Origin of the sequence: Peribacillus sp. YIM B13482, from assembly GCF_042787975.1 — a bacterium.
In the GTDB taxonomy this organism is placed as follows: domain Bacteria; phylum Bacillota; class Bacilli; order Bacillales; family DSM-1321; genus Peribacillus; species Peribacillus simplex_A.
Map to the genome: position 1 here is coordinate 1 of NZ_JBHZPF010000045.1, position 45,448 is coordinate 45,448.

General features: G+C 38.5%; 41 protein-coding genes and 4 pseudogenes. 15 read left to right on the forward strand and 30 right to left on the reverse strand.

Annotated features, from left to right (window positions below; translation table 11 throughout):
* Window positions 1-476 precede the first annotated feature (476 nt).
* From ACFX4L_RS18695 to ACFX4L_RS18705, 3 genes and pseudogenes are all read right to left on the reverse strand, one after another.
* Window positions 477-696 (reverse strand): annotated as a pseudogene (locus ACFX4L_RS18695) (2-oxo acid dehydrogenase subunit E2); the annotation flags it as partial.
* A gap of 34 nt (window positions 697-730) precedes the next feature.
* Window positions 731-1,714, reverse strand: a complete 984-nt coding sequence (locus ACFX4L_RS18700; RefSeq protein WP_125163310.1) for an alpha-ketoacid dehydrogenase subunit beta — start codon at window positions 1,712-1,714, stop codon at window positions 731-733.
* A 12-nt stretch (window positions 1,715-1,726) separates the two neighbouring features.
* Complete coding sequence (locus ACFX4L_RS18705) at window positions 1,727-2,722, reverse strand: thiamine pyrophosphate-dependent dehydrogenase E1 component subunit alpha (protein ID WP_061462835.1); 996 nt, start codon at window positions 2,720-2,722, stop codon at window positions 1,727-1,729.
* Window positions 2,723-3,284: 562 nt separating this feature from the next.
* On the opposite strand from ACFX4L_RS18705, the gene ACFX4L_RS18710 reads away from it, so the two are divergent.
* The 3 genes from ACFX4L_RS18710 to ACFX4L_RS18720 are packed head-to-tail and all read left to right on the forward strand — an operon-like array spanning window position 3,285 to window position 7,341.
* A complete protein-coding gene (locus ACFX4L_RS18710) occupies window positions 3,285-3,764 on the forward strand; it encodes a MarR family winged helix-turn-helix transcriptional regulator (RefSeq protein ID WP_377383133.1) in 480 nt (159 codons plus the stop codon).
* The gene (locus ACFX4L_RS18715; RefSeq protein WP_377383135.1) at window positions 3,761-5,485 is read left to right on the forward strand and encodes an ABC transporter ATP-binding protein; all 1,725 of its coding nucleotides are present in this window, start codon (window positions 3,761-3,763) and stop codon (window positions 5,483-5,485) included. The genes ACFX4L_RS18710 and ACFX4L_RS18715 overlap by 4 nt, the downstream gene beginning before the upstream one ends.
* Window positions 5,482-7,341, forward strand: a complete 1,860-nt coding sequence (locus ACFX4L_RS18720) for an ABC transporter ATP-binding protein (protein WP_377383138.1) — start codon at window positions 5,482-5,484, stop codon at window positions 7,339-7,341. Before ACFX4L_RS18715 ends, ACFX4L_RS18720 begins: the two co-directional genes overlap by 4 nt.
* Window positions 7,342-7,453: 112 nt before the next feature.
* On the opposite strand, the gene ACFX4L_RS18725 is transcribed toward ACFX4L_RS18720, so the two are convergent.
* The gene (locus ACFX4L_RS18725) at window positions 7,454-7,906 is read right to left on the reverse strand and encodes a MarR family winged helix-turn-helix transcriptional regulator (RefSeq protein WP_377383139.1); all 453 of its coding nucleotides are present in this window, start codon (window positions 7,904-7,906) and stop codon (window positions 7,454-7,456) included.
* A gap of 122 nt (window positions 7,907-8,028) precedes the next feature.
* On the opposite strand from ACFX4L_RS18725, the gene ACFX4L_RS18730 reads away from it, so the two are divergent.
* Both ACFX4L_RS18730 and ACFX4L_RS18735 read left to right on the forward strand, forming a co-directional pair.
* Complete coding sequence (locus tag ACFX4L_RS18730) at window positions 8,029-8,469, forward strand: GNAT family N-acetyltransferase (protein WP_377383141.1); 441 nt, start codon at window positions 8,029-8,031, stop codon at window positions 8,467-8,469.
* A gap of 2 nt (window positions 8,470-8,471) precedes the next feature.
* Window positions 8,472-9,132 (forward strand): annotated as a pseudogene (locus tag ACFX4L_RS18735) (YczE/YyaS/YitT family protein).
* Between the two features lie 126 nt (window positions 9,133-9,258).
* On the opposite strand, the gene ACFX4L_RS18740 reads toward ACFX4L_RS18735, so the two are convergent.
* Window positions 9,259-10,530 carry an erythromycin esterase family protein gene (locus ACFX4L_RS18740; RefSeq protein WP_377383143.1) on the reverse strand — a complete coding sequence of 424 codons (1,272 nt, stop codon included), beginning with the start codon at window positions 10,528-10,530 and terminating at the stop codon, window positions 9,259-9,261.
* A 29-nt stretch (window positions 10,531-10,559) separates the two neighbouring features.
* Window positions 10,560-10,931, reverse strand: a complete 372-nt coding sequence (locus ACFX4L_RS18745; protein WP_377405878.1) for a hypothetical protein — start codon at window positions 10,929-10,931, stop codon at window positions 10,560-10,562.
* Window positions 10,932-11,219: 288 nt separating this feature from the next.
* On the opposite strand from ACFX4L_RS18745, the gene ACFX4L_RS18750 reads away from it, so the two are divergent.
* Window positions 11,220-11,357, forward strand: a complete 138-nt coding sequence (locus ACFX4L_RS18750; RefSeq protein WP_167555979.1) for a hypothetical protein — start codon at window positions 11,220-11,222, stop codon at window positions 11,355-11,357.
* A gap of 55 nt (window positions 11,358-11,412) precedes the next feature.
* Here the strand turns inward: ACFX4L_RS18750 and ACFX4L_RS18755 are convergent.
* Window positions 11,413-11,526: pseudogene (locus ACFX4L_RS18755) on the reverse strand (IS3 family transposase); the annotation flags it as partial.
* Between the two features lie 26 nt (window positions 11,527-11,552).
* Between ACFX4L_RS18755 and ACFX4L_RS18760 the strand changes: the two are divergent.
* A pseudogene (locus ACFX4L_RS18760) lies at window positions 11,553-11,989 on the forward strand (divergent PAP2 family protein).
* A gap of 192 nt (window positions 11,990-12,181) precedes the next feature.
* Here the strand turns inward: ACFX4L_RS18760 and ACFX4L_RS18765 are convergent.
* From ACFX4L_RS18765 to ACFX4L_RS18820, 12 genes are all read right to left on the reverse strand, one after another.
* Window positions 12,182-12,889 (reverse strand): GntR family transcriptional regulator, encoded by a 708-nt coding sequence (locus ACFX4L_RS18765; protein WP_089363302.1) that lies wholly within the window; start codon window positions 12,887-12,889, stop codon window positions 12,182-12,184.
* A 249-nt stretch (window positions 12,890-13,138) separates the two neighbouring features.
* Window positions 13,139-14,176, reverse strand: coding sequence for a YeiH family protein (locus ACFX4L_RS18770; RefSeq protein ID WP_284472084.1), 1,038 nt, complete (start codon window positions 14,174-14,176; stop codon window positions 13,139-13,141).
* Between the two features lie 64 nt (window positions 14,177-14,240).
* Window positions 14,241-14,990 carry a PIG-L deacetylase family protein gene (locus ACFX4L_RS18775; protein ID WP_377405880.1) on the reverse strand — a complete coding sequence of 250 codons (750 nt, stop codon included), beginning with the start codon at window positions 14,988-14,990 and terminating at the stop codon, window positions 14,241-14,243.
* Between the two features lie 151 nt (window positions 14,991-15,141).
* Window positions 15,142-16,494 (reverse strand): aminotransferase, encoded by a 1,353-nt coding sequence (locus ACFX4L_RS18780; RefSeq protein WP_377383178.1) that lies wholly within the window; start codon window positions 16,492-16,494, stop codon window positions 15,142-15,144.
* A gap of 145 nt (window positions 16,495-16,639) precedes the next feature.
* The gene (gene xsc / locus ACFX4L_RS18785; protein ID WP_377383147.1) at window positions 16,640-18,403 is read right to left on the reverse strand and encodes a sulfoacetaldehyde acetyltransferase; all 1,764 of its coding nucleotides are present in this window, start codon (window positions 18,401-18,403) and stop codon (window positions 16,640-16,642) included.
* A 175-nt stretch (window positions 18,404-18,578) separates the two neighbouring features.
* On the reverse strand, window positions 18,579-19,409 hold the full coding sequence (phnX, locus tag ACFX4L_RS18790; protein WP_377383149.1) for a phosphonoacetaldehyde hydrolase: 831 nt from the start codon (window positions 19,407-19,409) through the stop codon (window positions 18,579-18,581).
* Between the two features lie 105 nt (window positions 19,410-19,514).
* Window positions 19,515-19,973 (reverse strand): hypothetical protein, encoded by a 459-nt coding sequence (locus tag ACFX4L_RS18795; RefSeq protein WP_377405882.1) that lies wholly within the window; start codon window positions 19,971-19,973, stop codon window positions 19,515-19,517.
* A 174-nt stretch (window positions 19,974-20,147) separates the two neighbouring features.
* The gene (locus ACFX4L_RS18800) at window positions 20,148-21,560 is read right to left on the reverse strand and encodes an amino acid permease (RefSeq protein WP_284471040.1); all 1,413 of its coding nucleotides are present in this window, start codon (window positions 21,558-21,560) and stop codon (window positions 20,148-20,150) included.
* 378 nt (window positions 21,561-21,938) lie between these two features.
* Window positions 21,939-22,559 (reverse strand): YitT family protein, encoded by a 621-nt coding sequence (locus ACFX4L_RS18805; RefSeq protein WP_377383152.1) that lies wholly within the window; start codon window positions 22,557-22,559, stop codon window positions 21,939-21,941.
* Window positions 22,560-23,338: 779 nt separating this feature from the next.
* Window positions 23,339-24,040 (reverse strand): twin-arginine translocase subunit TatC, encoded by a 702-nt coding sequence (gene tatC, locus ACFX4L_RS18810; protein ID WP_375166304.1) that lies wholly within the window; start codon window positions 24,038-24,040, stop codon window positions 23,339-23,341.
* Between the two features lie 161 nt (window positions 24,041-24,201).
* The gene (locus ACFX4L_RS18815) at window positions 24,202-24,414 is read right to left on the reverse strand and encodes a twin-arginine translocase TatA/TatE family subunit (RefSeq protein ID WP_061462820.1); all 213 of its coding nucleotides are present in this window, start codon (window positions 24,412-24,414) and stop codon (window positions 24,202-24,204) included.
* A 58-nt stretch (window positions 24,415-24,472) separates the two neighbouring features.
* The gene (locus tag ACFX4L_RS18820; protein WP_284471043.1) at window positions 24,473-26,215 is read right to left on the reverse strand and encodes an alkaline phosphatase D family protein; all 1,743 of its coding nucleotides are present in this window, start codon (window positions 26,213-26,215) and stop codon (window positions 24,473-24,475) included.
* Window positions 26,216-26,755: 540 nt separating this feature from the next.
* Between ACFX4L_RS18820 and ACFX4L_RS18825 the strand changes: the two genes are divergently transcribed.
* The 3 genes from ACFX4L_RS18825 to ACFX4L_RS18835 all read left to right on the forward strand — a co-directional run bounded on the left by ACFX4L_RS18825 (window position 26,756) and on the right by ACFX4L_RS18835 (window position 27,488).
* Window positions 26,756-26,923 (forward strand): aspartyl-phosphate phosphatase Spo0E family protein, encoded by a 168-nt coding sequence (locus ACFX4L_RS18825; RefSeq protein WP_284472086.1) that lies wholly within the window; start codon window positions 26,756-26,758, stop codon window positions 26,921-26,923.
* Between the two features lie 156 nt (window positions 26,924-27,079).
* The gene (locus tag ACFX4L_RS18830; RefSeq protein WP_377383155.1) at window positions 27,080-27,238 is read left to right on the forward strand and encodes a hypothetical protein; all 159 of its coding nucleotides are present in this window, start codon (window positions 27,080-27,082) and stop codon (window positions 27,236-27,238) included.
* Window positions 27,225-27,488, forward strand: coding sequence for a DnaA N-terminal domain-containing protein (locus ACFX4L_RS18835; protein WP_377405884.1), 264 nt, complete (start codon window positions 27,225-27,227; stop codon window positions 27,486-27,488). Before ACFX4L_RS18830 ends, ACFX4L_RS18835 begins: the two co-directional genes overlap by 14 nt.
* A 178-nt stretch (window positions 27,489-27,666) precedes the next feature.
* Here the strand turns inward: ACFX4L_RS18835 and ACFX4L_RS18840 are convergent, their stop codons facing one another.
* The 3 genes from ACFX4L_RS18840 to ACFX4L_RS18850 all read right to left on the reverse strand — a co-directional run bounded on the left by ACFX4L_RS18840 (window position 27,667) and on the right by ACFX4L_RS18850 (window position 30,222).
* Window positions 27,667-28,023, reverse strand: coding sequence for a hypothetical protein (locus tag ACFX4L_RS18840; RefSeq protein ID WP_284471046.1), 357 nt, complete (start codon window positions 28,021-28,023; stop codon window positions 27,667-27,669).
* 23 nt (window positions 28,024-28,046) lie between these two features.
* Window positions 28,047-28,430, reverse strand: a complete 384-nt coding sequence (locus ACFX4L_RS18845; protein WP_377405886.1) for a hypothetical protein — start codon at window positions 28,428-28,430, stop codon at window positions 28,047-28,049.
* Between the two features lie 871 nt (window positions 28,431-29,301).
* Window positions 29,302-30,222, reverse strand: a complete 921-nt coding sequence (locus tag ACFX4L_RS18850; protein ID WP_284471048.1) for a patatin-like phospholipase family protein — start codon at window positions 30,220-30,222, stop codon at window positions 29,302-29,304.
* 1,284 nt (window positions 30,223-31,506) lie between these two features.
* Here ACFX4L_RS18850 and ACFX4L_RS18855 point away from each other — a divergent pair.
* The gene (locus tag ACFX4L_RS18855) at window positions 31,507-31,791 is read left to right on the forward strand and encodes a DUF3784 domain-containing protein (protein WP_284471049.1); all 285 of its coding nucleotides are present in this window, start codon (window positions 31,507-31,509) and stop codon (window positions 31,789-31,791) included.
* A 197-nt stretch (window positions 31,792-31,988) separates the two neighbouring features.
* Window positions 31,989-32,492, forward strand: coding sequence for a DinB family protein (locus tag ACFX4L_RS18860; RefSeq protein WP_284471050.1), 504 nt, complete (start codon window positions 31,989-31,991; stop codon window positions 32,490-32,492).
* Window positions 32,493-32,678: 186 nt separating this feature from the next.
* Here ACFX4L_RS18860 and ACFX4L_RS18865 read toward each other — a convergent pair whose 3' ends face one another.
* The 6 genes from ACFX4L_RS18865 to ACFX4L_RS18890 form a co-directional block, all read right to left on the reverse strand.
* On the reverse strand, window positions 32,679-35,105 hold the full coding sequence (locus ACFX4L_RS18865) for a heavy metal translocating P-type ATPase (protein WP_377383159.1): 2,427 nt from the start codon (window positions 35,103-35,105) through the stop codon (window positions 32,679-32,681).
* Between the two features lie 77 nt (window positions 35,106-35,182).
* Complete coding sequence (gene copZ, locus ACFX4L_RS18870; protein ID WP_061462811.1) at window positions 35,183-35,389, reverse strand: copper chaperone CopZ; 207 nt, start codon at window positions 35,387-35,389, stop codon at window positions 35,183-35,185.
* A gap of 17 nt (window positions 35,390-35,406) precedes the next feature.
* Complete coding sequence (locus ACFX4L_RS18875) at window positions 35,407-35,742, reverse strand: metal-sensitive transcriptional regulator (protein WP_377405888.1); 336 nt, start codon at window positions 35,740-35,742, stop codon at window positions 35,407-35,409.
* A gap of 302 nt (window positions 35,743-36,044) precedes the next feature.
* Entirely contained in the window at window positions 36,045-36,353 is a 309-nt protein-coding gene (locus ACFX4L_RS18880) for a hypothetical protein (protein ID WP_377383163.1), read from the reverse strand.
* Between the two features lie 214 nt (window positions 36,354-36,567).
* Window positions 36,568-37,818, reverse strand: a complete 1,251-nt coding sequence (locus ACFX4L_RS18885) for an ABC transporter permease (protein WP_377383165.1) — start codon at window positions 37,816-37,818, stop codon at window positions 36,568-36,570.
* Window positions 37,811-38,710, reverse strand: coding sequence for an ABC transporter ATP-binding protein (locus ACFX4L_RS18890; RefSeq protein ID WP_061462806.1), 900 nt, complete (start codon window positions 38,708-38,710; stop codon window positions 37,811-37,813). The genes ACFX4L_RS18885 and ACFX4L_RS18890 overlap by 8 nt, the downstream gene beginning before the upstream one ends.
* 770 nt (window positions 38,711-39,480) lie before the next feature.
* On the opposite strand from ACFX4L_RS18890, the gene ACFX4L_RS18895 reads away from it, so the two are divergent.
* The 3 genes from ACFX4L_RS18895 to ACFX4L_RS18905 all read left to right on the forward strand — a co-directional run bounded on the left by ACFX4L_RS18895 (window position 39,481) and on the right by ACFX4L_RS18905 (window position 43,746).
* Window positions 39,481-40,242, forward strand: a complete 762-nt coding sequence (locus ACFX4L_RS18895; protein ID WP_377383168.1) for a GTP cyclohydrolase II — start codon at window positions 39,481-39,483, stop codon at window positions 40,240-40,242.
* 1,007 nt (window positions 40,243-41,249) lie between these two features.
* A complete protein-coding gene (locus ACFX4L_RS18900; protein WP_377383170.1) occupies window positions 41,250-42,587 on the forward strand; it encodes a purple acid phosphatase family protein in 1,338 nt (445 codons plus the stop codon).
* Window positions 42,588-43,488: 901 nt separating this feature from the next.
* Complete coding sequence (locus ACFX4L_RS18905) at window positions 43,489-43,746, forward strand: DUF2533 family protein (protein WP_061462797.1); 258 nt, start codon at window positions 43,489-43,491, stop codon at window positions 43,744-43,746.
* 372 nt (window positions 43,747-44,118) lie between these two features.
* On the opposite strand, the gene ACFX4L_RS18910 is transcribed toward ACFX4L_RS18905, so the two are convergent.
* Both ACFX4L_RS18910 and ACFX4L_RS18915 read right to left on the reverse strand, forming a co-directional pair.
* Entirely contained in the window at window positions 44,119-44,382 is a 264-nt protein-coding gene (locus ACFX4L_RS18910; RefSeq protein WP_089363280.1) for a MerR family transcriptional regulator, read from the reverse strand.
* Window positions 44,383-44,394: 12 nt separating this feature from the next.
* Entirely contained in the window at window positions 44,395-45,051 is a 657-nt protein-coding gene (locus ACFX4L_RS18915) for a GPP34 family phosphoprotein (protein ID WP_377383172.1), read from the reverse strand.
* Window positions 45,052-45,448: the final 397 nt, after the last annotated feature.

Consider the following 45,448-nt stretch of genomic DNA (forward strand, 5'->3'; position numbering starts at 1 on the left):
GTGGGGTCTCACCTGTCCCGCTGCTCCCGCAGGAGTCTCGCACTTCCGCTCCAATCAACCTTAAATAGTTTCGTTTTGTAAACAACAATCTTACGAAAAGAGCCTTTTAAAAAAATCGGTCGAGATATATAAGCCCTCTCTAGCGTAATCAAATAGATTATTTTTTCACGCTTCTATGGTTTATATTTAGCGCAAAAAAAGTCTGGCAAACTTTTTTATAGTTGCTAGACTTACGTTCATTTTTAAGATTCAACCCCGATATAAAAGGCAGATTTTGATGATTACTGATCTGTATTATATGAACTATATATGGATGGTATTGAAAGTAATAATAATTTATGAAATAGTCAACTTGTTCGAACATTACCCTTCAGGTGCTTGGTCTATACTCGCTGCAGTCTCGTCTCCAATAAATACAAGGTAAAGTTTATTATTTGCCCGACTTGCTGCAACGTATAACATCCTATAAAATTCTAAGGTCGTTTGACGATAGACTCAACTTGAAGGGTGGTATTCTGTGGATGATTGATTATCCCCATTGGCTGAATGGAACAGAAAGCACCTGTTTTATTGATTGTTAATGTACCCTTCTCCCATATCTTCAGGTTTCACCTTACCTGTTCGGAATTTTTGGGCAAGTTCACGGACATCCTTGGCAATTTCCTTAATTGATTTTTCATCGGAATGATTAATAACGGAAATACAAGGTTCGTTCCTCCGTGCCGATCATTTAATAGGCTGCCAGGTCCCGCAGTGCCTTTTCGACTTTTTCAGGATTCACCATGAAGGACTTCTCCAATGCCGGGGAATATGGCATCGCTGGAACATCCGGGCCTGCCAGTCTCATGATTGGAGCATCCAGATCGAAGAGGCAGTTTTCTGCAATAATTGCCGATACTTCACCAATGATGCTCCCCTCCTTATTATCTTCAGTAATCAATAGGACCTTTCCTGTTTTCGATGCAGCTTCAATAATGGCTTCTTGATCCAATGGATAAACGGTTCGCAGATCAAGTATATGAACGGATATGCCATCACTGGCAAGTCTTTCAGCTGCCTGAAGCGCAAAATGAACACAAAGGCCGTAAGTAATCACGGTAACGTCCTCGCCGTCACGTTTTACATCCGCTTTACCAATGGGTAAAACATAATCATCAGTCGGCACTTCTTCTTTAATAAGGCGATAGGCACGTTTATGTTCAAAGAAAAGGACTGGGTCCTCATCCCGAATTGCCGCTTTCAATAACCCTTTCACATCATAGGGCGTAGATGGCATGACAATTTTAAGTCCTGGCTGATTGGCAAAAATGGCTTCAACAGATTGTGAATGGTATAACGCGCCATGTACTCCCCCGCCGTATGGAGCCCTGATGACGATAGGGCATTGCCAGTCATTATTGGAGCGATAACGAATTTTTGCAGCTTCTGAAATGATTTGGTTGATTGCAGGCATGATAAAATCAGCAAATTGCATTTCTGCAATCGGCCTCATCCCATACATGGCCGCGCCAATGCCCACTCCTGCGATTGCTGATTCAGCAAGCGGGGTATCAATGACCCGCTGTTCCCCGAATTGTTCGTATAAACCAGATGTCGCTTTAAAAACGCCGCCTTTTTTCCCTACGTCCTCCCCTAAGACAAATACACGGGAATCACGTTCCATTTCTTCTCGCATAGCCATTATTACGGCATCTATATAAGATATCACTGCCATCTTCTTTCCTCCTTACTTATCTGCATAAACGTATTTTGAAAGCGTGTCTTCATTTGCAAATGGAGCATTTTCCGCATAATCCGTCGCTTCGTTCACAACTTCCATTATTTCCTCGTTCATTTGTTTCTCTAATTGATCATCCATGATCCCTACAGCTTTTAAATAGGCCCCGAATGTAATGATTGAATCTATTTTTTTTGCCTCCGATACTTCTTCAGGCGACCTGTATTGACTATCATCATCGTCGCTTGAATGGGGTGTCAACCTGTATGAAACCGTTTCAATCAAGCTTGGTCCTTCACCACGCCTTCCCCTCTCAGCCGCTTCTTTCACCACCCGGTATACTTCGATCGGATCATTTCCATCAACCGTCACCCCTGGCATGCCATAACCAATGGCTCGGTCCGACACTTTGCTGCAAGCCAATTGTTTTTCGATAGGGACGGAAATGGCATATTGATTATTCTCGCACATCAAGATAACCGGAAGTTTATGTACACCTGCAAAATTCGCTCCTTCATGGAAATCACCTTGGTTTGATGACCCTTCACCAAATGTAACGAACGAAACGATATCTTTTCCTTCCATTTTTGCAGCGAGTGCAATCCCCACTGCATGCGGCACTTGAGTGGTAACTGGCGAAGATCCCGTTACGATGCGATTCTTTTTTTGCCCAAAATGCCCAGGCATTTGCCTTCCGCCTGAATTCGGATCTTCCGCTTTTGCAAAACTGGATAACATTAAATCTCTGGCGGTCATCCCAAATGCAAGCACTACCCCAAGATCCCGGTAATAGGGAAGGATATAATCCTTTTCACGATTTAAAGCAAACGCAGCACCCACTTGAGCTGCTTCTTGTCCTTGACAAGAAACGACGAATGGAATTTTTCCAGATCTGTTCAACAGCCACATCCGTTCATCTATACGTCTTGCCAACAACATCACTTTATACATCTCTAGAACATTTTCATCACTCAGACCTGCTTGCAGATGACGGTTTTCAACCATATGTCATCATCCCTCCTAATAATCAGAACATTTTACTTTAAAACCCAAATGCTGGTCCTCATACTGGCACCCTTTTCAAACGGGAGTGCTGTATCACGAAACACTATTGTTTCTCTTTAGCTATCTCTTTGTCTCGCAAACTAAATTCGCTTATGTTTTCTCGAAGGAAGAAAAATCTCCATTATGTAAACATGCTTTCTATTTAACACCCATACATTCTCATTTACGTTATCATCTAGTATTATTACCTGGTACTAATCCAATTCAATATTATCCTAACACTTTTTATCACATATTTTCAACTAATTTCACTTTGTAAAACAGATCAATTTTCTTGTCTAGTGAATTAAGAACATGAAAAAATGTGTTGTTTGAATTTCCTAAACGACTTTGCCTGAAGTACAAAGCCTATTTATGTACGAACCAAAGTCAAGAAAAACACCGGAATGATGAAAGCGTTTTTTTTGTTGACTAAGTTGAAAAATAGATGTAAATTAAAATAATTCATAAAAATAAATGTTCAGTTTGGAACAGTTTAATAAAGAAAGAATGGTGATGTTGAGTGAAGAATGAAAAACAAATAATTCGATCAGTACAACTATTGCGTTCATTTTGGAACGTGCAGAAAAATATCATGCGATTCGTTCAAAAGACAGCGGCAGAAAATGATTTAACAGTTCCGCAATACTCCATTTTGATGACCATTTCCCCTCATAAGGAGACCACTCAAAAAATAGTTGGGGAGAAAACGTTTCTTCCAAAAAGCACGCTGAGTCAAGCGGTCGATGGCCTTGTTCGGGCAGGCATGCTCCAACGAGAGCATGTGGAGGGCAACCGGCGTGAGATTCAGCTGTCAATCACCGAAAAGGGGGAAAATACATTAAAAATGATTCATTTTCAAGAAAGCAGTATCCACCAAATATTTCAATCGGCGATTGAATTGCTTTCTGAAGAACAGTATGAAGAGTTGCTTGAAACGCATCTTCAAATTACAAACTTTTTAGAAGCTCAAGCAACAGAACAAGGAGAGTGTACAAAATGATAAAAATACTGAAAAATTTATCCGTTTATAAGTGGATTATTTCAGCAGTTATCGGTCTGGTTTTTATTCAATCGATGTCGGACCTCTTTTTACCTACACTCATGGCGGATATTATTGATAAAGGCGTCGTTCGAGGTGACACTCCTTACATTTGGAAAATCGGTGGTTTGATGCTGTTAGTTTCAGCACTTGGCGCTTGTGCTTCCATAATCGCAAGCTACTATTCGTCCAAAGCGGCAATGGGAATGGGACGGGATCTCCGGCTGAGAGTCTTTAATCATGTAGAAAAATTTTCGTTACAAGAATTTGATGAAGTCGGTACCGCGTCATTGATTACAAGGACGACCAATGATATAACACAAGTCCAGCAAGTGGTTATCATGATGCTACGTATGGTAATCAGTGCACCCATCATGTTAGTCGGTGGAGTGATCATGGCAGTATCCATGGATGCAAAATTATCCCTTGTCATTGTCGTCACTATGCCTTTGTTGATTGGTTCGATCCTGCTTATTCTATACAAAGGTGTACCTCTTTTTCAAAAGGTGCAAAAACGATTAGACCGGTTAAACCTTGTATTAAGAGAAAATTTAACTGGAATTCGTGTCATTCGTGCCTTCAATCGTGAAACCCAAGAAAAAGAACGTCTTAAGAAAGCGAATAAAGAATTGACAGATGTCTCGATCAAAGTCAATAAAATCATGGCGTTCATGATGCCTGTAATGATGCTTGTCATGAACTTGACGGTTGTTGGTATCATTTGGTTCGGAGGAGTTCGTATTGATAACGGCGGCATGCAGATTGGGGACTTAATGGCCTTTATCCAATATGTAATGCAAATTATGTTCGCCCTTGTAATGGCATCCATGATGTTCGTTATGGTTCCACGCGCGGCTGTATCCGCAACGAGGATAAACGAAGTCCTTGACATGAAACCTTCATTCTTAGATGAAGGGACAGAAAAGGCAGATCGTGAACACGGTACACTTGAATTTGAACATGTGACGTTCAGTTACCCAGGGGCAGAAGAGCCTGCATTATCGGATATCAGTTTTTCTGCAAGACCTGGTGAAATCACCGCAATAATCGGCGGAACTGGTTCAGGGAAAACGACGCTCGTCAATTTGATCCCTCGCTTCTATGATACTTTAAGTGGGACAATTCGTGTCAATGGTGTTGATATTCGTAATTCATCACAAGATGAAGTCCGGTCAAAAATTGGCTTTGTACCACAAAAGGCTGTCCTCTTTACTGGTACCATTGCTGAAAACATTCGCTTTGGAAAACAAACCGCCACACAAGCTGAAATTGAGCATGCAGCCCGTATCGCGCAAGCTGAAGATTTTATCAGTAGCATGAAAGACGGCTATCATGCAGAAATCGAACAAGGAGGCTCAAACCTGTCAGGAGGGCAAAAGCAACGACTTTCGATTGCACGGGCACTCATTAGGAAACCTGATATTTATATATTTGATGATAGTTTTTCTGCACTAGACTTCAAGACAGATGCCAACCTTCGTGCAGCCTTGAAAGATGAAACGAAAAATGCGACGGTACTACTCGTTGCACAGCGTGTCAGTACGGTCGTTGACGCTGACCGAATCATTGTATTGGACGAAGGACACATTGCGGGTATGGGAACACACCAAGAATTGCTAAGTACAAATGACATATACCGTGAAATCGCCTTATCACAGCTCTCAGAGGAGGAAATTGCATGAGTAATCAAAAAAAACCTCAAAGCGGCGGTCAGATGGGGCATGGTCCTGGTGGCGGTAACATGATGATGATGGGTCAAAAAGCAAAAGATTTTAAAGGAACACTAAGACGTCTCTTGGCCTATTTAAAACCGCGGCGCAACAAATTGATTGCCGTGTTCTTCGCTGCAATCATGAGTACGATTTTCATGATTGTTGGACCAAAAATCATGGGAACGGCGATTACGGAATTATTCGAAGGAGCCTACGGGAAATTTCAAGGAATACCTGGAGCTGCTATTAATTTTGATAAAATTGGCCAGATTCTTCTACTACTTGCTGGACTGTATGTCTTAAGCAGCCTTTTCAACTATGTACAACAATACATTATGTCCAGTGTTGCACAAGAAACGGTATATGATCTACGGGAAGATGTTAATAAAAAGCTCGAGAAACTTCCTCTCAAATATTTTGAAGGACGTCCTAACGGTGAAACACTTAGCCGAATGACAAATGATATTGATACAATCGGGAGCACCCTTCAACAAAGCTTAACGCAGTTCATCACATCAATCGTCACGATTTTGGGGATTATCATCATGATGCTTTCCATTAGCCCGTTATTGACATTAATCTCGATAGTCAGCTTACCTTTGTCAATATTTGCAATCCGGCCTATTTTAAAAAGATCCCAAAAACATTTTGCCGATCAACAGCGTACACTTGGGCAATTAAATGGGCACATTGAAGAGATGTACACTGGCCATCAAGTCGTTAAAGCATTCGGACATGAAAAAAAGGCAAGTGCCCAGTTTACTAAGGTTAATGAAGAATTGTATAAAGCGGGAAGAAAGGCACAGTTTATATCTGGTATCATCATGCCCATGATGTTTTTTATCGGAAATTTGAGCTATGTCCTCATCAGCGTTGTCGGCGGAATATTGGTAACGCAACGTTCGATCTCAATTGGTGATATTCAAGCATTCATCACATATTCAAAGCAGTTCACCCAGCCGATCACACAAACAGCCAACATCGCAAACATTATTCAGTCAACGGTTGCAGCAGCTGAGCGTGTCTTTGAGCTACTTGATGAAGAAGAGGAAATGAAAGAAAAAACCACAGCTAAAATAAGGAGAGCAAATGGTGCTGTCACTTTTGAACATGTCGACTTTGGATATGGGGAAGAAATGTTAATTAAAGATATGAACATCGATGTCTCGTCTGGACAGACGGTCGCAATTGTTGGACCAACTGGTGCTGGAAAAACGACTATGATAAATCTCTTGATGAGATTTTATGAACTAAATGCCGGAAAGATTAAAATTGATGGTCTGGATACACGGAATATGTCCAGGAATGATCTTCGTAAGAACTTTGGGATGGTGCTTCAAGATACCTGGCTCTTTAATGGCACGATTAAGGACAATATCGCTTATGGAAAAGATGGAGCAACAGATGAAGAAATTTTTACAGCTGCTCGGACGGCACATGCCGACCATTTCATTCGGACACTGCCAGATGGTTATGAGACAGTTTTGAACGAAGAAGCTTCGAACATCTCACAAGGACAAAAGCAGCTTTTGACAATCGCACGAGCTGTTCTTGCAGATCCACCAATCATGATATTGGATGAAGCGACGTCGAGTGTGGACACTCGGACCGAAGTCTTTATCCAAAAGGCGATGAACAGACTGATGGAAGGACGGACTAGCTTTGTCATTGCCCATCGTCTCTCAACGATTAAGGATGCAGATTTGATTCTCGTTATGGATCAAGGAAAAGTGATCGAGCAAGGAACGCATTCGGAACTATTAGAAGTAAATGGTTTCTACGCAGATCTTTACAATAGTCAGTTTACTGAAAATGTAGCTGGTTAATAAGAAAGAGGCTCGATTTCCATTCGGAATCGAGCCTCTCTTTATAATACACAACCACTCCATGCTTACACCGATTAGTCACCCATAAATAAGCGATAACTTATAAGCTGTATCAATATCCCCTTTTATTTCCCTTTTTCATAAATTCCCAATCTACCTCAATATTTTTTCTGACCCTTTGAAGAAGATGAAACACCGCTTCCGTTTCTTCCAAAGAAAATCCAGATAATGCAACCTTGTCGGTATACTCCCCTTCTTTCTGTAAAAAAGGATAGACCTTTTCACCTTTATCAGTAGGATATAACTTTTTAATTTTTTTGTTGCCCTCATCATTTTTCTTTTCGATAAAACCTTGAATTTCAAGTTTTTTAATGGCACGAGCTGCTGTCGTTCGGTCGACCTTTATCATTTCTGCTAACTTTTCTTGAATGATTCCTGGATTTTCACATATTCGAACAAGATACAAATACTGCCCTTTTGTAAGGTCAAATTCTTTAAATTCAATATTACTTATAGAGTCCAATGCCCTTGCTATCATTCCAATTTCACGGAGTATTTCCTTCATTCAAAAAGCCCCTGACTTTTTGTTGTATTTACAACAAAATTAATTTCATTTATACTATAAAAAGGATAGACATTTATTATGACTTGTCTTATTAAATAAATCTAGAAAAGGGATGAAGAACATTGGATTCTAAAAGAATAACTACAGAAAATGATTTGAAAATAGCCTTTCATATCAGAAAAGAAGTATTTGTCGAGGAACAAGGTTTCCAATTAGAAAGTGAATTTGATGAATTTGATACACTTAATGCTCCTTCTGAACACATATTAGTTTATTATAATGAACAACCAGTCGGAACTGGAAGGTTAAGAGTTGTTGATGGTTTAGGTAAATTGGAGAGAATTTGCATCTTAGAGCCTTACCGTAAATTTGGTCTTGGAAAAATAATAATAAAAACGTTAGAAGAAATTGCAAAGGAAATGGAATTATCCCTGGTTAAATTACATGGTCAAACACAGGCAGAGGGCTTTTATAAAAAACTCGGCTATCAAACTTCATCCGATGTCTTTATGGAAGATGGCGGTCCACATCTTTTAATGAAAAAAGAATTAATTAATGAATAAGTGTGTTAAATGTAAGTAAAACAAAAATTAACCTCTATCTGATCGGGATCACACTATTAACCCTTGGTTGTTCTTTAACTATCCAATCAGACCTTGGAACATCACCATTTGGCGCCCTTTTGGACGGGCTTTCCATACAAGTCTACCTTACTGTAAGCTGGGAATTCATAATAGCCTTTATCATGATATTTTTAAATTCGCTTTTAAAAAGGCAAAGACCAGAATTTTTGGTCTGCTGACAGCTTTTATAACAGGCCTTGGTAATTGAATATGGCTTTGGTACAGCCAGAACTAATACTCAATAAACTTGTCTGTTTAGCTGTTATAGGACTAGGAACGGCTATCTACTTACATGAAAATTTTGCACCTATAGACCGTTTGATGTTGATCATTCAAGATTTAACTGGAATGATTATTTTTTCAAAAACATTAATTTATCTTGTTTTGGTAATCACATTCAATGGAACAATTGGTATCGGGACTCTATTAACCGGTTGTTTAGGAGGGCCTTTTCTCAATTACTTTATCCCATTAACTAGTAGTTTATTAAATAACCCCATTCCATCAGCAAATAGAGATAAAGATAAAGATAAAATCCATTCTATAAAGGACGGTTTTTATCTTTATTTTTCAGTTTTATTCCACAATCTGTCCCTTTTATGAAGCAACTAAAGCTTAATTTCTCACTTTCCATCGAGGAAATAGGCTTATTTATATTTGGATTTCCTTAACGTTGTAAATCCGCGTATTTCCGGTTCAAGCTAAGGAACCGTAATAACTTCAAGCCCTTTATAACACAACGGGTGCTTTTTCATGAACAAGCGGGTGAAGCGCTTGAGTCTCATCAATGTAAACAAAAGCATCATATCTATTTGACAATACAGAAGGTACATAGTTTCCATATTGTTCATATTCCGGTCTGTATACAACCCCAATCGCCCGATGCCCAATCCTATCTAGGAATAGCTGCCGATTTTCATCATTGAAAATGAGCAACTTATCATACGCCCCCGAAAGGTGCATAGCCTCCTCCCAACTTCCCTTCATTGCCGGAGGTACTGTTTTTATTTCAAAATCCATGCCCCACTCGTCTGCTGCAATTACAGTTCCCCTGTAGGTTCCGAAACCTGTGATAAATACATCTTCAGTTGGGTTTTGCTCACGAATGACCTGGCCGACATTAATCATCCCGGAATCTCTCATATCAGTAGCACTGGCATCGCCAACATGGGTATTATGTTCCCACACAATCGCCTTGCCTTCAGAACCGTAAAAATCCATAATTTCATTAAGTGCATCCACCATATGCATATCTCGAATATTCCATGATCTATCGTCATGAACTACCATTGTCCTGTAATAATTTTCTGCATTATACGCCACCAGTGCATTCACTTGAAGATTCAAATTCAATTCTTCGTGATGGGGGTATTTTTCTTTTTTTCGCTGAATAGTTGTCAGTAATTCGGCTACCTCCTCTATACAGTCTTCCGAATAAATGCCTGCCGAAACTGCGTACTCTTCGTTATTCCGATTGAATGGCTCAAAACATGTGAACGCCTGTCTGGCAGCATCGAGGTCAGGTGAATCAATTTGCTTTAAGTAATGGATGACTTCATCCATGGATTCCCAAAGACTATAGATATCGATTCCATAAAATCCAATTTTCTTTTGATTTTGTCCAGACTCATTGTATTGTTTCATCCATTCGATCAAGTCGATTATTTCCTCGTTTGCCCACATCCAGGTCGGCCAGCGGTCAAAACTCTTAAGAACATCCTGTGCGGATTTAGTTTCTAGGTCATAACCTTTAACATATCTATTAATTGCCTGGCATGCGGGCCAATCGCCTTCAACGGCTACAAAGGTGAACCCTTTTTCTTTAATCAGTTTTTTTGTTATTTCAACTCGGGCCGTGTAAAACTCGGATGTTCCATGTGATGCCTCACCCAGCAAAACAAATTTTGAATTTTTAACTTGTTGAACGAGCTTATCCCAATCAGCTTCACTTGTAAGCGGGACTGAATGTTCGATTATTGACTGAACCAGATTATGATGCACTGTTTTTCCTCCTATTCTTCTCACAACCATTATCGTTTGTACTCAGCATTATAAGAATTTGAACCTGCGTGTACTGACAGTAGTGTATCAGCGTATCCTACTAGACGATTTACAAGTTCATCACAAATGGAGTAAACCAGCTGAAAATTTTCTTCCTCAAATAGAGCAAAGTCATCCAGAATGACAGTCGTGTTAATGAACATATCTTTGTTTCCATATAGATTGTAGTGAACTATAACCTTTCCAGCAGCGCCTCCAGTAACTGGATCCTTAAAGCCGGGAATAAAAACAAACCATTCTTCAGCAGTAGCAGACCTGAAGTTTTTTGTGAAAGACATTCGCTCGGTTACATTCTGTATCTTTTTTAAATCTTCCGGGTTTATATCCTTGATCTTATTCATTCCATAGCCACCCTTAACACCCTTGTTAATAATCATCAGTTATAGATTTTCCTTAAGGGACCAATCCTATAAATATTATTATGAAAAAATGACTTTCCCCGGAAAAAAGCACGCCTGAACCGCCTAGACTGGCATAAATTTCAGGAGAACCAAATTATTTGCCATATACTTATTATTGTTCAGATTCTTCATTAATTTTAGGTGAGAATGGGTCGGTCAGAATATCACTTAATATCACTGCCCAAAAGGGGACAAACTATATTTGAAATAAGAAAGGAGATGTGAGACATGACAAAAAAATTTAATAAAGGCAGCCGAAATCAAAATTCACCGCAATTACACGGACAAGCTCCTGTTAGTGGGGACAACAGTAAAGGAAATAAAAGAAATAAAGATCAAAGTTCAAAAAGAGATAGTGGAATTTAAATGAAACAAACCGGTCATATTGAAGTGAACCCAAAAAGTTAGACACTTTATTTAATTAGACAGCCTTGAGGGCATGAACCCGGTAATCTACTGGGCTCATGCCTTTTAATTTCGCTTTGGTTCGTCGGTGATTGAAGTGGATATAATCTTCTAGTTCTTGTTTAAAATGCTGTCGGTGATCGGCATTCGGAAGGGCTGAAAATTTTATGCATATTAAATCTGACCGGAAAGTGGGATTTGAAGCAGGCCTTCACAACAGGTGGCATGCCAAGTTCGCACTAATCCTATGTGGGAGCGAATAAAGGCTGGTTGCATACGGAGACATCTCCTGCGACAGTGTTTGCCGTGATTGTGATGAATGATGCTCAGGGGATTCGGCGCCATACAGGTGCTAAGCTTGTGAATGATCTTGAAGATAATCTGCGAAGTTTTCTGGAGAGTTTCCGAGTTTTGGGTTTGTGGAGCGTGAGAAAGAACTAAATGAACTGTTCGGACATTAGCCTGTGGAAGTGGGAGCTGATGAACTGCTTGGAGTTGTACTTGGGTTTATGTCGGGTAAATTGGAGGATGGCAAGCCCTCAAAAATCAAACGGCTGAAAACGGTGGATAAGCCTTCATATTCTAAATCTTGAAGTAATGTATAAAAATTTCATAACGCTTATATTAATACGTTCCTATGCTATTAAAATAGACGAACAATAACTTAAGATAATGGGTTTTTAACAGTTCAAAACCGAATAATTTATCTCAATGAATTTAGAGCCGAAAATGACCTAGGCCTCCCTGCTTATTAGAAAGGCTTAGGTCATTTCATGTCCCCAAAATCAGTTCTTCCGGGACATTTTCATAGCGAAAGAGTACATATCCGATCTGAATAATCCTTTATAATATTCTACTAAGTTACCATCAGAATCAAAAATCATCCGTTCTGTAATCAGCAAACACATCGTTTCTTTTATCCCCAAATGTTCAGCATCTTCTTTTGTTGGAAAGCCGCAGGTTATAATTTGTTCCGCTTCACAAAAGTTAATGTTCAGATCTCCTTCGAGTGCGTCATATAATACGGTGGTACTTAAATCGAATTTCGTCAATTCTTTTCCTAGGTCCAAAGAATAATAATGCAATTCAATGGCTATGGGGACATCCCCCTGTAGACGCAGCCTTTTAATATGGTAAGATTCATCTTCAAAACCATTTGCATCAGCTATATTTTCAGGCGTCATTACACGGCCATGATCCAGTAATTCAATCCCCATGCCTTTAGTGGTTTCAGTGAAACTTATCATCTTAAGCCATTCCTGTACGGGTTTAAGGGAAACGAACGTTCCCTTCCCATGCCTTTTTTCCAATATCCCCTCACGAACCAGGATGGATACGGCTTCCCGTACAGTGCTTCTGCTGACTGAATACATATCCATTAGTTCCCTTTCACTCGGGATTTTGTCTTTATAATAACCTTCTAAAATCTGATTTTCCAATATGGTTTTTAATTGAGCGTGTAATGGGATTGGATTTTTAAAGTCTAACTCCATAAAATTTCCTCCAAACAGAAAAAGACATCGTAATGTTCGTATCAGTTCTTATATTGTAAACCAAATAGTTATAATTTTCAAACATGCCAACACTCACTTTTCCTTATATTGGGATTTGACGGATTATCCATTGTTTCTTTTCCAATACAACTCACATTCAAAAACCGTTTTCTATGAATGAATAAATAAGCCCCGATTAGTACTCGTATTCAGGGTATCCTATATGCACCCGTCACCACAAGTGGAAGATTAAACAATAAAGTACGAGATTATGGAAAGCAGCAAAGAGGTAATGGTCATGGCTAAAAGAGGACGCATGGCTTTTGTGCGCAGTGCCTGCAGGCTTACATTCAGTCCAAGACCGATCATGGCCATTGTTAATATGAATGTAGTCGTATTGGATATACCATCCATTACGATTGGAGACACAGTAATATAAGTTCCAAACACATAACTTCCAATTAGACTCATGATTATAAAACCAACGAGGAACCAGGGAAAATCAATTTTGGCATCATGGCCCATTTTCCCGGATGTACGTTTTTTCATCCAATACATAAAAATGAAGCATAAAGGGATAAGTAAAAAGACACGGCCCAATTTTGCGAGGAGTGCAATCGCTAGCGCATCTTCACCAGCCGGAGCTCCTGCCAATGCAACATGGGCGATTTCATGAAGACTGATTCCAGACCATATACCATAATCCAAAGCGGACATCGGTAGGATTGGACGTAAAAGGGTATAAACAATGGAGAAAAGCGTTCCCATTAAAGCGATTATCCCGACGCCTATGGCTGTATCTTCTTCCTTTGCTTTCACGATTGGAGATATTGCCGCAATAGCCGCTGCACCGCATATCCCAGTTCCAACAGCAAGAAGAAGGGAAATGGAGGCATCTGCCTTAAACCACTTTGCAATCAGGACCATCACGACTATGGCAAATGTTACTGTCCCTATGTCACGTACCAACAATGGCAAACCCTGATTGAAAATCACATCAATATTTAACTTCAATCCGTATAAAATAATGGCAAAACGCAAAAGTTTTTTAGCGGAAAATTCAATTCCCGTCCGGAATTTTTCTGGATAACCAGCGATTTGACGATAAATCACGGCAATGATGATCGAACACGCAAGAGGACCGATTCGATTGAATCCTGTAATCTTGGACAGCCCCAAGCCTAAAAGTGCTATAAAAAAGGTAAAAGCGATACCGCCCATCCATAAAAGCACCTTATTTTGAAGCGGTGAATTCGAATTTTGCTGTTCCTGACACGTTTCTTCCATTGGCTCATATTTTTCTAATTCCATACATTCCTTCCCCCTTCCCAGATAACCTGAATCATTAGGATCATCCCCTACTTTCAATCGTTTGAAAAAGATCGGTCTCTTCTATATTAGTAGGTGAATTCCCTTTGATAAAATACTCGGATTCCTTTAAAAAAGGCAAGTTCGGCTTTTGGTTTCCCCACAGTTCAGGAACGGCTAGAGTCTGGGAACGATGATATCTTAAAGCTCGGATCTTTTTCTGTAAAGTCCCTGCTATATTCACTCTTGTGATTCTGCTCAGCCCGTTTTCCTTTAACCATTCATCATAAAACACATGCCAAAGGACAAAGTACAGACTTTGAACTTTAAAAGGTGGAAATACTGGATCTGGATAAAAATCGGGATCACCGGATTTTAGAAAAGCAAATTCGGCAGCACGGCCAATCGCACAATGGTCTGGATGCCCGCCATATTTCTCATGGAATGTTACTAGTGCATTCGGTTGAACCTTACGAATCACCTTTACGATTCTCACCGCCAATAAATCGAAGCTTTCAAATTCAATCGTTTTATCCCTTACATGTAAAAATCGCAGGTCGCTGATCCCCAATTCTTCACAAGCTCTTTTTAACTCCTCTACCCTTAGTTCAGGCAATGCCTCCCTTGTAGTAAGAATGGGATTTCCCATGCGCCTGCCCATTTCGCCTTTTGTCGCACATAGTAAAGTTATATGAACACCTCTTTCAGACATTTTGGCAATGGTTCCGCCACACAGGAATGATTCATCATCGGGATGAGCAAGAACCACCAATAACCTTTGTTGTGATTGCATATTTCCTCCTACTTCGGATTCACCAGTTTTCCCACACTGTGAGACCCAATATGAAAAAATGGACATGGGATGTCAAAACGATTAGACATATCATGCCCATCTTCAAATTCGTCTATAAATATAGCACCCTAAAGCTAATCATCTTTTATGGTTAGCATAATTCATATAAAACAGATTTAACCGTTTCAATGACAAAGCGTAAATCTTCAACGGTCGAAGATAAAGGCGGTGCAATGATCAATACATTTCCATATCCAGGAACTGTATCACCATTACGGCCGATGATAAGGCCCTTTTCCTTGCAAGCCCCTATTATTTTACCCATGAACTCATCGGAAACAGGTGTTTTTTTCTTTTTATCTTCCACTAATTCAATGCCATATAAAAATCCAACACCACGTACTTCCCCTACTTTATCCAGGGCTGTCAATTCAAAGAGTTCACTGAGTGTCGATTCACTGAGTTCAGATACTCGTTGAACGATTTTTTCATTTTCTATGATTTCAATATTCTTTAGAGCAACTGCGCAAGATGCTGGATGGCCTCCATATGTTGACACATGCCTGAAATGATTTAACTTTCCATTCTCTTTGAATTTCTCATAAATCCTAGAATTCACTGCCGTTGCTCCAAGTGGAAGATAACCGCTGGTTAAACCCTTTGCCATCGTTACAATATCAGGTTGGACACCATCGGAGTGCATGAATCCAAACATTTTTCCGGTTCTTCCAAAACCTGAAACCACTTCATCCACAATTAAGAGAACATCATGCTTCTTACAGATTTCTGAAACTCTTGTTAGGTATTCTTTCGAAGGAATGAGGACCCCGCCACCAGAGATGAATGGTTCAAGAATAACACCGGCTACCGTTTCGGACCCTTCAAAATTAATAACCTGATCGATATATTCGGCTGCTAGCAAATCGGTGTTCTCAACGTTGTCCCCAAATGGGCTTCGATAACTGTACGGCGGTGGCACATGCAGGAAACCTGGAACCGCCGGGTCATATTTCACTCTCCGGTTCGCCTGTGCGGTCGCGCTTAGCGCCCCGAAAGTATTACCATGATAAGCCCTATACCTAGAGATGAATTTGTATTTACCTGGATTTCCATTTTGTGAATGATATTGCCTGGCAATCTTGAAAGCTGTCTCATTCGCCTCAGAGCCGCTGTTCGTAAAAAAAGTGGTATAGGAGCCCTTTAAATGTTCACTTATTTTTGCAGATAATTCGATTGCCGGCTTATGGCTTAACGTTAAAGGGAAGTAAGATAAGTTAATCATTTGTTCATAGGCTGCCTGCGCGATTTCTTTTCGTCCGTGACCCAGATTCAAGCACCATAAACCGGAAACCCCATCTAAATATTTATTACCTTTAGTATCTGTGAACCATGAACCGGATCCTTCTGTAGCCATCATGGGAGCATCCTTCTCATTATAGCGATGCATCGCATGCCATAAATGGTCTTTATCCATTTGAACAAGGTCTTTCGTTTCAGTTTCCATCTTCACTATTGAAACCCCCCTTATTTTTCATTGAATGCAATTAAGTTAAGTTCCCATGCTGTTACAGATCTTTAGAGTGAATTGGTGTTGGAACGATAACCCAAATTCAGGTCATCGCACAAGTCATATCACTCTTTTCGAACCATTATTTATCCCAGTTTTTATGATCTAAATGAGAATATTTTTCTAATAATCTAGTAGGCATTTTTAATGCATCTTTTCTAAATGGAGGAGCTAATTGTGTTCCATCCACTTGTATATCAATGACAGTCGGTTTGTTTGATTTTATTGCTTTTTCAATGACAGAACCCAATTCCTCAGGTTTTTCCACTCTAATGCCGACAGCACCCATAGATCGGGCAACTTCTGCAAAATCAGGATTTTGGATATCAGCCCCTACAAAACGGTTATTATAAAAATCGACCTGGTTCTTTTTCTCTGCGCACCATGCATTATTATTGAAGACACATGCTATGACCGGTATGTTTTCTTCTACAGCCGTACTCACTTCATGTAAGCTCATTCCCCATGCGCCATCTCCAACAATGGCTATAACAGGTGTATTCGGCTCAGCTAATTTGGCACCTAATGCGGATGGGTAAGCAAATCCCGTATTCCCGAATGTAAGCGCAGCGATATGCCTGCGGCTCTGATTGAATTTCAAGTAAGCGTTTGCAGTTGACGATACATTACCGATATCTGTAGTAACGATGGCATTTTCGGGCAACACTTTAGTCAATTCCAATAGGGCACGACGCGGATTGATCGGGGTTCCATCGATCATCGCAAGTTTCACCAATTCTTCTTCCCATTTTTGTTTTTCATTCGTTACTTCGACAATCCGCCCTTTTTCTTGTTTTAGGTCAGGTTTACTAGCCTTCAACCGTTTCAAGATTTCACGACTCGCTTCACGGGCGTCTCCGATGATCCCGACTTCCACAGGGTGCGTCCTCGCTATTTGCCTTGGGTTAATATCTATTTGGATGATTTGCGCATCTTTAGGGAAATAATCAATGTCATAGCATGGTAACGTTCCAAATACCGATAATCTTGTACCGACCGCCAATATGACGTCCGCTTTCTTAAGTGTATTCATGGCAGCCTTTGAACCCATGTAACCGATTGGGCCGACTGACAATGGATGATCAGCAGGAAAGGCATCATTATGCATATAGGAGACAGCTACCGGAGCCGTTAAATATTCTGCAATATTCTTAATTTCCTCAATACCATCTGAATCAACCGTTCCCCTCCCGGAAATGATGACAGGATACTCAGCCTCAGCTAAAATTTCAGCTGCTCTATCCAAGGATGCAGAAGATCCGCAGCCCCTTTCATCTACGCGATATTGATGTGGCTGAAGTATTTGATCTTCCACTTCACCATAGAAGTAATCACGGGGGATATCGAATAAAACCGGTCCCCTTTCGGCATAGGCAATCCGGAATGCTGTCCTCAGGCAATCCGCGACCCGGCCTGGGTGTGTCACTCTAACCGTTTCTTTCGTGATTGCCTTGAAGATGGATACCTGATCACATTCTTGAAAACCATCCCATCCAACTGTTGGTGTACCAGCTGAAGGTGATATGACCACCATTGGAGTATGAGCTTGATTGGCCGCTGCAACAGAGGTGACCATATTCGTCATTCCAGGTCCGTTTTGCCCGATGACAACTCCAGCAACACCTGATACACGACAATACGCATCTTCCATATGTGCTGCACTTTGTTCATGGCGGACACCAATGAAACGAATGCCTGCAGTTGGCAATAAATCAAGCATATCCATGAAAGCCGATCCCAGAATTCCAGAAATATGTTTAACTCCCTCAGCCACTAATGTCTCAACGATGGCTTCACTTGGTGTCATTTTAACTTTCGTTCCTCTTAACATTTTTGTTTCAACCATAGCACATTCTCCTTTAATTTTAGTTATTTCTGATAATGACGTTGCGACGTCCGTACCAGTTATAAGATGTATAATACTACCACTGGATGAAACAGTCAATAAATAAATTGAATATTTTGATTTTATTTAAAACCTCTAACCATCATAGTCACTAACTCATGTATTTGAATCTTTTTTAACCAATAAATATATCCTTTTTTTCTGTCAATCTGTAGTTGATCCTATCGATGATCTCCAATAAATCACCTATATCATCAATTACGAAATCGGCACCTGCATTCCAAAAACGATTTTCTGCATGTTTCATCCGTTTTTGCAGATCATATGGGCCCATTTCGTTGATTTCTGCTTCTGAAAGGCCGATTTCACTGCCGCCCTTCAATACGGCAACAGTCCACATTCCTGCAGAAATGCCTTCTTTGATGTCACTTATCGTATCGCCAACTTTAACGATTTTACTGAGTGGATACACTTGGAGATTCATCGCCGTCTTAAAGCACATCCAAGGGGCAGGCCTTCCTGTAGGCACTTCGGTAGATGCAACGATGGAATCTGGTTGATAGCCCCATTTTTCCGCCTCTTGTTTAACAACATCAATCATTTCACGAGTGTACCCTGTTGTCGATCCGATTTTTATTCCTTGCTGCCTTAAACGGCTGACTAATTCAATTACGCCTGGTATTGGCTTGGAGTTTTCCTTGAGAACCTTAAAAAGCAAAGCCTCAAAGTCCATATATAATGATTTTAAATCTCTTTCGTCCGGTTCTTTCCCGAATTTAGCAATCCATAAATTGGAGATTCGTTTCATTTTCAGGAGTTCCATTATATGATCCATTTTCAATAAACCCATAGGTTCCCTTGCTTCCTTAATGGTAATATCTATCCCCCTTATCCTGAAAATCTCGACAAATGCTTGGACCGGTGCAAAACAACCATAATCCACCGTCGTTCCTGCCCAATCAAATATCACAGCCTGAACCTCTTTGCATTCTTTTGCACTTTCCAAACTATGTCCCCTCCTATCGCTTACCCCCTCCAAAATCACCGAACTTGCTAAACCTGTTAAAACCCATAAATTCCCCACTGGTGATAACCTGGGTATAAAGAGAATTCATTTCACTTCTTCCAAAAATAACTGTAGATCTTCTTTAGTAGCTTCAGAGAGTCGTTTTATCTTTTCAAGGTCCTTATCCGGATTCCCTGACTCCCCAATTAATGGGTAAAGGTTTTTCTCAATCCGTTCATACCAATCAGGGTATTCATCTTCCACTTGCTTTTCTATCGAATCCCAAGTAGAACTGATCTCTTTTCCCATTTCTTGAATTTTCACTGAATCCGCCTCCGTACTTATTTCTGATTCCAATCCTTTAATGGATTGAATCACATCGTCGACACCTTTTTTAATAACCCCTGCATTTTGGGTTTCACCCGTATTTGAATCTGGATTTTCATTCATGACTGGACTATTTTCTTGTTGGGCCTCGTCTGGTTCGCTTGAATTGTTGCAGCCTGACAGCAATATGGCTCCAAGGACAACCCCACTAGTAATTACACGGAAACCATTCAACATAATCCCTCCTTCATGATTTAAAGACAGATGTCACCAAGCACTTGTTGGCGCAACTCTCTTTTTCTATGGGAAATCATATTCTAGCTGATTAGTGATTGAAGAATTTTGTCTGAGGAATTCCATAGAAGTAAACGAAGCATTACCTTAAATTAAATCAATGGTATAGAGCCAAAGCTATAACTTTTCAGAATTAGGGGAACCAGAAACAATATTTAATTCATTCTCCATATACTTCGCTTTTTTTCGCCGAAGGAAAAAGAATGAACAGATAACGATCAAGCTAAATAGCATGGTAAAGATAAACTGTGGACGCTGCGAATCGATAAATGCCATTAATATTAACACGGAAATCATGGAAATTATGGTCGCATAAGTCAAATACGGGAATAACCACATCTTGATTTTGAAAACTCCGGGATTCTCTTTCTCCATTCTCTTCCTTAATCGGAGATGTGAAACCGCAATGGCCAGATAAACAAGAATTCCGACTCCACCCGAGGAATTCACTAAAAAGAAAAAGATTTTATCAGGTGAAACATAACTAAAAATGGTGCTGATAAAGGCAAATAAGGTAGAGCCGACTACAGCAAATATAGGAACGCCGTTTTTGCTCACTTTGGAAAATAACTTTGGAGCGTCGCCTTTTTGTGCAAGTGAAAATAACATCCGTGAACTCGTATATAATCCCGAATTCAAACAGGAAAGCAATGCAATGAGAATCACTAAATTCATGATCAGGGCAGCAGAAGGGATACCCATCATTTCAAGTACGGCAACAAATGGACTTTTCAGCAAAGAAGCCGAATTCCAGGGTAATAGCGTCACTAGTATGGCGATGGACCCAATATAGAAAATCAGGATTCGCCAAACTACACTATTCAATGCACTTCTAACTGACTTTACCGGATCACTGGTCTCACCAGCAGCAATCGCGGGAATCTCCACTCCAACAAAAGCATGAAAAACAATTGCGACACCAACAAGCACAGAACTTATCCCATTTGGAATAAAACCGCCAAAATTCAAAAGATTAGAAGTGCCAGGTGGTTTTATCGTTGGGATAAAACCTAATATCACTGCCACGCCCAAGAACAAAAAAAGGATGATACTGATTATTTTAATGATTGAAAACCAGTATTCGAACTCACCAAACGATTTTACGGAAAAAATATTCGTCATTTTCAATAGGATAATCAAAGATAGACTTATGACCCAGACGGGAACGGAAGGAAGCCAGCTGTGTATGATTGCAGCTCCCGCTGTTGCTTCCAAAGCGATTACGATAACCCAAAAGAACCAATATAACCAACCTGTTGTAAAACCGGCCCATTCACCAATCCCCTCTCTTGCATAAACGGCAAAAGATCCAGTATTTGGATTCACTGTGGCCATTTCCCCAAGCATCCTCATGACTAATACAACGATCAAGCCTGCCAAAACATATGATAAAATCGCCCCGGGGCCCGTTTGACCAATAATGATACCGCTTCCTACGAATAAACCAGCGCCTATGACACCACTCAAAGATATCATCGTTAAATGTCTTTGTTTCAGACCTGGCTTCAGTTCTTCCTGTTGATGTTTCATACCCTCCACCAACTTTCAATATTTTGGGGAATCAACTAAGATAATCGCTACTTGAATGTAAAAACAAGGCTTTTCAGCTGCCTGTCCTTTACACTTTCACAAAGATAGTGGGAACTTGGAAACATGGCATTTTCCAACAGCACAGGAGATGACGCTATGAACTTAAGATTCTATATCACTATTCCTCCTTCCTTAAGGCTTGAAATTCGAAGCGAATCTAACATCACTACGTCATGATGTTAGTACCACTTTCTATGTGTATAATACACTCTGATTTTTTTAAAGTCAATTTAAAAATCAGAATATTTAGATAACAAAATGAAAATTTAAATAAATGGTGGTCCTTAATTCAAGAATCACTGCTAACCTCTAATTTTTTCATTTTATTTCTTTCACACTGGAGGCTTCATCGAACGCACTATCCCTTCCTATCTTTAAGGCCTTCTGCTTCCTATCCAGCATTTTCTTTAAAAGAAATGAAAAAAACAATGTAAACGCAACTCCCTTAACAATCGATGTATAACCGTAAACAAGAAGGCCCAATATCAGTACAATAAGATTAATAATCCTTATTGTCGCTGCAATATCTATTTTTTCATTCTTATGATGTAATATTAAGGCGATCACGTCAAAGCCAACAGTGGAGGCATTTGCTGTTATACATAAATAGTATCCTATCGCTATCAAAATCGATGAAATAAGAATCACTAGAACGATATTCACATCAAAATCAATATTCAATGAATAAAAGAAATTGAAGAACAGCATATAGCTAAGGGAACTTACAATTGACTTAAAAAAGTACTCTTTCCCCAGAAAAACTAAACAAATGATTAACAGTAATCCTGTAACTAAATTGGCGAGCATGGCAATATTATAACCTGATAATGCATGCAATAATAATGCCGAGCTAGTTACGCCTCCATTAATAATTTCGTTGGGAACGATAAAAAAAGCATAGGCAAAGGTCATGGAAATGTTTCCTGCGATAATTTTCATTAAATCCCTCATAAATTTCTCACCACCCCTTTCAATATTTTGATAATGCTTTCCCCCCTAGATATATATTTATACTTGAACGATGCAATCAACATTCATTTCTCCATCCAATTTTTTCGAATCATTCAGCTTTACAATCACATTGATTTAATAATGCTTCCTTTGGAATGACCCCTTACCTTATTCATGTTGGGTTTCTTGTATTAGTGGTATTTTGTTTAAAATGATTGGGTGAAATTAAAATAGGCTGGTTTATGTCAAGTGATTACAATTATTCGCTAACCATAACCCCCTCTCCTTCTAATAAATAAAATAAAACATGCCACTTATAATCATTTAGGGATTGCAGGCCTTTTGTCCAACTAGTAACTTATGATTTCCTTGAAACGATTTACAGAAGTCTTTGATTTACCTAAATGAATATGATTCCAAAAAAATGATTTGAATTTTCAATCCCCGTACTTTTTACAGGTTATATTACAAGTTATAGGAAATGTATATACCGGTTTTACCTGAAAGGTCAGACACTTTTCACGAAGGACTTTACATTGTAAAGAGTCGTATTAACCTTCACTCATTATAATGATTGCCTCCATTGACTTAGTTCTGATTCCCACAGCTGTTAAATGAGATGGGTGAACCTGACAAAAAACGATTAGAAAGTGATCCAGCAAATATTATTCCGCAATAAAAAAGTTAAGGGAATTATGTCCCTCAACTTTTTAGTGTTCCATTGACTATTTCCCAAGAAATGTTTTTTTCAATAGCAGCTAACCCTTTCATGTTACAGGTAATGCTGACTCATCTTTCATAAGCCTTTTTCGATAAACCATATTGGACAGCTGCACACTCACTTCATAAAGCACAAGCAAAGGGACGATAACCAAAATGTCCGAAATCATATCAGGAGGCGTAATCAGGATAGAGATGATGACCAGGACGAAATAAGAAATCTTACGAGACTTTTTCAACACTGTTGGATTGATGATTCCCAATCTGGTTAGGAACATGACCACAAGCGGCATTTCGAATAAAATCCCAAATGGTAAGATCAAATTAATCATGAACCGAAAATATTTTTCAGCTGTGAACATCATCTCGAATTGCCCGGCTGATAGGGAAGTGAGGAAACCAAGCACTATTGGAAACAAAACAAAATATCCAAATGAGATACCTGTGATGAATAAGATGAACAGCCCAGGAATGAACCGGAATGTAACTCTTCTCTCTTCCGGTTTCAATGCAGGAGCCACAAAGCGCCATAACTGATAGGCAGCTAGCGGAATCGTTGCAGCTATTGCGCAAACCGCAGCAATTATCATATATACCCACAGGATGTCACTTGGGCCGAGCACGGCAAGCTTCCCATCTAAATCCTTAATAAGCAGTTCATAAATATCCTGTACGAATATGAAACTCACTATAAAAAAAACGAGAAAACCTATCAGTGTTTTAATGATTCTGCTTCGGAGTTCCTCCATATGCTCAATAACGTGTAAATCCTTGCTCTCCACTTTCACTCCTCCTTTTTGACAATTTACAAGCCATATATAAGTATTATAATTGCTAAATCCAATATCCCTCGAACTCTTCTCATGAAAAGAAGCAGGCGAGTCTTTCCGCCCGCTCTAACCCATTAAATTCATCCCTCTTTTTTAACGGCTTTTAACGCAGCTTTATTCTCGTTTTCATCCTCTTTATCTGAATCATTCACCAATCCTTTGGTTGCACTTTTGAATTCGGATAAAGTTCGACCAAATGCACGGCCGATTTCCGGCAGCTTGGACGGTCCAAAAATAATCAGTGCAATCACGAGGACGATGACCAAGCCAGGTATCCCTATATTAGAAAGCATTCTCATTCACTCCAATCAAGTATAATTATTTTCCCATTCACATTTCCTTGTCTTTCTATCAATTAGTGACTTTCCTCTGCCTGTTCATTCTTTGTTTTTCATGTGCGCGATTATGGGCCCGTGTCCGATCTTCCTCGACTTCTTTCGTTTTTTGGATACCTTCCGTAACCGTTGCTGACGCAACCTTTCTTAGTCCAGTTTGATCCTTATCAAACACAAAGGATGCTCTTGTTGATATATCCGCTCCTGGATCTGTCACGAAAGGAACTACACGGTAATCCGCCTTCCATTGTTCTGGTGTTACTTTGCATCGGACATACCCACGGTAATCATTAAAGAACTTGATATGTGGATTCTGGCTTAGTATTTTATCCGTATCCGCACGCTTATCTGCTCCGTTTCCACCGGATGTGATGGATGTGCCGACAAACTCCACACCGAAAGTCCTTGAATTTGGATCATTGAAATCCGTCTTTAAATTGGCTGCCCAGCTTGCATGTACATCACCGGTCAACACGACCAAATTTTCTATATTATTACTTTTAATTACATCAATCAAACGATCACGAGCAGCCGGGTAACCATCCCAAGAATCCATGCTGAATTTGGGAGCGGTAGGTGTTCCATAATTCCGTTGTGCAAAGAAAATCTGCTGTGGGAGCACATTCCACTTCGTTTTTGATTTCAAAAGATTATCAGTTAGCCACTGTTCCTGCTCTCGACCTAGTAATGTACGATTTGGATCAAGTGACTCAGGCGTTTGCGGTGAACTGACATCGCCGTTTGCCTGATCATCCCTGTATTGGCGTGAATCCAATACGAAGAAAGAGGCCAGGTCGCCATAAGTGAAATTTCGGTATAACCGCATATCCGCTCCCTTTGGCAAGGAAGATTTACGAAGGGGCATATGCTCATAATAAGCCTGATAAGCGGCTGCCCTTCTCTTGATGAATGCTTCAACCGATTGTCCTTTTTCCGGAATGACATTTGCATAATTGTTTTCAACTTCATGATCATCCCAAGTCACGACCCATGGGAAAGCAGCGTGTGCCGCTTTTAAATGAGTATCAGAGCGGTATTGTGCGTATCTATTTCGATAATCCTCAAGAGTAATGATTTCCGGACTGTTATGTACACGGACATTACCTGTAGAAGCAACATATTCATTTGGCCCGTACTCATATATGTAATCGCCAAGGTGAAAGACAAGATCCAAATCTTCTTTTGCCAAATGTTTATAGGCCGTATAATAACCATGCTCAAATTGCTGGCATGAAACAAAAGCGAATGACAGGCTTGAAACACTTGAACCGATTGGCGGAAGTGTTTTCGTTTTCCCAGTCTGACTTACTTCCCCTCCACTTTTAAAACGGTAAAAATAGACCATATCCGGTTTTAACCCGCTTACTTCCACATGAACGGAATGGCCAAGTTCAGGCCTGGCTATTTCCTTGCCTTGTTGTACAACCTGTCTGAAATTTTCATCCTTTGCCACTTCCCATTTAACGGATATGGCTTCTTGTGGCATACCTCCTCCATTTAACGGATCAGGTGCCAGCCTTGTCCATAAAACAACACTATCCGAGAGCGGATCACCGGAAGCTACACCTAGAGTAAATGGAAAATCACTGAATTTCGGGGCAGCATTTACTTCAATCCCGCCCATTGATTGAGCAAGGGCAAGACCTAATGAAAGTCCGGCAAGTTTACTTGCTCCCTGGATAAAGTTTCGGCGGTCCATATTCTTACCTAATTCGCTCCAATTCTTAATTAAATCATCCATTGCTCTTTCATTATTCATTGATCTTTCCCTCCTATTATTTGAATCTGGTTCAAGTATAGTATGGCCCTTTTAAAGGTGTATGAATAAGTGTAAATCAACAAATTTCCAATTAGGGATTTCCGTGCAGGACTTATGGGTCTCTTTAAACAATGAAACAGATCTGATTCACTCATGCATTTACATAGACCTACAAACTTTCATCTACAACATCATTCTTTCAACCTATTTTTCTTAATGAATCATTTATTTAATCATTACAAATAACTGCTATGGGCTATTTTTACAATAAACCTTTAAAACTATAAAAGCCTAAGAAGCCAGCGAAATAATGGAATAAAAGAAAGATCGCTATCACTTGGTTGGATCCCACCGCAGTAAGGAAACCTTGATTCAAAGGAAGGTTTAGAAATCATCATAGTTTTCTAAAATCGGACTAAAAATGCTTCAATAATAATTTTATAAGTCAATACTCACTTTTGGTTTAAAAACATCCTAATTTATGTAATAATAGTTTCATAACAAAAAAAGAAAGCACTTGAGGATTCTGCATTGGAGAGTATGGAAGCATTATTTAAAAAAATTGAGATATTGAGGAAAGAACTAATAAACACCGGATTGATTTATGGATTTACTGCCCCAAAAACATTACATAAAAGCCAGGAACTAGATGAACTGTTGAATTTACTTACAAATGAAAAAGAACCAAATGATTTAGAATATGTCTAAAAAGATCCATGAACTAATACTTCATGGATCTTTCTTGGACTTTTACCTATTGCTTCCTAGTATAGTTTTCTACCTTATTTCGTGTAGAATTCGCCATGGGAATAGAACATAAAAAAGTTATAATAGAAAGATAACCAGACATCAAGGGGAAGTACAATGGATAGTAATGATAAATCTAAAGATTTTTTAATGCAGGAGTTACTAAAGCTAAAACTTTCACTAAGACATGAATTAAATCGTGTCACTCAAATAATAGATCATTTAAAACCCGGATCAAGAGGCTGTACTTCCTTTAAAAGATGTGTCAATACATAATGAATTGTTGGACGATAAAGATACATTCTCCCTTGTTAAATTACAAATGCAGAAAAAGATCTCTAAACCGAGCTATGAGGCTTGGATGAAAGATGTGTACTTTTCTTCTATTGAAAGTGACCAAATGACATTAGTTGCACCTAATGTATTCGCTCGAGATTGGCTTGAGGAAAGGTACGCAGAATTAATTAAATTCTTGCTGAAGAGTATCAATGGAAAAGATTATACGATTCGATTTATTATGAAATAAGGGAACTCGTAACCAACCAAACGAAGAAGCTATAAAGGCTCCTTCGTTCGTTATAAGAAAATAATAAAGTACATGTTATGTGCCTAAAGCTTTAGTCTGAGATAATATGAAGTAAATAGGCAGTCAACTGGCTGTTTTTTCGTCCGGAATTTCCCCAATTTCATAAGTTTAGCGTTTTCTAAGCATTCATTTTCCTATATCTTACGGTCATATCAACGATTGTCAATAATAAAACAAACCATAACATAGGATTATTCAAAGAAATTCCTACAGTAGATTTTCCGCCCATTACCGTTAATAATCCTATTAGCACTAACATATAAAAAATAAATACTGCTTCTTCAATTAATGCATTTTCACAATCTTTTTCAGTCTTTCGATTAATGACAATATAGACAACCGCTAATGAGATCATTCCAATTGTCAGTGCAGTTTTAGGAATGTCTTTGAGAACGAGATGAGGGAAATAATCAAAAATCATTAGAAAAGAAAATAATAAAAAGATACCTATTCTCAATAACATTTTCAAATTCATCTTATTCCCCATTTCCTCGATTTTTATTTCCTAAACCAGTAATTGCATTGGAAATATTGAACTGATTTAGGTGATGTGTAATTACTTTTGCCATAATGAACCACTGTCGCATGATAATTTCTTTTCTTTTCTGCAGTGCTATATGAACTTGATACCCAAGAACCCACGTAAGTTGGACTAATTTTGGACCAGCTATTTAACTTTACAAAAAGCCAATTAGCGAATACACTATCTGTCAGTTTTTTAGGAATCTTTTTCATCATATATGCAAAAATTAGATTTTTGGCTTCATTTACACCGGTATTTTTGTAGGTTCTATAAATAGGAGCTATTTCAGTTATTGTTGATCCACCTGAAATAGGTCCATATGCAGTTATACCACCAGAGTTAAGTGTATTAATACTCATAACTTCATTATATAGATTTTCAATCTCTTGCTCCGTTAAAATTGTATTACTTATTATTTCTAGTTCATTAAAAGAATAGGCATGTTCGTTTACTTCTTGTTGTGTCGATGTCTCGTTGCTAACTTCTATACTTGCAAATGAAGGAGCATCAACGATAATGAAAAGGCAAATATATTTTTCATAATCTTCTATTCCCCTTCTAGTAGATTTTTTCTTAACATTTTTCCTACATTTAAGAAATAAATTCTCTCATAGAAGATGCTGTTTATGGAGTGATCTAAGTAGAGGCTGAAGGACAAAGGTTTAAGGCTGAAGGCTGAGGCGGTAACAATTCCGATTTCTATATCTGTTTATAAAATCCTCTCCTTTCCATGGTTAGGTATTATCTACCACTTTATATTAACATTAGTATGAAAATATAACTAGATTTATTTTATTTTTATAAAAATATATATAAAAAAGGGTCTGAAGAATCATTATCCAAATTATCGTTACCTCTTTTAGAAGCTGTGGGATTTTATGACTTCATTCAAGACTTGAAATATGTCTCAGTCAAGATTTTTTTCGAAAGAAGTAGTTTTTTATGTTCGGTCAATTCTTTGACTGGTTCACATAGACGTCGTAAAAGATACTATTTATTATGTCATCTAATAATTTTTAAAAGTCTCATTTCCTCATACATTTAAATGCTTTTATAATATTTGTTAACCAATATCAAAATAATATATTATATTAATTTTTTATGAGTGTAATTCCACTTATTGCTTTTGAATTAAACGATTGGTTCGTTCATTCAATAAGAAAAAGAGCCGTCGTAACAGCTCCTTGTCCATCTCTTTCACACTTTTGAAACGATAGCATATCGTTTCTCCTACTTATTTTTTACTCTTTGCATGCGTTTGACCTTATATTGTTCAAAATCCCACTTCGACAAAAATTCTTTTGCAGAAGTATAGCCTGATTTATAGAGAAAGTCGATTTCATCCTCATTCAGTTCAAAATCCGTTGCGTTGATGCCGCCAGTAGGAATTTGAATCGTGCGTTCAATCGTTTCTTCGTTCATATAACGTAAATCATGGGCTTGAAGCATCGTTTTAAATATATTTTTGAAAAGGTGGATTGGCGTTGGTATAACCGCATCTATGTTAACTTCATCTTTCACAAAATGGAATCCAAACGTTGGAAAGCGAGGATTGTCTGTATCAAATATCCATATTGGGAAGTTACTAAGTAAACCACCATCTAAAATGTAGGATTTTTTCCGGTCTTTTGATTTCCAAATAACCGGACGGAAGAAAAATGGTAAGGAGGCACTCATCATTACGGCAGTTGAAACTTTTAAATCAGCAGGAGTCATCCCATAGCGATCCAAATCATCTGGCAAAATAAGCATCTGGCCATTCGAAACATCCGAAGCAATTATCTTCAACTTTCCATCTGGAAGATCCGCGAATGTCTTAATCCCTTTTTCTGAAAGAAGAGAATCCACCCATGTTTCCAAATAATCGTTTTTGTAAATCCCGAGATGAACCATAAGTTCCAAAAATAATCCACAAATGGGAATTCGATTCAGAATTGTCCTGCCTCGAAGCTTTGAGTAATTGATTTCACTATACCGTTCTTTAATTTCATGGCTTTTATAGCCACTAGCCAAAAGAGCAGCTATTACTGCTCCTGCTGATGTCCCAGCAAGTCTTTCCCATTCTACTTTTTCCTCTTCCATTGCTTGAATCGCTCCAATAAAAGCAATTCCCCTGACCCCCCCACCTTCAAAAACGGCATCTGCTTTCATTTTTTCCCACCTCTCGATAAGAGTTATTATTATTAACGATAATTTCTAATAGAAAGAAATTTTCACACTCTTGAATCCTGAAAATCAGCCCAAGCCAGTTTTAGGATAAACTAGCCCGATTGCCATCCATGATTGGAATCAATGACGGTTCTATTTTCTCTAACAAATTAATTCGGAAACAGTATCAAGACACTCATGAGTTTAAAAGATTGTGTTTTTCAATCTGTAACACAACTTCTGTATATTCACGTTCTTTGAACTTCCAGATTTTCAAGTCGTTCGCATGGTTAATGATACTTCTAATCTCTGTTTATGCAGTTCATCCCTGATTGACAAATTGGGTGCATATCTCCTTTATTATTTCATCATGTCTGTGACATTGCCCACTTGAGAAACCCTTAATCATTTACTCTGTCTCTACTGCAAAAATATCAATAGTGGATAGACCCCCTTAACAATGGTCAACGCAATGTTGATGGATCAGCCGTAATGGCAATAGTAGGATAGCATCTTTTATCATGGTATGTATATAACGAGGCATTTGCATGGGACAAATTATCAGATACCTTCTAAAAAACTTAATTGAATCAAATAATGTTTATATTATTGAACAAACGCCTCAAAATCTTCCTTTTAGGGTAAGTAATTTATGTAAACTAACAGAATAACCACCAGTCGCTAGTGAGAGAAAACTTCTTGACAAAAGCATTTCTTTCCCAAAACTTCAAACCGAATTTTGACAATGCACTATCGGGATATGTTTTCCATAAAATTCCAATGTGGTCAAAAGCCTAGGTTTGTCTTAATATAGTTCATCTAAATTAAGCTGGGCATGGAGTTCCCTCCACATCCGCTTTTCCATTTTTCGGGACATATAGTAGCAAAAGGAACAGTTGTCTACATGGGCATTTTTTCCCCAGGATGGTCAGCCATCGCATACTGACTTTATTAGCTTAGAAAAAAATTTTAGCGTTAAACGCTTAACCCACAAAGTGCCCTGGATTCATCTTCTTTTGATTCTGACCTTGTTTCTATCATAAAAAATAGAAAAGACTGATGCCTTGGTCTGCACTTAGTATATTTTGAAAAAATAAAGCTATAACAATGGTTATCTAACTAGAGAAAACACTTACCGCTTTTTAGTGCGTTTTTTTTCTAATTTCCCCCTCGCAAGACAAGAATTACGTCATTCTGATGGAGATTGATTTTTTTGAATAAAAGGAAACTTTTGTAATTATAGATCGTAATAAATTAATAGGAATAAATCTTATTGGAGGTATTGAGATGGATTATGGTTTATTGATCATTGGTATAGCTTTTTTATTAATTTCCTATTTAGTGGGAATCAAAAAGCAAACATGGCTGTTAGCTGGATTTAATGAAAAGATGATTAAAAATAAATCTTTATTGGGGATAGTGACAGGCAGCGGCTTTTTTCTTCCAATAGGCTTATTAATGATTACAAACAGCATGATCGACTATCATTATGAAGGTAAAATTCTTATCCTAGCCATATTTGTCTTTTTAACAATTATATACGTGTTTATCAATAGAAAGTTACTGGATTAATAATTGAGCATATTTAGAATAAAACCGTAGGATTAGAAAGAACTATGAGGAATGTTTGGCATAGGAACACTCAGCATTTCTTTTACTTTTTCAGGAAAATCCCCCTCTTTAATATCAAGATTTTTAGCAGGATTTGATAAAGGTATTCTTTAATTATTGTCGAAATGGGTTAAGTAACAATAGAAGGAGTGAGAAAAATGGAAAAGAACCGTGCCACGAAAATGTATGATTACCATGTTTGGGCTAATCAGCAAGTTTTCCAGAACTTAAAACAATTACCTGACGGAGTCTATGTCGACACGATAAAAAGTGTCTTTCCATCCATTAAGGACGTCCTGGTTCACCTTTACGCAACAGATATCACATGGTTGGAGATAATGAAAGGAAGCACCATTCAAGATACTTTTAAGAAAGTTGAACGGCGGCGGGAAGCAGTGGGTGGAGTTTCAATAAATGAACTAGAATCTTGCTATGATGGACTTGCAAAGGATTATTATGATTTTCTTGCAACGCAGCCTGATCTGGAACGGACCATTGTAACCGAACACCCCAAAATGGGGGCTTGTGAGTTTGTACTTGCCGACCTCATCCATCATGTAGTGAACCATGGGACCTATCACCGGGGTAATGTGTCAGCGATGCTCCATCAACAAGGCGAGCGTGGCGTACCTACAGATTTTGTATTTTACTGTTTAAAATAAGCTTGGCATGGCAACCTCGATAATAAAGGAATATCAAGCAGGAGTCGCTGTAAATATACTAAAGTTCATTTTCCAGATGAATGCCGATTGTCCCCTTGCCAAGGATTTATCGTATGTAATGGCAAATCCAACTCTTAAGGCAGATTGAAAAAGGCATTGATAATTACCAATGCCTTCTTTTTATGGTTATATGGTTTTTTTTAGCTTTACCCGTTGAAGGCGCAGTGCATTTAATACGACTGATACAGAACTGAAAGCCATGGCAGCACCCGCTAACCACGGGGCAAGCAGTCCGATTGCAGCAATTGGTATTCCGATTACGTTATAAGCAAATGCCCAAAATAGGTTTTGTTTGATATTTCGCATCGTTTTCCTGCTCATGAGGATTGCATCTGCAATACTGTTCAAATCACCTCGAATCAAAGTGATATCGGCAGCTTCCATGGCTACGTCCGTCCCGGTTCCGATAGCCATTCCTATATCAGCAAGTGCAAGTGCTGGTGCATCATTTATCCCATCCCCGACCATTGCCACTTTTTTACCGGCGGCCTGCAGTTTTTCAACTTCCTCTGCTTTCCCTTCAGGAAGTACTTCTGCAATCACTTGGTCAATCCCCACTTGATTGCCGATGGCATTTGCTGTCCTTTGATTATCCCCTGTTATCATGATGACCTGGATATCCATTGCTTTTAACCTTTTAATAGCCGTTAGCGAGGTATCTTTTATCGTATCCGCAACAGCAATGAGGCCTGCATATTCACCTTCAATGCTAGCGAGCATTGCGGTTTTCCCTTGCTCTTCAAGTTCTTCCATCGCTGTTAGCGCCTTTGTTATATCCACGTTATTCTGCTTCATCAATTTTCGCGTTCCGATGAATAGCTCTTTTTGATCCACTACAGCTCTCACCCCATAACCAGGTATCGCTTCGAATTCCCCAACCTCTGCAAGTGATACCTGTCTTGCTTGAATTCCTTGAACGATAGATTGGGCAAGAGGGTGTTCGGATTGTTTTTCAACTGCACCAATAAGAGATAAAAACTGGTCTTCTTCCATTCCATTCTCGATGATGACATCGGTTAACACAGGGGTACCATTCGTTACCGTTCCCGTTTTATCCAAAATGACCGTATCAATATGGTGAGTGGTTTCCAAGTGTTCCCCACCTTTAAATAAAATACCGAATTCTGCAGCCCGCCCTGATCCTGCCATGATGGATGTGGGGGTGGCCAGACCTAAAGCACATGGACAAGCTATGACTAGCACTGCAATCATCGCTTCAAAAGCAGGTAGGAATTCTCCAGGGCTAACCACTATAATCCAAACAAGAAAAGTTAAAAGGGCGATTCCGACAACGATAGGAACGAAGACACCGGAAATTTGGTCAGCAAGCCTTTGAATCGGAGCTTTGGACCCTTGAGCATCTTCGACGACTTTGATGATTTGAGAAAGAGCTGTATCCTTTCCGATCTTCGTCGCTTTCATTTGGAGAAAACCATTCTTATTCAATGTTGAACCTATCACAGTATCCCCGATTGTTTTATCTACCGGAATGCTCTCACCCGTTAACATGGATTCATCGACTGCAGAGTTCCCTTCAACCACTACTCCATCGACAGGGATCTTTTCACCCGGCTTCACCAAAACCGTATCCCCTACAATGACCTCTTCAAGAGGTATGTCACGCTCTTCACCATTCCTTAACACCAATGCCGTTTTGGCCTGAAGCCCCATCAATTTTTTGATGGCCTCGGAAGAACGTCCTTTTGCTTTTGCTTCAAAAAGTTTCCCTAAAAGAATGAGGGTGATAAGAATCGAACTTGTTTCGAAATAAAGTTGTGCCGTATTGTGATGGGATCCAATCGAAATGATCGCCTGATAGACACTGTAAAAATAGGCAGCGGATGTTCCCATTGCGACCAATACATCCATATTGGCGCTTTTATTTTTCAAGGCTTTATAAGCACCAACATAAAACTGCTTTCCAATGATGAATTGCACGGGGGTGGCAAATGCCATTTGCACCCAAGGATTCATGAGGAAATCAGGCATATAGATAAACGAAGTAAAACTAAAATGGCTTACCATTGCCCATAACAATGGAAAAGATAAAATGACGGAAAAGATGAATTTATTCTTTTGTTTGTGAATTTCTTTCTGACGGAAATCCACTGAATCCATATTATCTTCCTTGATGATCGCCCCATACCCCAACTTCTCCACTCGTTGAATGATATCAACTGGGGACGCTTCGGAAGGGTCATATTCGACGGTCGCATTTTCAAGCGCCAGATTCACATTAGCCAGGCTCACTCCATCCAACTTATTTAACCCTTTTTCAATTCGGGTAGCACAGGCTGCACAGGTCATGCCAGTAATCGTAAATTCCTTTTTCTCTTTCACTACACCATAGCCAAGATCTTGAATTTTCTTTTCAAAGTCCTTGTTGCTTAATTTTTCTGGATCATACTTAATGACTGATTTCTCAAGAGCCAAATTAACGGTGGCTTCCTCCACGCCTTCCATTCTGTTTAACCCTTTTTCAATCCTGGTTGCACAGGCAGCGCAAGTCATGCCTGAAATCTGCATACTTGTTTCTTTTATATGGCTGCTCACATCATCCACGCCTTCCCATACCGCTATGGGGTATATTTTTTTGTAAAAAAGAAGTGCCTTAGAAGCACTTTTTTCACCTACTCGACATCGTAGCCTTGATCATCGATTGTTTCTTTTATTTTTTCAAGTGATACTCTTTCTTTATCAAAAGCTACATCCACTTTGCCTGCTTCCAAATGCACTTTTACGCTTTCAACACCTGCCAGTTTTCCTACATTACCTTCAACAGCATTCACACAATGACCACAAGACATTCCACTGACATTCAATGTTACATTTTCCATTCAAAACCACTTCTCCTTTACTTCTTCATTAATTTTTGTATCGTTACAAGCACTTCATCTATAACCGCCGTATCCCCATCATTCAGCCGTTCAACCACACAATTCCTAAGATGGCCTTCCAATAAAATCTTGGCCACACTATTCATCGCACTTTGAGTAGCAGCTATTTGGGTAATCACATCGTCACAGTACGTATCTTTTTCAATAAGACCCTTTATACCGCGAATTTGACCTTCGATGCGATTTAACCGGGTCGTTAAATTCTTTTTTACTAAATCCGAGTGATGGCTCTTTCGGCCGTGGGAAGAGGTCGTACAGCATTCATCTTCGTTCATCGAATCATGCCCATTCATTATTTCATCCAATTTCCATCCCTCCTAGAAATTAATATACCATACCCTCCTACCCTATGCAAAGAATGAGATTTACGTTCTTTATTTACTATTCGTTTTTTACCATTTTCTATTCTTTAGTTAGGAAACTCATATTTTGGGAGTTAGTCTACCCGGAACCTGGACCAGCCAAGGTCCTCTTTGCCTAAGAAATGCGAGTAGTCAAGATGTTTTATTAAAACATTAGCCCAAATAAACGCTGAGGATACTCATGTATCCTCAGCGTATTTATTTTCATTTAATTTATGATTCCAATGTGATGATTACTGTTCTTTTGAAATATTATTATCATTATTCCTTTTCTTTTTCACTAAAAGAATGATGCCAATGATAAAAGCTATTACGCTATATATCCAGGTGAACATAAAGGCAAGGCCCAATCCGATATTCGCGTCCATGTAATCGCTGGTCGCATGATCAATGGCTAAATAGAGAAGCGGCGCACCTCCAATGATGAACAGGATGACAAAGAGAACATTCTTTTTCGCATTCCTGGCCGATAAAAAAATGATGATGAAGGATAGCAAGAGAAACGCTTCTGAAGCTATCGTCAAAGTTACAAAATTGCTCATGATAATTCACTCCTGATCATGGTTGCATAAATGGAATTCATTTTACATGTGTTCCCTTATATCTATGTTCCTTTTTGCACCTTTTTCATAAATCCCAAATTTTTTTATTTTATTAACTGTGTATACTGCTGATTATAGAAACTCTGCGGCACACACGCATAATGATGGTGAACCTGGAAACCTCCAACAGGAAATGAAGGAACCAGATTTCATGTTAATTTTTCTTTGATAATTGCAAGGCATTCTTAATGCTTTTCAGTGATTTTGAGCTTCCGTACATCAAGACTCCACCACGATAGATTTTTGATCCGATTATACCAAGTAAAACAATGGTTAGAATCAACACTGAAATGCTGATGGCGATTTCCCAGAATGGAACATCAAGCATGCCTACGCGCAGGAACATGATCATAGGCGTGAAAAATGGAATGAATGATGTAATCGTAATATAATTGGCTGACGGATTCCCTAGTCCAAACATCGCAATCATGAAGGCAATGACAACTAACATGGTCATCGGTGAAATCATTTGCTGGACATCTTCAATTTTGCTGACAACGGACCCCAGACATGCAGCAAGAGTCGCATAAAGAAGATAACCAAGCAAAGCGAAGATGATTGCATAAATGATCGTTGAGATATTGATGTTGCCGAATCCAAAAAACGAGAAGAATCCTTCATCCATACCTGTCAAGTTTTGTTTTATCGAGAAATAACCCACGCCAAAAAATAAAAGCATTTGAGTAAGACTAAGCAAAGCTACCCCCATTATTTTGGCGAACATCTGCGTGACTGGCGGGACACTTGAAATCAGGATTTCCATGACGCGTGAAGTCTTTTCAGTAGCTACTTCCATTGCAATCATCGTTGCATACATCAACACACCGAAGTAAATGACGAATAAGAGCACATACACAAGACCGCGAGCTTGATTGAGGTCTTCTTCTGTTTTTGCATTTTTCTGAAGCGCAATCGTTTCAAATGCTGGCGGCGTATTCAATTGTGCGATTTGCTGCTCTGTCAATTTCAATTCCTTCGCTGTTATTTGGCCCTTCAATTGGGTAAGCGCGAGAAGCAAATCATTACTTACCATTGAATCTGAAATTTGATTCGCTTTATACGTTCCCTTGAAGCCCAGGGTATCATCCTTTTTGATCAACAGATACCCAACGATTTCTTCTTTGCTAACCATTTCCTCCGCTGCCTTTTCATCCTGGGCGGATATTACCGAAATGGCCTCGTTCACACCTGCTACCGCATTTTTATAAGAATCAAATATGCTATCTTTAGTCTGATCGATGACAGCAACCTTTTCCTGATCATCACTATCGAATGAATCTATAAGTTTCGAAATATTCGTAAGGACAAGAATCAAGGCCATCATAATGATTGTAGAAATGATAAAGGATTTCGTTTTTAATTTTGATAGATATGTATGGGAAAGGACAATCCAAAATTTATTCATAGACGGCACCTACTTTTTCAATGAAAATATCCGTAAGCGAAGGTTCTTCCAATTCAAATTTTCGAACGAAACCTCTTGGAACGAGATCACGAATCATGTTCTCAGCTACATCTTCACCAGTGACTTGAAGGATTTTCCCCTCCATCGTGTTCTTAATTTTTGTTACACCTGAATAAGTATCCAGGAAAGATAAATCAAAATCGGCTTTTATTGAAACATTCTTTTTACCAAAAGAACGCTTAATTTCTTTTAATTTTCCAGCCACAACCGGGGAACCTTTATGCATGATGCAAAGATGCTCACACATCTCCTCAACATGCTCCATGCGATGACTCGAGAAAACGATCGTCGTGCCGCTGTCCCTTAAGTCGATGACCGCTTTCTTCAGTATTTCCACATTAACCGGATCCAGCCCGCTGAAAGGTTCGTCAAGGATAAGTAATTCAGGTTTATGAATCATGGAGGCGATCAGCTGGATTTTTTGCTGATTCCCCTTAGAAAGCTCTTCTACCCGCTTATCGATGTACTCGGGCACCATAAAGCGGTCTAGCCAATACTCCAACTCTTTCAAAGCATCCCGTTTGTTCATCCCTCTTAATCTAGCCAAATACACAATTTGATCGCGTACCTTCAGTTTAGGATATAGCCCGCGTTCCTCTGGAAGATAGCCAATCAATGAACTGGTCGTATAATCGATTTTCTTACCATCCCAGATCACTTCCCCTTCAGTGGGGTCAAGCAGGCCGAGTATCATCCGGAACGTTGTCGTTTTCCCCGCCCCGTTCCCACCTAAAAAACCGAACATTTCTTTCTCAGGGATCGTTAAATCAAGCTGATTGACAGCTGTGAAATCCCCGAATTTTTTCGTAACTTCTTTGATTTGTAAAGCCAATGTACAACCTCCTAATATATGATTCTATTCCATGTTAACGGAAAGGTTTTCCAAATTCAACTGCCGAGGTAATCTAAAGAACTCTTCTCCCCCACCATTATATGCAAAATTCTAGAAACAAATTTTCACTATCTAGACCCACTTGAAAAGAATTACAAACGCTTTTAGCGTTTTGGGTTTGCTAAGTACTCAACAAGCATTTTTTCTGCGAATCTTAGTAAAAATACCCCTTTCCTCCGATAGGTGGTATCAATGAGGATGCTTTCGATAGAATCAATTTTAAAGAAACCGCTCCATATAGGCTGACTTTTTTTATACTATTTATTAGCAGTAACCAACATATCCGTAACCGCCTCCGGATCAACCCAACACAACTGCTTCATCAACGATTAAGAGGTAACAAAACGGACCAAATGTGAAACCTCCACCGAATCCAAAACCGCCGTCACAACCTGACATATAGAATATCTCCTTTATTAAAAAGAGGAACTTAAGTGGGTTAAATCTTTTTTCGTCCAATCAGGAAAGTGATATGACTTTCACAATTAAGTTTTCGTTCAAGTTGACTATATGGACAGGGGTTTTCACACAGAAAATAGGGGATAACCTTTTGGACTATTCTTTCGCTTTAGTACATTTGGACTTTTGCTTCTTTTTAAAACAAACGATTCCAAAAGAGTGGATTGGGTACAATATGAACAGAACTGGTCCATAATAATATTTTGCCCAACAGTACATTAAATATTTTGAAACATAAGGAGGAAGTTTTTATGATTAATGAAAAAGTCGCCTTGATATTAGAAGATAAAATTAACGTTATTAAAGGTGATGAAAAATCCATTTATTTAGTCGGACCTATCAAATTACCCGTTAACTTAGATGGCGAAACAACTATATTCCAATGGTATTGCTGGTTACGATGTGATAATATGGCAGGTCATTTTTGTAATGAAGGCTCTTATAATATGGAAAAGATCATTGAAACTTTAGCCTCTTCCAATTTAGCGGAAATGCAGCAATCCAGTGTGTTGCTGTATGGAGATTTTCAAAATTCCTCGGATGCTCTTATCCGGATGCATAGCATTTGTCATACTGGTGATATATTTGGCAGCAAACGATGTGATTGTGGCTTTCAACTAAAACATGCTATGAAAATGATTGCTGCTCAAGGAACCGGTGCTTTATTTTATTTAGCGAATCACGAAGGAAGAGGCATCGGATTATTTAGTAAAGCCATGGCTTATGTTCTGCAAGAAGAAGGATTGGATACGGTGGAAGCGAATTTAGAGCTTGGATTTGTGGATGATGCACGTAACTATGATGACGCCATTCGAGTGTTAAAAAAACTGCGCTCCAATCCAGTGACACTTATCACCAACAATCCGAGAAAATTAGAAGCCCTTCAAAATTCAGGTGCCAATGTTGCAGGCAGAATTCCGTTATGGGGAGATACCTCCGAGTTTAATGAAAAATATTTAGAAACTAAAGTCGTACGTTCCGGTCATTTAAAAGATATTAAACAAAATGAATGATTCATTTGTTTTATATGAAATTGGCTTTACCCCATAAGGTAAAACCGCCCTAATTCCCCTTGTTAGATATGTTTACCGAATGTTTCCGAATTGCTGGAATAAGAAAGCATTTTTTAGCGGGGGAACCACATGAATCATGAATGTAATATCATATTTATATTGTTAATAAAATGACTTGTTATGGAAAACAGACAACTAAATAAACTACGGGAAAACCAAATAATACAATCAACGAAAGAAATAACCCTAATTATGTGTCCTTTTTCACTTTGCTCCCTCCTTTCACTAAATTTATTCTGTGTTTTTAATATGCCTTCTTGCATTATTCATACTCTTATATCTACGAATTATTATAGAGATTTTTAATGCTTAATGTTGAACAAAACAACCCCGTAGCACAAAATATAAAGCGGTCTTCTTATTGAAAAATCGCACCCTTCCGTACAATAAGAACTCCTTATTAGGCATAATAATTTTATATAACAATTTCCTCAATGATTGAACTGCCTTCAGTTACTTCAGCGTCAAGCCATTTCCAATTTTAATATGGGCATAATTCGCCCATCTGGTAAGACTTTTAGGAGTAGAAACACATTTCCTCCTAATTTCAATTTTGCTATTAACATGGTCATACCTTAACCACTAAGCAACTATCCTCTTTTACAATTCCAATCAGTGTTCCTTGTATGATTTGTCCCCACTATATGTTACTGAGATTATATGTCCTTCATGGTTATATTTAAAAATAGTCCTTAAAGAAACTTCTCCGTTAGTCTCAAGTGGGCATTGTAACGGTATTGTCTTTGTGCTGTAATACCATATCTTAACATTATTAATATATATGATTAATAATATAGATATTTAGTTTTGTTATATTTAACTTGCTGTCCTAAGGGATAGTAATCATAAATATATAGGAGGAAAAGCTACGTGAAAAAAACTCAAAAAAATTGATTTCAGTTGCCCTGACTCTAAGCATTGTGGGTGGGTATGGCAGTACTCTCTCTTTGGCAGCAGCTGATTCAAATCCATATGTTAGTAAAGTGACCGTTACATTTAATGGCAATTCTACGAATTCTAAAGGATTCACTTGGTACACTTCACTGGATTCCAAGAACAGTGATTTACAAGTTGTGAAAAAGCCGGGCGTTAAGAAGCCTGATTTTAAGAAAGCCTTAAAATTTTCAGGTACTCAAAACATTTCTACAAATTCTCAAAAAGAGTATGTACATAAAGCAGAAGCAACTGGACTTAAGGCAGATACTGAATACTACTACCGTGTTGGAGATGCATCATTAAACAATTGGAGTGAAGTAGGTACGTTTACAACAGCACCCAAAAATGGTGCTTTTACCTTTATTGACTTGACCGATACTCAAGCTAAAACGGAAGATGAGGCGATCCTTTCGTCCGAAACCATTTCAAAAGCTTTAGATACGGTCCCTAACGCCGAGTTCATGGTTCATAATGGCGACTTAGTTGACGATGGAGTCAAAGAGGAACAATGGGATTGGCTACTAGGGCACTCTCAGGAAAGCTTGCTAAACACGACATTTGCACCATCCGCGGGGAATCACGAGGATGAAAGTTATGCTTTTATCGACCATTTTAACCTGGATGTGCCTGAAAACTCAGCTACCGAAACAGGTGCCTATTATTCTTACGATTACAGTAACGCTCACTTTGTTGTCCTCAATAGCAACGAGGATTCTGAGAAATATGCGAACTTTTCGGAAAATCAAATTGAATGGTTGAAGGAAGATGTAAAAGCAGCCAAAGCCAATGGATCTAAATGGGTTATTGTTAATATTCACAAGGGACCTTATACGACTTCTAACCATGCAACGGATGATGATATCATGGATCCGAACGGAGTGAGAAACCAGGTGGCACCACTCATGGCGGAGCTTGACATTGACTTTGTCCTTCAAGGACATGACCATATTTATGCACGTACGAAACCGATCACGAGTAATGGTACGGCTTCAGAAACTGAAAAAATTACGGAAACTAAAAAAGGACAAACAGTTGAATATACCGTTAATCCAGATGGCGCTATTTATTTGATCCCTGCAACAGCTGGACCAAAAGTATATTACAAAAATCAAGATCCCGTACTTGGAGAAGCTTTCTATAATCTTTTCGAAGTAGCCGATGAAAATCATTCAGCGATCTATGGCCCAGACCCAAGCAATAACACCCGTCCAGTACGCGGCCAAATTCAAAAATTCGTTGGTATCAGCATGGATAAAGAAAAACTGACTGCCGTAACTTATGAGATTGATCAAAACAAGAATAATGCAGAACCTTATATTATTGATCAATTTGGTATCATCAAGAAATAACAGCTTTTCGAAAAGCCAACAAAGCATATTGTTAGGGAGATCTTCAGGGTCTCCCTTTCCTTTTGTTTCACCCCCATTATTTTTCTTCTGGGGACACGGGGGCGGAACTTCCATTTACCTCATTTCACTAAATTTTGAACACGTTGATCCTTGTTTAAAAGATGACCTGTGAGGGATTCAAACACGCCCTTCCCTGTCAAAACTAATTCCATTGTAATATAAATAAAATTGTATCAACCAAACTTTTGGCGCTTAATCGAGTATGGATTATTTAAGGTGCCAAGAGCAGGATTCTCATACACTTGACTTGCCCAGGTCTCACTTTACCAAGCACTCTACTATGATAAATCCTTTTTCATAGAAGTATCTTATATAACTACCGAAAGAGAATATAATCATTTTTGCGGTTCGTGCATATCCCAATGAAATTTATATGAGTTATTAAAAATAAGTTCAATATATTTTTAAATTATAGTATTTGCTGTATTATACATTCTAGCAGGTACCACAGCATAGCCTTAGTATGTTGGAAAGTCTTCTCCAACAGTAGAATCTATAACTCCACTAAACAATACCAGGACTGTATTACTTTTTCTCACCGTTTTTCGCATTGCTAACCTCATTTTTTTCAGCCCTTTTTGCTCTCCGTCCCTATAATCCGGTTGGAAAAACATTCTTTTTTCTTCTAATATACTTTCTATTGCACTTCTTTTGCAGGGACTAAGTAAATATAGTGTCTAACTTTTTGGGTTCACTTCAGTATTCCAGACCTCTTTCATAATCACATCCGATGCGTGAATCAACTACCTTTTGGATTTATCTTTTATAGTTTTTGCTATTGCTAAAAAAATGATGTTAATATAGAAGTAGCTATTAAAAAAAATTATAGGAGTGAAGGACAATGAGTGTACATAAAGCCCTTACGTTACATGCTCAAAAACAAAATCAACTTTTTACTGAATTTTCCCTATTAGACCAACAACGTGAAGATTATATTCAAGGAGCTATAGAATTATGTAAGGCTGAAAAGGATTTTACAACAGACCATATTAATCAAATCACTATGCAAATCAATGTTCTTGCAAACCAAAGGCTAATACCTACTCGTAAATTAGTTACCCCAGAAATGGTTCATTCATATGTGGAGTCATTAAAGTAAAATAATTTACTGATCTCTTAGTCGTAAGAAAAAGCACCGAATATCGGTGTTAACCCTCGACCTCCTAATCAAATATTAAAGATAATTTATAGCCCCCAGAAATGAGGGCTCTTTTTCTTTTAATCTAAAAAAAAGGGTTAATTTTGAAAAAATACTTTCGTTGGTTTTCTTGTAATTTATGTTGTTAGCTTGATGGGCATGCCAGCAAAACGCGAATTTACAACGCTAAGGGGTGTGTAAAAAATAACCGGTTTTCACCACGGTAAGGGTGTAACCGGTAATTATTACTATTATTGGTTGTTCCACGGTCGTAATGATTCTAAGGTAGTAACCCTTTTTTGATCAAATCGATACTCTAAAAGTTATATTTTGTTAACTTTGTTTCGCTATTTTATCTCTAATCTCCGCAATGGATAAGCCAGATTTCTTTAAGCTTTTAATAGTCTCAACTCTTTCCACTGCTGCTTCTCGAGGGTAACGACGTGTTAAGTTTTCATCTAATTGTTCAAATGGAATTAAATTAGCTTCGGTATAATATTTTAATGTACTGTATCTCAAATCAGTTATTCGAGCCAGTTCACCGATAGATATATACTCAGATTTCAAAATATCTTCTAATGAACGTCTCCTTGACACTTAAATCCCCCCTTATGAACCTGCCGAAGCAGAAGCAATGATTGTATTAATTGTGTGTGATAACGCATCAATCATTGCAAAAATTTCTTTGTTAGCCGTATCATTGCGAAGCATAGATAATTTATCATTAAGGTCTTCTTCCTCGAATTTACTGAAATAGTTCTTCAACATACGACTGCCTATTAACAAACTTGAAAGAACAACTGTATCGGTTGAAACTGGTCCCTCTTCTAATAATTCTGCACGAATTTGTTCTACAATTAATTTTTTAGCACCTTCACTGGGTATAAAGTGGTTGGATCGTCCTAATAAGCCAGCATTTGTTTTGGAGACCAAATCCAATTCCACTAAAGAATCACCGACTGCGTTGAATAATTCCTTGAATAAATTTCGTTTAGTAACTATTCCCCTTGCTAATTTTTTCAGGGATATTGAATTATCTTCGGAAATCATATTATAGATTGAACCCAAATACCCTTTATTACTTGGTAAATCTTGTTTTAATGTCACTTGATTCTCCGAAAACGAAACAATATCTTCTGCTGTAAGTTCTAAAATTCCACTGGCAACCATAAAAGCACGAACCCTCATACTGCCAATAGCAGCAACACTGCCTTTATCATTTAGTGCTAATAATAAATATTTTTGCGAAATTTCCATATCCTTCATAAAAACACCTCTCATTAGTTTTAGTCCAATTCAATAATGTGACTTACCGTTTATCACTTATTACTTATTACTTATTACTTATCACTTACTACTTATGATTTAAACTATGCATTTTATTTCTTTTTGTGTCAAGTAAATTTAATATTTGAGAGCAAAAAATGGGCTGTCTCAAAATCATTTTTTCACGATTTTGAGGCAGCCCCTTCTTTTTTGATATTAAGGCTAGTGACAGGGTTCTTGCTGTAGACCGCAAAGTAAATTAGGAGAAATAATAAAACACCCCTATTTTTTTATTTCTTCAAGCTTCCTTCTATTGACTGTGGACAGGTTACACTTAGTTGGACAATAAAAATAAGGGCATGTAGAATCATACACAATAAGTGAGGAGAATCTACTA

What these genes read in the sequence shown, in the direction of transcription:
- ACFX4L_RS18700 (WP_125163310.1), bottom strand. Translation starts at nt 1,714, where the DNA reads ATGGCAGTGATATCTTATATAGATGCCGTAATAATGGCTATGCGAGAA.
- ACFX4L_RS18705 (WP_061462835.1), bottom strand. Translation starts at nt 2,722, where the DNA reads ATGGTTGAAAACCGTCATCTGCAAGCAGGTCTGAGTGATGAAAATGTT.
- ACFX4L_RS18715 (WP_377383135.1), top strand. Translation starts at nt 3,761, where the DNA reads ATGATAAAAATACTGAAAAATTTATCCGTTTATAAGTGGATTATTTCA.
- ACFX4L_RS18720 (WP_377383138.1), top strand. Translation starts at nt 5,482, where the DNA reads ATGAGTAATCAAAAAAAACCTCAAAGCGGCGGTCAGATGGGGCATGGT.
- ACFX4L_RS18725 (WP_377383139.1), bottom strand. Translation starts at nt 7,906, where the DNA reads ATGAAGGAAATACTCCGTGAAATTGGAATGATAGCAAGGGCATTGGAC.
- ACFX4L_RS18745 (WP_377405878.1), bottom strand. Translation starts at nt 10,931, where the DNA reads ATGAATAAGATCAAGGATATAAACCCGGAAGATTTAAAAAAGATACAG.
- ACFX4L_RS18750 (WP_167555979.1), top strand. Translation starts at nt 11,220, where the DNA reads ATGACAAAAAAATTTAATAAAGGCAGCCGAAATCAAAATTCACCGCAA.
- ACFX4L_RS18765 (WP_089363302.1), bottom strand. Translation starts at nt 12,889, where the DNA reads ATGGAGTTAGACTTTAAAAATCCAATCCCATTACACGCTCAATTAAAA.
- ACFX4L_RS18770 (WP_284472084.1), bottom strand. Translation starts at nt 14,176, where the DNA reads ATGGAAGAAACGTGTCAGGAACAGCAAAATTCGAATTCACCGCTTCAA.
- ACFX4L_RS18775 (WP_377405880.1), bottom strand. Translation starts at nt 14,990, where the DNA reads ATGCAATCACAACAAAGGTTATTGGTGGTTCTTGCTCATCCCGATGAT.
- ACFX4L_RS18780 (WP_377383178.1), bottom strand. Translation starts at nt 16,494, where the DNA reads ATGGAAACTGAAACGAAAGACCTTGTTCAAATGGATAAAGACCATTTA.
- xsc (WP_377383147.1), bottom strand. Translation starts at nt 18,403, where the DNA reads ATGGTTGAAACAAAAATGTTAAGAGGAACGAAAGTTAAAATGACACCA.
- ACFX4L_RS18795 (WP_377405882.1), bottom strand. Translation starts at nt 19,973, where the DNA reads ATGTTGAATGGTTTCCGTGTAATTACTAGTGGGGTTGTCCTTGGAGCC.
- ACFX4L_RS18800 (WP_284471040.1), bottom strand. Translation starts at nt 21,560, where the DNA reads ATGAAACATCAACAGGAAGAACTGAAGCCAGGTCTGAAACAAAGACAT.
- ACFX4L_RS18805 (WP_377383152.1), bottom strand. Translation starts at nt 22,559, where the DNA reads ATGAAAATTATCGCAGGAAACATTTCCATGACCTTTGCCTATGCTTTT.
- tatC (WP_375166304.1), bottom strand. Translation starts at nt 24,040, where the DNA reads ATGGAGGAACTCCGAAGCAGAATCATTAAAACACTGATAGGTTTTCTC.
- ACFX4L_RS18815 (WP_061462820.1), bottom strand. Translation starts at nt 24,414, where the DNA reads ATGCTTTCTAATATAGGGATACCTGGCTTGGTCATCGTCCTCGTGATT.
- ACFX4L_RS18820 (WP_284471043.1), bottom strand. Translation starts at nt 26,215, where the DNA reads ATGAATAATGAAAGAGCAATGGATGATTTAATTAAGAATTGGAGCGAA.
- ACFX4L_RS18825 (WP_284472086.1), top strand. Translation starts at nt 26,756, where the DNA reads ATGGAAGCATTATTTAAAAAAATTGAGATATTGAGGAAAGAACTAATA.
- ACFX4L_RS18830 (WP_377383155.1), top strand. Translation starts at nt 27,080, where the DNA reads ATGGATAGTAATGATAAATCTAAAGATTTTTTAATGCAGGAGTTACTA.
- ACFX4L_RS18840 (WP_284471046.1), bottom strand. Translation starts at nt 28,023, where the DNA reads ATGAATTTGAAAATGTTATTGAGAATAGGTATCTTTTTATTATTTTCT.
- ACFX4L_RS18845 (WP_377405886.1), bottom strand. Translation starts at nt 28,430, where the DNA reads ATGAGTATTAATACACTTAACTCTGGTGGTATAACTGCATATGGACCT.
- ACFX4L_RS18850 (WP_284471048.1), bottom strand. Translation starts at nt 30,222, where the DNA reads ATGAAAGCAGATGCCGTTTTTGAAGGTGGGGGGGTCAGGGGAATTGCT.
- ACFX4L_RS18855 (WP_284471049.1), top strand. Translation starts at nt 31,507, where the DNA reads ATGGATTATGGTTTATTGATCATTGGTATAGCTTTTTTATTAATTTCC.
- ACFX4L_RS18860 (WP_284471050.1), top strand. Translation starts at nt 31,989, where the DNA reads ATGGAAAAGAACCGTGCCACGAAAATGTATGATTACCATGTTTGGGCT.
- copZ (WP_061462811.1), bottom strand. Translation starts at nt 35,389, where the DNA reads ATGGAAAATGTAACATTGAATGTCAGTGGAATGTCTTGTGGTCATTGT.
- ACFX4L_RS18875 (WP_377405888.1), bottom strand. Translation starts at nt 35,742, where the DNA reads ATGAATGGGCATGATTCGATGAACGAAGATGAATGCTGTACGACCTCT.
- ACFX4L_RS18880 (WP_377383163.1), bottom strand. Translation starts at nt 36,353, where the DNA reads ATGAGCAATTTTGTAACTTTGACGATAGCTTCAGAAGCGTTTCTCTTG.
- ACFX4L_RS18885 (WP_377383165.1), bottom strand. Translation starts at nt 37,818, where the DNA reads ATGAATAAATTTTGGATTGTCCTTTCCCATACATATCTATCAAAATTA.
- ACFX4L_RS18895 (WP_377383168.1), top strand. Translation starts at nt 39,481, where the DNA reads ATGATTAATGAAAAAGTCGCCTTGATATTAGAAGATAAAATTAACGTT.
- ACFX4L_RS18905 (WP_061462797.1), top strand. Translation starts at nt 43,489, where the DNA reads ATGAGTGTACATAAAGCCCTTACGTTACATGCTCAAAAACAAAATCAA.
- ACFX4L_RS18915 (WP_377383172.1), bottom strand. Translation starts at nt 45,051, where the DNA reads ATGAAGGATATGGAAATTTCGCAAAAATATTTATTATTAGCACTAAAT.